Annotated in this window: 51 protein-coding genes, 2 tRNA genes and 1 rRNA gene (1 of these 54 running past the window's edge); 12 read left to right on the top strand and 42 right to left on the bottom strand. The window is 39.3% G+C overall.

Annotation, left to right across the window (positions count from 1 at the left end; translation table 11 throughout):
• The 10 genes from GJU40_RS11820 to GJU40_RS11775 all read right to left on the bottom strand — a co-directional run.
• Positions 1-165: the 5' end (the start) of a hypothetical protein gene (locus tag GJU40_RS11820; protein ID WP_154307964.1), read on the bottom strand. It extends 216 nt beyond the left edge of the window; only the first 165 of its 381 coding nucleotides appear in the window; its start codon is at positions 163-165; the stop codon falls past the left edge of the window.
• A gap of 334 nt (positions 166-499) precedes the next feature.
• Positions 500-1,522: a LacI family DNA-binding transcriptional regulator gene (locus tag GJU40_RS11815; protein ID WP_154307963.1), complete on the bottom strand. Its 1,023-nt coding sequence runs from the start codon at positions 1,520-1,522 to the stop codon at positions 500-502.
• A 17-nt stretch (positions 1,523-1,539) separates the two neighbouring features.
• On the bottom strand, positions 1,540-2,151 hold the full coding sequence (locus tag GJU40_RS11810; RefSeq protein ID WP_154307962.1) for a DUF624 domain-containing protein: 612 nt from the start codon (positions 2,149-2,151) through the stop codon (positions 1,540-1,542).
• Positions 2,152-2,175: 24 nt separating this feature from the next.
• Positions 2,176-4,335: a GH32 C-terminal domain-containing protein gene (locus GJU40_RS11805; RefSeq protein WP_246188350.1), complete on the bottom strand. Its 2,160-nt coding sequence runs from the start codon at positions 4,333-4,335 to the stop codon at positions 2,176-2,178.
• An 81-nt stretch (positions 4,336-4,416) separates the two neighbouring features.
• Positions 4,417-6,003, bottom strand: a complete 1,587-nt coding sequence (locus GJU40_RS11800) for an ABC transporter substrate-binding protein (protein WP_154307960.1) — start codon at positions 6,001-6,003, stop codon at positions 4,417-4,419.
• Positions 6,004-6,033: 30 nt separating this feature from the next.
• Positions 6,034-6,951: a carbohydrate ABC transporter permease gene (locus GJU40_RS11795; protein WP_154307959.1), complete on the bottom strand. Its 918-nt coding sequence runs from the start codon at positions 6,949-6,951 to the stop codon at positions 6,034-6,036.
• Between the two features lie 12 nt (positions 6,952-6,963).
• Entirely contained in the window at positions 6,964-7,935 is a 972-nt protein-coding gene (locus GJU40_RS11790) for an ABC transporter permease (protein ID WP_154307958.1), read from the bottom strand.
• Between the two features lie 210 nt (positions 7,936-8,145).
• A complete protein-coding gene (locus GJU40_RS11785) occupies positions 8,146-14,124 on the bottom strand; it encodes a GH32 C-terminal domain-containing protein (RefSeq protein ID WP_154307957.1) in 5,979 nt (1,992 codons plus the stop codon).
• A 141-nt stretch (positions 14,125-14,265) separates the two neighbouring features.
• Positions 14,266-15,270 carry a carbohydrate kinase family protein gene (locus tag GJU40_RS11780; protein ID WP_154307956.1) on the bottom strand — a complete coding sequence of 335 codons (1,005 nt, stop codon included), beginning with the start codon at positions 15,268-15,270 and terminating at the stop codon, positions 14,266-14,268.
• A gap of 48 nt (positions 15,271-15,318) precedes the next feature.
• Positions 15,319-16,776, bottom strand: coding sequence for a glycoside hydrolase family 32 protein (locus tag GJU40_RS11775; protein ID WP_154307955.1), 1,458 nt, complete (start codon positions 16,774-16,776; stop codon positions 15,319-15,321).
• Between the two features lie 176 nt (positions 16,777-16,952).
• On the opposite strand from GJU40_RS11775, the gene GJU40_RS11770 reads away from it, so the two are divergent.
• Positions 16,953-17,927, top strand: a complete 975-nt coding sequence (locus tag GJU40_RS11770) for a LacI family DNA-binding transcriptional regulator (RefSeq protein ID WP_154307954.1) — start codon at positions 16,953-16,955, stop codon at positions 17,925-17,927.
• A gap of 256 nt (positions 17,928-18,183) precedes the next feature.
• Here the strand turns inward: GJU40_RS11770 and GJU40_RS11765 are convergent, their stop codons facing one another.
• From GJU40_RS11765 to nikA, 8 genes are all read right to left on the bottom strand, one after another.
• On the bottom strand, positions 18,184-18,621 hold the full coding sequence (locus GJU40_RS11765) for a hypothetical protein (RefSeq protein ID WP_154307953.1): 438 nt from the start codon (positions 18,619-18,621) through the stop codon (positions 18,184-18,186).
• Positions 18,622-18,702: 81 nt separating this feature from the next.
• Positions 18,703-19,554 (bottom strand): DegV family protein, encoded by an 852-nt coding sequence (locus GJU40_RS11760; RefSeq protein ID WP_154307952.1) that lies wholly within the window; start codon positions 19,552-19,554, stop codon positions 18,703-18,705.
• Between the two features lie 727 nt (positions 19,555-20,281).
• The gene (locus tag GJU40_RS11755) at positions 20,282-21,643 is read right to left on the bottom strand and encodes an MATE family efflux transporter (protein ID WP_154307951.1); all 1,362 of its coding nucleotides are present in this window, start codon (positions 21,641-21,643) and stop codon (positions 20,282-20,284) included.
• 149 nt (positions 21,644-21,792) lie between these two features.
• Positions 21,793-22,623, bottom strand: a complete 831-nt coding sequence (nikE, locus tag GJU40_RS11750; protein WP_154307950.1) for a nickel import ATP-binding protein NikE — start codon at positions 22,621-22,623, stop codon at positions 21,793-21,795.
• A gap of 32 nt (positions 22,624-22,655) precedes the next feature.
• On the bottom strand, positions 22,656-23,486 hold the full coding sequence (locus GJU40_RS11745) for an ABC transporter ATP-binding protein (protein WP_154307949.1): 831 nt from the start codon (positions 23,484-23,486) through the stop codon (positions 22,656-22,658).
• Between the two features lie 20 nt (positions 23,487-23,506).
• A complete protein-coding gene (gene nikC / locus GJU40_RS11740) occupies positions 23,507-24,337 on the bottom strand; it encodes a nickel ABC transporter permease subunit NikC (protein ID WP_154307948.1) in 831 nt (276 codons plus the stop codon).
• Positions 24,334-25,278, bottom strand: coding sequence for a nickel ABC transporter permease subunit NikB (gene nikB / locus GJU40_RS11735; RefSeq protein ID WP_154307947.1), 945 nt, complete (start codon positions 25,276-25,278; stop codon positions 24,334-24,336). Before nikB ends, nikC begins: the two co-directional genes overlap by 4 nt.
• Before the next feature lie 19 nt (positions 25,279-25,297).
• Positions 25,298-26,923: a nickel ABC transporter substrate-binding protein gene (gene nikA / locus GJU40_RS11730; RefSeq protein ID WP_154307946.1), complete on the bottom strand. Its 1,626-nt coding sequence runs from the start codon at positions 26,921-26,923 to the stop codon at positions 25,298-25,300.
• 423 nt (positions 26,924-27,346) lie between these two features.
• Here nikA and GJU40_RS11725 point away from each other — a divergent pair, with 423 nt between their 5' ends.
• The 4 genes from GJU40_RS11725 (at position 27,347) to GJU40_RS11710 (ending at position 31,161) form a co-directional block, all read left to right on the top strand.
• Positions 27,347-28,411, top strand: coding sequence for an RNA ligase (locus tag GJU40_RS11725; RefSeq protein WP_154307945.1), 1,065 nt, complete (start codon positions 27,347-27,349; stop codon positions 28,409-28,411).
• 2 nt (positions 28,412-28,413) lie between these two features.
• The gene (locus GJU40_RS11720) at positions 28,414-29,391 is read left to right on the top strand and encodes an ATP-binding protein (protein WP_154307944.1); all 978 of its coding nucleotides are present in this window, start codon (positions 28,414-28,416) and stop codon (positions 29,389-29,391) included.
• Between the two features lie 221 nt (positions 29,392-29,612).
• Entirely contained in the window at positions 29,613-29,945 is a 333-nt protein-coding gene (locus GJU40_RS11715) for an ArsR/SmtB family transcription factor (RefSeq protein WP_154307943.1), read from the top strand.
• Positions 29,946-30,048: 103 nt separating this feature from the next.
• Positions 30,049-31,161, top strand: coding sequence for an NADH:flavin oxidoreductase (locus GJU40_RS11710; RefSeq protein WP_154307942.1), 1,113 nt, complete (start codon positions 30,049-30,051; stop codon positions 31,159-31,161).
• Between the two features lie 204 nt (positions 31,162-31,365).
• Here GJU40_RS11710 and GJU40_RS11705 read toward each other — a convergent pair whose 3' ends face one another.
• Positions 31,366-31,728 carry a DUF4363 family protein gene (locus GJU40_RS11705; protein ID WP_154307941.1) on the bottom strand — a complete coding sequence of 121 codons (363 nt, stop codon included), beginning with the start codon at positions 31,726-31,728 and terminating at the stop codon, positions 31,366-31,368.
• 75 nt (positions 31,729-31,803) lie between these two features.
• Here GJU40_RS11705 and GJU40_RS11700 point away from each other — a divergent pair, with 75 nt between their 5' ends.
• Positions 31,804-32,505 (top strand): YetF domain-containing protein, encoded by a 702-nt coding sequence (locus tag GJU40_RS11700; RefSeq protein WP_170289391.1) that lies wholly within the window; start codon positions 31,804-31,806, stop codon positions 32,503-32,505.
• A gap of 259 nt (positions 32,506-32,764) precedes the next feature.
• Here GJU40_RS11700 and GJU40_RS11695 read toward each other — a convergent pair whose 3' ends face one another.
• A complete protein-coding gene (locus tag GJU40_RS11695) occupies positions 32,765-34,174 on the bottom strand; it encodes a DUF4179 domain-containing protein (RefSeq protein ID WP_170289390.1) in 1,410 nt (469 codons plus the stop codon).
• Complete coding sequence (locus GJU40_RS11690; protein ID WP_343031536.1) at positions 34,167-34,706, bottom strand: sigma-70 family RNA polymerase sigma factor; 540 nt, start codon at positions 34,704-34,706, stop codon at positions 34,167-34,169. The genes GJU40_RS11695 and GJU40_RS11690 overlap by 8 nt, the downstream gene beginning before the upstream one ends.
• Positions 34,707-35,271: 565 nt before the next feature.
• On the opposite strand from GJU40_RS11690, the gene GJU40_RS11685 reads away from it, so the two are divergent.
• The gene (locus GJU40_RS11685) at positions 35,272-35,619 is read left to right on the top strand and encodes a YunG family protein (RefSeq protein ID WP_154307938.1); all 348 of its coding nucleotides are present in this window, start codon (positions 35,272-35,274) and stop codon (positions 35,617-35,619) included.
• 294 nt (positions 35,620-35,913) lie between these two features.
• Here GJU40_RS11685 and GJU40_RS11680 read toward each other — a convergent pair whose 3' ends face one another.
• The 7 genes from GJU40_RS11680 to GJU40_RS11650 form a co-directional block, all read right to left on the bottom strand.
• A complete protein-coding gene (locus GJU40_RS11680; protein WP_154307937.1) occupies positions 35,914-37,044 on the bottom strand; it encodes an SEC-C metal-binding domain-containing protein in 1,131 nt (376 codons plus the stop codon).
• A gap of 618 nt (positions 37,045-37,662) precedes the next feature.
• A complete protein-coding gene (locus tag GJU40_RS11675) occupies positions 37,663-38,568 on the bottom strand; it encodes a zf-HC2 domain-containing protein (protein WP_154307936.1) in 906 nt (301 codons plus the stop codon).
• Positions 38,568-39,050: an RNA polymerase sigma factor gene (locus tag GJU40_RS11670; protein WP_343031535.1), complete on the bottom strand. Its 483-nt coding sequence runs from the start codon at positions 39,048-39,050 to the stop codon at positions 38,568-38,570. The genes GJU40_RS11675 and GJU40_RS11670 overlap by 1 nt, the downstream gene beginning before the upstream one ends.
• Positions 39,051-39,334: 284 nt before the next feature.
• Positions 39,335-39,610 carry a hypothetical protein gene (locus tag GJU40_RS11665; RefSeq protein WP_154307934.1) on the bottom strand — a complete coding sequence of 92 codons (276 nt, stop codon included), beginning with the start codon at positions 39,608-39,610 and terminating at the stop codon, positions 39,335-39,337.
• A gap of 114 nt (positions 39,611-39,724) precedes the next feature.
• Positions 39,725-42,082, bottom strand: a complete 2,358-nt coding sequence (locus GJU40_RS11660) for an AAA family ATPase (protein ID WP_170289389.1) — start codon at positions 42,080-42,082, stop codon at positions 39,725-39,727.
• On the bottom strand, positions 42,075-42,812 hold the full coding sequence (locus GJU40_RS11655; RefSeq protein ID WP_154307932.1) for an ABC-three component system middle component 1: 738 nt from the start codon (positions 42,810-42,812) through the stop codon (positions 42,075-42,077). The genes GJU40_RS11660 and GJU40_RS11655 overlap by 8 nt, the downstream gene beginning before the upstream one ends.
• Positions 42,805-44,199, bottom strand: coding sequence for an ABC-three component system protein (locus GJU40_RS11650; RefSeq protein ID WP_154307931.1), 1,395 nt, complete (start codon positions 44,197-44,199; stop codon positions 42,805-42,807). The genes GJU40_RS11655 and GJU40_RS11650 overlap by 8 nt, the downstream gene beginning before the upstream one ends.
• Positions 44,200-44,553: 354 nt before the next feature.
• Here GJU40_RS11650 and GJU40_RS21235 point away from each other — a divergent pair, with 354 nt between their 5' ends.
• Both GJU40_RS21235 and GJU40_RS21230 read left to right on the top strand, forming a co-directional pair.
• Positions 44,554-44,826, top strand: a complete 273-nt coding sequence (locus GJU40_RS21235; protein WP_154307930.1) for a tyrosine-type recombinase/integrase — start codon at positions 44,554-44,556, stop codon at positions 44,824-44,826.
• Positions 44,827-44,866: 40 nt separating this feature from the next.
• Entirely contained in the window at positions 44,867-45,223 is a 357-nt protein-coding gene (locus tag GJU40_RS21230) for a tyrosine-type recombinase/integrase (RefSeq protein ID WP_343031537.1), read from the top strand.
• Positions 45,224-45,305: 82 nt separating this feature from the next.
• Here the strand turns inward: GJU40_RS21230 and groL are convergent, their stop codons facing one another.
• Together groL and groES are read right to left on the bottom strand one after the other, a co-directional pair.
• On the bottom strand, positions 45,306-46,937 hold the full coding sequence (gene groL / locus GJU40_RS11635) for a chaperonin GroEL (protein WP_154307928.1): 1,632 nt from the start codon (positions 46,935-46,937) through the stop codon (positions 45,306-45,308).
• A gap of 53 nt (positions 46,938-46,990) precedes the next feature.
• Positions 46,991-47,275, bottom strand: a complete 285-nt coding sequence (gene groES, locus GJU40_RS11630; RefSeq protein ID WP_343031534.1) for a co-chaperone GroES — start codon at positions 47,273-47,275, stop codon at positions 46,991-46,993.
• Positions 47,276-48,022: 747 nt separating this feature from the next.
• Between groES and GJU40_RS11625 the strand changes: the two genes are divergently transcribed.
• Both GJU40_RS11625 and GJU40_RS11620 read left to right on the top strand, forming a co-directional pair.
• Positions 48,023-48,766, top strand: a complete 744-nt coding sequence (locus GJU40_RS11625; protein ID WP_154307969.1) for a CPBP family intramembrane glutamic endopeptidase — start codon at positions 48,023-48,025, stop codon at positions 48,764-48,766.
• On the top strand, positions 48,763-48,963 hold the full coding sequence (locus GJU40_RS11620) for a YdiK family protein (RefSeq protein WP_154307926.1): 201 nt from the start codon (positions 48,763-48,765) through the stop codon (positions 48,961-48,963). Before GJU40_RS11625 ends, GJU40_RS11620 begins: the two co-directional genes overlap by 4 nt.
• Positions 48,964-48,981: 18 nt before the next feature.
• Here the strand turns inward: GJU40_RS11620 and tatC are convergent, their stop codons facing one another.
• Genes tatC through moaC form a run of 4 tightly spaced genes read right to left on the bottom strand, consistent with a single transcriptional unit; the run spans position 48,982 to position 51,113 of the window.
• Positions 48,982-49,731 carry a twin-arginine translocase subunit TatC gene (gene tatC / locus GJU40_RS11615; RefSeq protein ID WP_154307925.1) on the bottom strand — a complete coding sequence of 250 codons (750 nt, stop codon included), beginning with the start codon at positions 49,729-49,731 and terminating at the stop codon, positions 48,982-48,984.
• Between the two features lie 12 nt (positions 49,732-49,743).
• Positions 49,744-49,926: a twin-arginine translocase TatA/TatE family subunit gene (locus GJU40_RS11610; RefSeq protein ID WP_154307924.1), complete on the bottom strand. Its 183-nt coding sequence runs from the start codon at positions 49,924-49,926 to the stop codon at positions 49,744-49,746.
• A gap of 37 nt (positions 49,927-49,963) precedes the next feature.
• On the bottom strand, positions 49,964-50,605 hold the full coding sequence (locus GJU40_RS11605; protein WP_343031533.1) for a redox-sensing transcriptional repressor Rex: 642 nt from the start codon (positions 50,603-50,605) through the stop codon (positions 49,964-49,966).
• A gap of 10 nt (positions 50,606-50,615) precedes the next feature.
• Entirely contained in the window at positions 50,616-51,113 is a 498-nt protein-coding gene (gene moaC, locus GJU40_RS11600; RefSeq protein ID WP_154307923.1) for a cyclic pyranopterin monophosphate synthase MoaC, read from the bottom strand.
• Positions 51,114-51,261: 148 nt separating this feature from the next.
• On the opposite strand from moaC, the gene GJU40_RS11595 reads away from it, so the two are divergent.
• Positions 51,262-53,196 (top strand): ABC-F family ATP-binding cassette domain-containing protein, encoded by a 1,935-nt coding sequence (locus GJU40_RS11595; protein WP_154307922.1) that lies wholly within the window; start codon positions 51,262-51,264, stop codon positions 53,194-53,196.
• A gap of 223 nt (positions 53,197-53,419) precedes the next feature.
• Here the strand turns inward: GJU40_RS11595 and tsaD are convergent, their stop codons facing one another.
• The 8 genes from tsaD to rrf all read right to left on the bottom strand — a co-directional run bounded on the left by tsaD (position 53,420) and on the right by rrf (position 57,523).
• Positions 53,420-54,439: a tRNA (adenosine(37)-N6)-threonylcarbamoyltransferase complex transferase subunit TsaD gene (gene tsaD / locus GJU40_RS11590; protein WP_154307921.1), complete on the bottom strand. Its 1,020-nt coding sequence runs from the start codon at positions 54,437-54,439 to the stop codon at positions 53,420-53,422.
• A complete protein-coding gene (rimI, locus tag GJU40_RS11585) occupies positions 54,436-54,885 on the bottom strand; it encodes a ribosomal protein S18-alanine N-acetyltransferase (RefSeq protein ID WP_154307967.1) in 450 nt (149 codons plus the stop codon). The genes tsaD and rimI overlap by 4 nt, the downstream gene beginning before the upstream one ends.
• A gap of 7 nt (positions 54,886-54,892) precedes the next feature.
• Entirely contained in the window at positions 54,893-55,582 is a 690-nt protein-coding gene (tsaB, locus tag GJU40_RS11580; RefSeq protein ID WP_154307920.1) for a tRNA (adenosine(37)-N6)-threonylcarbamoyltransferase complex dimerization subunit type 1 TsaB, read from the bottom strand.
• A complete protein-coding gene (gene tsaE / locus GJU40_RS11575) occupies positions 55,579-56,034 on the bottom strand; it encodes a tRNA (adenosine(37)-N6)-threonylcarbamoyltransferase complex ATPase subunit type 1 TsaE (RefSeq protein ID WP_154307919.1) in 456 nt (151 codons plus the stop codon). The genes tsaB and tsaE overlap by 4 nt, the downstream gene beginning before the upstream one ends.
• On the bottom strand, positions 56,003-57,031 hold the full coding sequence (thiL, locus tag GJU40_RS11570) for a thiamine-phosphate kinase (RefSeq protein WP_154307918.1): 1,029 nt from the start codon (positions 57,029-57,031) through the stop codon (positions 56,003-56,005). Before thiL ends, tsaE begins: the two co-directional genes overlap by 32 nt.
• A 158-nt stretch (positions 57,032-57,189) precedes the next feature.
• A tRNA-Asp gene (locus GJU40_RS11565) sits at positions 57,190-57,265 on the bottom strand.
• Between the two features lie 2 nt (positions 57,266-57,267).
• Positions 57,268-57,344 (bottom strand) — tRNA-Met (locus tag GJU40_RS11560).
• A gap of 63 nt (positions 57,345-57,407) precedes the next feature.
• Positions 57,408-57,523, bottom strand: a 5S ribosomal RNA gene (gene rrf / locus GJU40_RS11555).
• Positions 57,524-57,671: the final 148 nt, after the last annotated feature.

Below are 57,671 nucleotides of genomic sequence, written 5' to 3'. Positions count from 1 at the left end.
GTTAGGATATTCATCTTTCAGTGGAATATCCAACACGCGCCGATATTTATTGTGGTCTATATGATAAAGGTTTAATGTAGCAAAAAGATTATAGATTACAGATCTATCTTCATAGGTAATAGAAGTTAAGTCAGTAAACTGAACTAATTTATATTGCTTTATCATCGTTACCTCACTTTTAAAAATGTCTTGTTTACAAATTTTATACCGGAAACACTTTTTAGCTAAGGCTTCTCTGAGGTTTAAAGCGCCTGGACAGCAGCGGTTCTTCCAAACCTTATTGCTATTTACAAAGTACATAATATAGTATCAGTGGACCTTCAATGGAAAATACGCACAATGACGGGATTACCGGTTATTTAGGATTTTACTTAGCTCAATTAATCCTATTTTAAATTTGTTCGAACTTAAAGGAAACCTGGAGGTTTCCTCTTTTTCTTATTCAGTTTTGATTAACGATATTTTTGGATACTACAAATATTGAAATTAATACTATTCCTCACATTGTGCTTTTTCTGATGACAAGTTCAGTTGGAAGGTAATGATCTTTGTATTCAAGAGAAGGATTTTCAATCCTCGCAATAAGAGTTTCTGCTGCTTTAATTCCTATATCATACGCAGGCTGCTTAACAACCGTTAATGGTGGGGAAGTAATCTTGGTCCAATCGTAATCATCAAAGCCAATAATCATTAGTTCTTCCGGAATTTTAATTTGTTTTTCATTGAAGAAAGCAACAGCTCCCATAGTCATGATATTGTTAGCAATCATAATTGAAGACGTTTTTTCTTGCTCCCACAACTCTTTTGCAAGCCTGTAGCCTTCTTCAAATGTCGCATCTCCTACTTTAACGAGATTCGGATCATAGATCACACCACTTTCACTTAATGCCCTCTTGTAGCCTTCAATTCTAGCATTGCTGGTTGTAAGGCCAAGCCCTCCAGAGATAAAACCAATTCTGTCATTTCCTTTTTCCAGGAGAAGGCCAACTGCATCATAAGTACCTTGCAGGTTATCAGCAAGCACGCAGTCTCCAGCAACATCTTTAGGCTTACGGTCAATAAAAACAACCGGATAGTGGCCGTTCAGGGCTTCATGTAAATGTGAGGGGCCAGACATGGCTGGAGCAATAATCATTCCATCTATTAATTGAGTATTAAAAACCTTGATTTGCTCCTTTTCGCTTTCAATTGACTCATTGGAATTACTTAACAGGAGATGATAGTTATGTTCTTTAAATTTATGTTCAATCCCCTGTGCTATAGACATAAAGAAAAAATTCGATGTGTCCGCACCCATTATAGGAACGAGAAGGGCAATAGTTTTGGACCTGGAACTTCTGAGACTTCGTGCAATCGAATTGGGACGATAATCAAGTTCCGTCATTACCTGGACGACTCTCTTTTTCGTTTTTTCCGATACATGCCGAGTTTCATTGATGACATGTGAAACGGTGGCTGTGGAGACACCTGCCCTCTGAGCTACATCTTTCATTGAAAAGAATTTTTCATTTGTATTAAGCATGTAATCACCTATTATTTTTATTGTAACGTCATTTTAACTTTTCTTTTTGCAAAACGATCAAAGAGGGAATGGCAATAGCTGAAAACAATCAGCGTGTAAATACTTGCTGCAAAGAGAACCGCAGCAGGAAAAGTAAGTAAAGTTATTAGAAATATATACAATGTAATCCCTACCATTAATATTTTAAAAGGGTATGACAGGATGATCGTTGCAGAGTTTAGAACAATACCTTTTGAATCTGTTTCAAAATGGACAATAGCCGAAAACATAATTAAGCTTGCATTAAAAAAGAGATATGAAAATGAAGAAAATAGAAATTCAAAGAATGGCTGTTCAATTGTTTTTATCCAAATCAAATCTACGAAAATGATAAGCCCCATTAAAGTCCAAACCATGTTAAGAAGCCTGTGTTGGCGTAAAATTTGAAAAAAGTATGAATAATAGGATTTGATTATTCCCAGTGAATTCTCTTTCCTCAAATATTGTTGGCGTACTACACCAAACATCGCTGCTGTAGCTGGAAAAATGGTTACCACCGGCAGGCAGCTCACGAACCAAATCAAATTAACTAACAGAAAATCTACAGTCTTTTCCACCAGTTTAACATTTTTCACACTCATGAGGTTCATGCAGTCCCCACCTTTGCTTTTCCTTTAATAATAAATAGATTTCATTTCCCAAATTTTGAGGCTGTGTATTTTCAAGTCGTCTGGCCCTGAAATACCAATACCGAGAGCATCTGATCTACTGGGGTACACTCTTGTGGTTAAACTATGGGATTTATTAATGTACGCTTCCAGTAGTGACTTATCAAGCAGAAGCCTAATACTTATTGTAGATAAACGTCTGCTGAGGGTTCCTCCTTGAATTCCGCCAGTCCGTTCAGATGCATCAAGTGTTGTTTTTGTCCTGTTGACCGAAAACGAATGAACATCTGCATTGTAGCTGAATACTGTTTGTTCCTCTCCGTCAGGTGTTTTACGCACAATTAAATCAAAGGATTTTTCTGTTTCAACTTCGAGCATGATTTCGAGCATATCCCCCTTCACTTTCTGCAAAAGGAAATTAGCCGATTTAACTGGTTCATCATTTATAGACAGGAGACTTTTTTTTCTAAGTGAAGCAACAGATTCCACGGGCTCTATCGTAAGTTCCCCATCATTGGCAAGTGAGAGCATTACAGGCATTCCTGCCGTATGCGCCCATCCAGATTCGAACTCTTTCTCCACACTGCGCTCTCCTTGAGCGATTGAAAATAGAACAATCTTTCCGCTTTTTGGATCCACCATTCCGCTTGGGCCTGTAAAATGAAAAGTACTAAGATCAATCTTCTTTGGCTGCTCGCTGTCTGGACTAAAGGTTGCATATTCAGGGCTCCACTTACCAAGCCAATAAAAAATCTCCACTTCAGCATTCTTTCCTATAGGGCTGATGATTAAAATGTGCTTGTCATTGCTGATTGGCAATAAAACAGGAAGCTCCCATATTTCACCCAAATAAGGATACTTTTCATGGGGAATATCAATTAAAGAGCCTCTGAACTCCCAGTGTATGAGATCTTTAGAAGTGAAAACCGGAATTGTTCCTCCTTTATTCTCAAAGCCTGATCCCACTAATTGATACCATTGGTCACCCTCTTTCCAGACAAATGGATCTCTAAATCCATCATGGTGCAGATCCATACATCTAGGTTGCTGTAAAACAGATTCCGGATGCTTTATCCAATTTTTCAAATCCAGGTCTTGATCTTCCTTAACAGTAGATTTTGCCAATCCTATCATTTGATTTGGAGTAAATGCGTCGTTTCCAGCTGTAAAGAATAGAACTGGATCACCATTTTCATCGAATGAAGCATTGCCGGACCATGTTCCTACCGTGTCAATATCATTATTACTTGGCGCAAGGGCAATAAGGGTATCTTTCCAGTTGACGAGATCTTCACTTACCCAGTGTCCCCAATGAATATTCCCCCAATAAGGACCTTGAGGATTGTGCTGGTAGAATAGATGATACTTTCCTTTATAATAAAAAGGAGCATGAGGTTCATTCATCCAGTGACCAGGTGGCGATGCATGAAACTGCGGCCGGTGATGATCATCTTTCCACCTGTCCCTATTTAACGAAATCTGTTCTTCACTTATTTTCGGGAGTAAATCATAATTAAAGAATTCATCCTCGGATAAGTTCATAGTTTCAGATAAAGTAATTTCATTAATTAGTCCGCTGAACATATTAGGAATAAAAACATTTGCAATCCTCTCTTCGCAGTTGTTTTTACCGATTAGCAACGGGACATATGCTGGCTTGAATGTAAATCCCTGAAGCTCCGCCTTTGCTGCAGGCTTTCCGTTAACATATAAATTAATTTCTTTATTTGAAACGAATGCCTGAATATGATGCCATTCGGATTTATTTAGCATAAAGTCTGACGCAAGACTTACCCACTTATTTCCAGTACCCACTTGGAAATCCAGGCAACCATCTCCCGTGATTCCTAAAAAAAAGCCTTCTTGTTTGTTCATATCACATTGATTAATTATTGCTGCTGAAGCCTTTTTATACCCAGTGTATGTCCTTAGTGCAATCCAAGCACTAATAGAAAAATTTTGTACTGAGGGCATTTTGAAAGCTGATTCTATATAATCTGAATACCCGTCCAGCCAGACTGCAGAAGAAGAAATGCCCGTTCTTATTTCCGGGAGAAATCCCTGCGTAAGTCTTTGATTTTTTAAAATATACGGAGCAAATTCATCATGCACGTCATTTTCAATTTTTCCATCTGACTTTTCATTAAATACCCATCGAGCAATCATTTTTTCCAACGGCTCTCCTCCTACTGTTGTAAACTAAAAACAGAACAGGAGCAGCAGCTCCGGTTCTGCTGAGTATTAATTTTAATTAAAATCATCAAGACCTTTTTGATAAATCTTCATTAATTCAGACAGTCCCATGTCTTCAAGCTGCTGTACGTATTCATCCCATTCTTCTTCTATTCCGCCTTCAAGAAGCCACTGAGCCTGCTTTTGATTAACCACTTCTCTAATTTCCGCTTCAATCTGTTCTTTTGTTCTTAAGTCATCTTCTGTGAATAACACTTGAGGATAGTTATCCTTTTCCATATATGGAGCATAGACAGTCTCCAGATCTTTTAATCTCTCTTTTGCTCGAGGCTCCATTTCTACGACAGTTCCAAAGTCTTCTTTCAGTATAACAACCGGTCCATTTGGTGCAACTTTCTGCCGCAGCTCACCCATTGCCACATCCTTAGGAAGCTCTTTATTAACAAGCATTCCGTTTTCGTCCTCTTCAAATATTGTTCCGATTGGTCCCCAGCTGATTTGAGCAGACATCTTTGGCTCATAAAGCTGATCTACCCAGCGCATTGTAATTTCAGGATTTTTATTGGCCGATGTAATGACAAACGCTGCCTTTCCATAATCTGAGTTATTGGAACGCCCAATTAATTGTGTTCCATCTGGACCTTTCAGAGGTGGAAGAAGTACATAGTCCCCTTTGCGTTCAGGTCCCACAACTTCTTCTGTTTCCCACCAAATATATGAGCCCAGTGTTGGATCTGCTGTTTTTCCTTTAGCAAGATATTGAGGTGCTTCCTGTGTGAAAGATTCAGAATCAATCAGCCCTTCTTTTACCCATTTATGATAATAGCTAATTGCTTCTTTATATTCAGGCTGTACGGCCGTGAAAATCACTTTCCCATTACGAACAACTCTGTGCTCTAAATTATCAGCAAGACCAAACGGCGCAAAAAGATCTCCGTTGTTTCCTGTCCAGAAATTGTACATAAAGCTTAGAGGAATTTCATCCTGTTTCCCATTTCCGTTCGGATCTTTTTCTTTAAATGCTTTTAATACTTTGTGGTAGTCTTCAAGTGTTTCCGGCACGTTTAAACCAAGATTATCCAGCCATCTTTTGTTAATTGAGTGAAAGTTCGGCACTGCTCCAAGACCCATTTCTTCTGCTCGAGGCAAAGAATAAATGTGGCCGTCTGGAGCTGTAACCATTTGCTTTAATTCTGGACGCTTTTCAAAAACCTTCTGAATATTCGGTGCGTATTTCTCAATTAAATCCTCTAGCGGAATAATAGATCCATTGGCACCTGCACTTACGATATCGTAGTCTGAAAACTGCGCATCATAAAATGCATCCGGTAGATCCCCACTGGAGAGCATCAAATTCTTTTTTTCCTGGTACCCTTCAGAAGGTATGTTATTCCATTTAATATGGACCCCTGTTGATTTTTCTAAATCTTTCACAATGTCCATTTCCCCATAGTTAGGCGCAAGGGGCGCTTTAGGTGAAACAAAATTCAAGGTGACTTTTTCATCTACGATTGGAAGTCCCTTTTGATTAAAAACTGCATCACTTTTCTCTTTTTCTTTAGATGTCTGATCAGAGCATGCTCCAAGGAAACACGTGACACTGATTAAAATTGCGCTGATTGCTTTTCCCCTTTTATTCATTTCATTTCCCCCTAAATAATTTGTCCTTTATCATCCCTTAATTCCGCCTATTAGTGCCCCTTTGACAAAGTATTTCTGTACAAAAGGATAGACAATAAGCAATGGTAATGCTGCTACAATGATGACTCCGTATTTAATTAATTCTGCCAGTCTTCTCTGTGCTGCATAAGAGGCTACATCTCCAACCATGTTGGCTGCTGCTTCATTTTGAATAAGAATATTCCGCAGAATGAGCTGAAGTGGATACAGTCCTTCATCGTTTAAGTAAATAAGAGCATCAAAGTAAGAATTCCAGTGACCTACTGCATAAAATAAGATCAATACAGCAATAATTGGTTTAGATAATGGAAGTACCACCTTCATGAAAAATTTTGTATTGGAGCAACCATCTATCTTGGCTGCTTCAAGAAGTTCGTCCGGTATATTGCTATGGAAAAAAGTTCTGGCCACGATTAGATTCCAGACAGCTACTGCTTTTGGTAGAATCATTGCCCAAATTGTATTCACCATTCCTAAATTTTTCACTACAAGATATGTTGGTATCAATCCCCCAGAAAAAAACATCGTAAATAGAAATAATAGCATGAAGAAATTACGTCCTACTAAGTCTTTCCTCGACAGTGCATAGGCTGCCATCAAAGTCAAAGAAACATTTACTGCCGTTCCAAGAACTGTATATATCACTGTGTTTTTATATCCGAGCCAAATCATTTCATCCTGAAAGATTCTAATATAGCCCTCAAATGTGATTTCTTTTGGCAGTAACCAAATGTCACCAGAATAAATACGGTCTGGATTACTTATAGAAGCAATTACGACAAAATAAAGCGGATATAAAACTATAATGGCAATGATTGTTAGTACAGAAATATTGATTATATCGAAAATTCTATCTTCTTTAGATTTTCTGGCTGAATGTTTAGATTTAATTAAAGTTAGTTGTTTCATATACAATGCCCCTTACCATAGACCATTTCCAGATATTCTTTTTGCTGTGCGGTTGACAAGCCAAAGCAGTACTAGGTTGATAACGGCATTAAACAATCCAACGGCGGCGGCAAAACTGTATTGCGCCTGCTGCAACCCTGTTTTATAAACATATGTAGGAATAATCTCAGCTGAAGGTGCATTAAGCGGAGTTTGCAGTAGAAAAGCTTTTTCAAAGCCAATATTCATTATATTTCCAACCGATAAAACCAATAAAATGACAGCAATAGGTAATATTGCAGGAATATCAACATGGAGAATTCTGTGCCACTTATTTGCACCATCCATAATGGCAGCCTCATGCACCTCGGGACTTACTCCCGCAAGTGCGGCTAAATAAATAATTGCTGCCCAGCCTGTCTCCTGCCATAATCCGGATCCTATATACAGCGGCTGAAACCATTCGGCTTTTGCCATGAAATTGATGGGATCTCCGCCTAGAAGAACGATAATGGAATTCGCCAGCCCCTTATTCGAGAAAAAAACGAAGATCATACCGGCCAGTACGACAACGGATATAAAATGAGGAGCGTAAATAACTGTCTGAATAAAACGCTTATACCTTTCTTGAGCAAGCTGATTCAGCATCAAAGCCAAGATAATTGGCAGAGGAAAGCCAAATAAAAGTTGCAGCAAACTTAGTGTAATCGTGTTTTCCATTAGCTTTGCAAACTGAAAGGAATTGAAAAACCGCTCAAAATGCTCCAGCCCAACCCAGGGGCTTCCATTAATTCCAAGAGTCGGAACGAAATCCTTAAAGGCAATAATGACTCCCTGCATTGGAATGTAGTGAAACACAATAAAATAAACGATAGTAGGTAAAAGAAAAAGATATAACTCATAATTCTGTAGTATGCGCTTCCATTTAGATGTTCTGGTTTGCTTTCCTGCTTCGAGTTTCAGCCTTAAGACTTCACCGAGCTGAAGTTTTTGCTCTATTTTCATTTAAACCTCCTTTTACTTGCATTCATTATTTTGTTAACGTTTACATAATGTAAGTAATCGATTACGTAATCGATTACTAATTTGATAGTAAACCACACTTAGGTCCTAGGTCAATCTATTTTTAAAATAATTCAGAAAAATGATTAATCATTTTTTACCCGGTCCTTCTCAGTACATATAAGATTGGAACCGGGCTGGTCAGCATCTGTTTTATTTTGTATAGGAAGCGCCCTTCATTGGATACACTGTAAGGCTAGTTACTTTAACACTTCCATTTGTTGAGTAAAGTTCCAGTCCGTCACTGTTGGGATATGGAAAGATTTGATCTGTCATAACAACTTGGCCGTCATTGGCAAAAACCTCCACAGAAGTTTGATCAATCAGTAAGCGAAGACCTATTTTACCTTCAACCGGCTGCATTGAAACGGTGTGCTTTGCACCAAAGCCTTCAGCAAAACTTGTCTCACCTGATTTGGTTCGATCCACAATTAATGATTTTAATTTATGGTTGTAAGCAATTGAAGTAAAAGTGTTTTTTCCCTTTCTAACCTTTAAGCCAAACTCTTCTGCAGTTGCTGTTCCTGCATCGAATTCAACTATCATTTCTAACGCTGTTCCCTTTACATTGGACAAAAGGTTAGGCCCTCCGGATTGAATGGTCTGGTTTGACCACGTCTGAGCCTGCCCGCGTAAAGAGTTCAGTTCTTTAACGGGAGTTTGAGAAAGCCTTATACCCTGATTTGGCACATTGACAAGTTTCAATTCCCTCGGGACAGTCATTCCGCTCCTCCAGATGGAGGCCGGTGTTCCTTGGCCATATCTCCAATTATTCATCCACCCAATTAAAATTCTTCTGCCATCTGACTCAGGGATATGATTAAAAGTTAATGGCGCATAATTATCTGCACCATAATCAGCATACAGAATCGTACCAGGAGAATTTTCATTTTTAAATGTCACTCCATCAAATGTCCCAACAAAATATTGGACCCCAGAACCCCCTGCTGGCATCCCTTCACTTAGACTTACTGCCATCACCCACTTCTTGAGACCCGGACTCCCTTCTACCGGAAGTTCAAATAAATCTGGAACCTCCCAAACACCGCCATGTGAACCATCTGCTTTTCCAAAGTCACTGGCAAAGGTCCAATTCTTTAAATTTAAAGATGTATAGATTTTAACAAATTGTTCCCTTTGACTATTCTCAGCTGCAAGGAGCATGATCCACTTGTTTGTCTGGGCATGCCAGAATACCTTCGGATCCCGGAAAACAGGAAGGTTATCTCCATTAGTAAGCACTGGATTATCACCAACTTTTTTCCATGTGCGTCCTTTGTTGTTACTGACAGCCATGCTTTGAACCTGATTTCCCCCTTTTTCCTGGGTGTATAATGCAATCATCGTATTCGTGCCAAATCCTGCTGTATTGTTATAATCTACAACTACGCTGCCGGACCATATAAAGCCATTGTTATCGGATTCTATCGCCATAGGTAGTCTCTTCCAGTTAACCAAATCCCTGCTTACTGCGTGGCCCCAGTGCATCGGTCCCCACGAAGTTCCCGTTGGATTATGCTGATAAAACATGTGGTATTCTCCTTCAAAATACACAAGACCGTTGGGATCATTCAACCAATTACGTTCGGATGTATAATGAAATTTTGGTCTTAACTCTGTATAAGAGGATTTGGTAAATAAATCTTCATCCTTATTGTGTACGTTAAAATCATCCAAGTTTAGATGTCCAAATCCCCCCTCTGCACGATCCACAACTTTTATATAAACCTGCTCTCCTGCAAATTGGGAAGCATTCCAATATACCCTCGAGTATTTCTCTTCATTTCTTCCTGTCGCCTTCATGAGTTCTTTATCATCTGAAGAACGGACTAAAGCAACATAGAGCTGATCAATATTTTTCCCTCCTCCAATAAGAAAGTCTATCCAGCCGGATCCTGAAAGGGTAAACGTTTCAGATTTCAACTCTCCGGTTTGTGCATCTCCGCCGTCTTTGAACCCCCATAAGTGATATTGCTTGTTTTGCTCGAAACAGCATTCCCAGCTCCATCCTTCGTCCTTAACGACATCTGCTTGTTTAAATGCATCTCCGACAACAGTCCAGCCTTCGAGTGTACCTGTTTCAAAGTCTGGATTGGCTATACTTGTTTTAGGAGGCGGCTCAACCGGAACGTTTACGTCATCAACATTAATATGACCCCAGCCTCCTGATGCCTTGTCAACTACTTTTATATAAAACTCAATTCCAATATACTCAGAGGCATCCCAGTGGATACGCTGATATCCTTCTCTATTGCCGCCGGTGGCTTTTAAGACTTCTTTCCCATCGGATGCTCTTACAAGAGCAACATAAAGATTATATATGTCATTTCCTCCCGACAAGAGAAAGTCAATCTGACCGTTTCCGCCAAGCTTAAACAAATGAGATCTCAGAACACCCGTCTGGCTGTCTGTTCCTTCATCTAAGCCAAATAAGTGATAGGATTCATGTTGATTAAACGGTCCGCCCCACCCCCAATCAGTCCTCGCTGTTACATCCAGCGCAGAGAAGGCATCACCGCTTTCAATGGTCCACCCTGATAAATCACCAGTTTCAAAGTCATGGTTTACTAGAGAACCATGTACAGGTTCAGGCACGACCGTAACGGTGCTACTGGCAGAAAATTGCCCATCTCTTGTCTTTATTGAGATAATCGCAGTACCCTTGGCTTTTCCTTTTACCTTGCCATTTACAACTTCTGCAATGGATGGGTTACTGGATTTCCAGATAACATCTTTATTCGCCGCATTAGAAGGTGATATGACTGGAGTAAGTCGTTCTGTATCACCTGCTTTTAATTGAAGACTGGATGGCTTTAAGGCTGCACCTGTTGTACTAACTTTAGGATAAGCTGATTTCATCTCCCAGATTTTCAATGATTTCACCTTGACTGTTTCTGCATTGGCATTTGCCCACAGCCTCAATCCCGTTGAATCATTCCTTTCAGGATATGCCCTTGTTGTAAGTGCCTTCGTTTCATTCAGATAAGCATTGATCTCTGACCGGTCGACAAATAGTCTAAGTGTAATATTCTCATTTCCGATATCAGCAATGCCTCCTTGGTACCATTTCTCTACATCTGGATTAAGACTTGACTTCGTTCTGTCAACAAAAAACTCCCTACTGCTGCGTTTATAAAAAACAGTTGTTTCTTCTTCTCCTCTTGGAGATCGCTTAACGCTGAGTCCTGCCTCATTTGCTGAACCTTGATCAAGCACTAACTCGACTTCAAACATGTCACCTTTTACATTGCCAAGTTGCTGGTTTGCTTCCGTAAATGTTGTATCGGAGTTGATATTTAGCAGCTGATTTCCTCTTAATGATGCCAATTCATTTAAGGGCTTAATTCCCAGCTTACCGTTACTCTTTAAAAATACCTCAGTTGGCAAACCGTAATTGTGTGCAAACCCGGCATCATAATCCTGCATTGCCGTTCGCCTGCCCTGTGTAATACTATGAATGACTGTCCGACCATCCGGTGTAATAAGTCCAGCTGGTCCAGTAAAGTGATCCCCAACATCCAGCAGCTCAGGCTTCATAGTATCCGGTGTGAATTTTGCTTTTTCCCTATCCCATGTTCCAATCCAATACCATGTATATCTTGATTGAAATTCATCTCTTTCCATTTTGGCAGGGTTAATCAGAAAAATGTACTTCCCTGTATTCCCAAGCGGCAGAAGTATAGGGAGTTCCCAAACCCTTCCTGTTAAAGGGTAGGTATTAGAGTCACCTACAAAGAGATCTCCTTTAAATTGCCAATCTTTAAAACTGGGGTCTTTAGTGGAATAAACAAGAGCTGTTCCGCCAATCGGATTGCCACCTGCGTCTTCTTTACCTGACGTAACGAGCATAAACCAAATATCCCCATCTTTAAACACGAACGGATCTCTGAACTCTCCTCTAACTCCTTCTCCAGCCTTTTGTTCAAGGACGACTCCCTGATTTTTTTCCCATTTGTTCAGATCATTGTCTCCATCCTTAGGGAATTGGCTTCTCGCAATGTTAATTCTCTGATTTGGTGAATCTCGATCATCACCGGCTGTATAAAAAATCACCGGTGTATTTGTATCATCCACTACAGCTCCGCCCGCCCAGGCGCCATCTGGATCTGTATCTTGCCGTCCCGGAATGACGGGATCCTCTGCATCTCTCCACCGAACCATATCCTCACTTATAAGATGTCCCCATCTAATATGGTTCCAAAATGGTCCGCGTGGATTACTTTGATAAAACATATGGTATTGTCCATTAAAATAAATGGGTCCACCTGGCTCATTCCCCCAATGGTTTGGCGGTGATGGATGAAATTGAGGACGATGCTTGTCGTTTGCCAAGAGACTCCGATCCATTCTCATGTCTGGAGTGGGCAAATTTCCTCCCAGAGCTTGTAAGTAAGTATTGTACTGATTCTTGATTTCCCCCGGAGTTAAAACGTTGTTTCGCAACTTCAGTTCATCGAGTAATCCGCTGTACATGTTCATAGTAAAACCATATAACCACATACCCTGATTATTTTTTCCAATCATCAACTTTTCGTTGCTTTTTTTTATTTTTTCCCCAATTGGAAAATTTTCAGATGCTACTTTCTCCCCATTTAGATAAAGAATCACTTCCCCCTTAACACTATCGAAAGTGGCAGCGATATATGACCATTCATTAAGGGGTAAAACACCGTCCGACATGACTTCACGCCATTCTTTTCCTGTTCCAAATTGTAGCCCCCATGTTCCATGCCTATAATTCCCTAAAACATATCCGGTTTTTTCTTCACGATTATGCTGACTGATAATTGCAGAAATACGCCCTTCGTCACCATGTTCAAAGTTACGCGGTGCAACCCAGCCTTCAATCGTCATGAAAGAATCTGGAGAAGGAGTTTCGCTTGGAGAACGTTCAAGCCATGTTGAATACCCGTCAAAAAGTAGGGCACTTCCAGAAATGCCGTCTTGTCTCCATAACGGATCCTTTGCAATTTGGTAAGCACCCTTAGATAGATGATAATTTATCTGATTGGATAATCCCGTTGTCTGATCCTTCGTTACTTTTCCCGATCCCTCATTTAAACTCCACTGGCCAAATATCCCACCGCCAAATTTAGAGTTTAAGACATGAAAATCGTCTGCATTGATATGGCCAAATTCGCCTGTCGCCTTATCTATCACCCTAATAGAAACAACTTGACCGACATACGGAGACGCATCCCAAAATACACGCTGATACCGTTCCGAATTTCCACCGGTAGTTTGGAAAAGTTCTTTACCATCGGATTCTCTTACAAGTGCCACATACAGCTTTTCAAGATCTTCTCCTCCGCTAACCAGAAAATCTATGCCTCCATTTCCTCCAACAGTAAAATTCTCCGATTTGATTTCTCCGGTCTGTGCGTCACCTCCGTCTTTAAAGCTCCATAAATGCTTAGAACCCATGTGGCCAAACGAATCTCCTTTACCAGCATGTTTTTCCCTTACTAAACTCTCGGGAGTAAAAGCATCCCCGCTTATCACTTTCCAGCCTTTGATCTGATTAGGTGTCAACGACGTATATTCAAAATCATGGTTATATAATGCTGGTTCTGTATGTCCGTGAAGAGAAGGCGTTGGAGGTACATTGAAATCATCAACGTTTATATGACCAGAATTGGACTTATCTACTACCTTAAACTTCACTACGGTTCCCACATAAGCAGCTGCGTTCAACTCTACTTTAGCGAATGTCTCAGATCCGCTGCCCGTTGCTTTTAATAGTTCCTGACCGTCTGATTCACGTACTAGCGCAACATATAAGTTTGAAAGATCTTTATTACCACCTGTTAAAACATTTATTTTCCCGTCTCCGCCCAGAGTAAAGGTTTCTGATTCCATAACCCCAACCTTCGAATCATTGCCTCTACCTCCCCAAATATGCCAGAGATTACTCTGATTAAATGGCGTTTTACTCCAATACTCATTTTCTGAAGCAACGTCTGCAGGGCTAAAGGCATTACCGCTTACGACGCTCCATCCTGACAGGTCGCCAGTTTCAAAGCTTGGATTCGTAATCGTTTCTGCCGCTTGAACCCGTTTATCAGAAAAGCTGAACTCCAAACTAGATATAACCAGAAAGAAAGAGAGAACTAGAATTAATAACTTTTTCATATGTGGCCTCCTAATATAAAACTTCAAGGAAATCGTTTTCGCGTAATCGATTACGTATAAAAGATTAAGAATAAAACACTTACATTTTAGAGCTTGTTAGAAAAGCTTATCCCCTCCTTTCAGTACTTCTAATAAAACCCATTACCAAGATTTATAATTAGGAGACTGCTCATGCATCGTTTTTATAAATTCCATTACACCTGCTCTTCCTGGTGCCGAGTCAATTGCTCCTTTCACAGTTGCCGCCAAAGCACCGCTTGCATTAGCAAAGATCAGCAATCTGTTATGATGGGTATGCAAAAGTTTAGTAAGATTGGAAGGAGTTGTATTTAACATCGCAAGCTCTCTTAAAAAACTCCCAATAAAGGCATCTCCTGCTCCTGTTGTATCAACAGGCGTTACTCTGAATCCAGGATGTTCATACACTCTTTCGTCTTTAATGTAAATTGCTGCACCCTCGTTGCCTTTTCTGTAAACAACCGCTTTTACGTGCCCGTTTAAAAGGGAGTGGATTGCGTCTTCCTCATTTGTAATCCCAGAAACAAATTCAAGTTCTTCGCTGGATACTTTGATTATGTCAGCTTTAGTGATGAATTGCAGGATTGTATTTCGGCACATTGTTTCATCAGGCCAAAGAGCGGTCCTGACGTTTACATCAAAACATACAACACCACCAGCACTTCTTACTTTATTTATTAATTCAATATGAGTTTGCTTCAATGGACTTTCAACTAAATCAACGGAGCAGAAATGAAGAAAATCTCCTTCCTGAAATCGGATGTCTCCCACTTCTTCTGGCGAGAGAAGCAAATCAGCAGCGTTCTTTCGATAAAAGGAAAATGTTCGTTCACCATCTTCACCTAAAGAGACAAACGCAAGTCCGGTTTCTCCTTCGTCTGTTCTAACAATATGGGAAATATCGACTCCATTGGAGGACATCACATGCAGTAAAAATTCTCCAAAAGAGTCGTTTGCTACTTTGGTCAGCATAACCGAGTGCCCTCCATACTTTGCTACTGCTATAGCTGCATTCATCGGTGCGCCGCCGGCAGCTTTTGAAAAAGCACCGGAACTCTTTAACGTTTTGTTTTTATCAAGAGAAATAAAGTCTATTAGCGTTTCGCCGATACAATATACTTTTCTCATGCCTTAACACCTCAATCTGTTTGAATATTTGTCTCTAAAGATTCTCTCTCACTTCCAAATATCCTTAAGCTTCCAGTATGTGAATTCATTTACAGTGAATTCACCATTTGATAAAAGTGTAAGTTCTCGTCGGTTACCTTCAGGGTAGATCCTGCTTGTCATCGTTGCTTCCCCATGATTAGCGAAAATTTCAATAGAAGAGCGGTCCAAATATATTCTCAGTAAAAGCTGGCCGCTGTTTTTAAGAGCGACACTTCGTAAACCCTTGCCACCAGCCACAGATAATATCAGCTTTTCTCTTTCAGCATCATATGTAATAAGTGTATGCTGGCCGCACGAATAAGAAATTTTCATTTGAATATTCTTAGTGTTTGAAGAGGCCAGGTCTATAACGGCTTTGATCTCTAGCAAGTCTTCAGTTGTTTCAGCAGCAATACTTTTGGAAGTGACCTTTTTATGACATATTGTATTTTCGTCCAGACGAAGCAGTTCAAGCTCATCAACAGGATTCATCCTAATGCGATCCTGTCCATCTAGAGTAATTTCCCTTGGAAGTGTCAGAGCACCGCACCAGCCATCTTCTTTGGTGGGCATATACGACTCCCACATATCCATCCAGCCAATGGCAATACGGCGTCCATTGTCATCTTTAAGAGTTTGAACTGCATAAAAATCATGTCCATAATCAAGCTCTTTAAAAGCACCATGGTTAAAAGTGTTCGTATCGTATGAATAATCACCTACCAGATAACCGGTTTGAAACAGATTGTTATAACAGTCGTCTTTTGCATCCATACCCTGAGGGGAAATCATGAGAACGTATTTACCTCCAATCTCAAAGAAATCCGGGCATTCCCACATATATCCGTTTGTTCCGTCACTCTCTGCAAGAACACCGATATAGTCCCAGTTTCTAAGATTGATAGAACGGTATAAAATGACTCTTCCGGTCTCATCTTTTGAAGAATTGCCGACAACCATATACCAATGATCTTCATGTTTCCACACCTTGGGATCACGAAAGTGTTGGGAACTGTCTGGAGGAGGTGCAGAAATGACTGGATTTTCTATTACTTTATCAAAATGAACACCATCCGAAGAAACAGCTATATTTTGATTTTGATAAAACAAATCTTTGTCTTTATCTACATAATGATGACCGGTATAAATGAGGGTAAGTTCCCCGTCGTTATCTACAGCACTGCCTGAGAAGCATCCATCTTTATCGCAATAATCGCCAGGAGCAAGTGCGATGGGAAGGTGCTCCCAGTTTACGAGATCCTTGCTTATGACATGTCCCCAATGCATTGGTCCCCAGTCTGTACTGTATGGATGGTGCTGATAGAAAACATGAAAGGCTCCTTTAAATTGAACAAAGCCATTTGGGTCGTTGATCCAGTTAGCCGGAGCCATAATATGATATCCTAGCCGAAAGCGGTTATTCACCTCTTTTTTTGCTTTGTTGATTGCTTCCTCTGCCTGCTGCAAATTCACTGTACCAGTCATAGTTGTCCTCCTAACTATTCTATAGCATAAAATTTATCGCTTTCCTTGAATTTTATGTCAACCGGTTTCATAAGTCAAAATTTTTTTGAAATAATCAGTTACTTTAAGATATGATAAAAACATGAAGCCAATATTCCACTTTAAAATATACATGAATTTGAAAAGGAGGTACATTTATGAATCCCAATATTCAAGACGTGGCAAAAGCAGCTGGCGTATCTCCAACAACTGTTTCGCGCGTGTTAAATAATCGTGGTTATATAAGTGAACAAACAAGGGAGAAAGTGTATAAAGCAATGAAGGAGATTCAATATATTCCAAACGATTTAGCTCGCTCCCTCTTTCATAAACGAACCTATATTATTGGGTTGATTGTTCCAAACACTAGTAATCCCTTCTTTGGAGAGTTAACCTTTCATATAGAAAATGTGTGTGAATCTCTTGGCTATAAGCTTCTTCTCTGCAATAGCCAAAATAGAATAGATAAAGAACAAAAATATCTTGAAATGCTTATTGGCAATCAGGTGGATGGTGTGATAGCAGTCACTTATAACCGCGGAGTCCTGAACTCAGCTAAAAAGGAGCTCCCAATCGTATCAATTGATCATTACTTATCAGACACGATTCCCGTGGTAGGTTCCGATAATTATGAAGGAGGGAAGTCAGCGACTGAATTGCTTATTCAAAAGGGCTGCAAAACGATTATTCACATTAACGGTCCTAAAGATTTGAGAACACCTGCAGCCCTCAGAAGGAAGGCATACGAAGATGTAATGATTAAAAATATGCTAGATCCTATTATCTATGAATTTTCAACAAATGAAGATCCTGCTCCCATTGTAAGACGAATGTTTTGGGATTATCCGGATGTCGATGGAATGTTTGCAAGTGATGACCTCCTCGCTGCCATGTTCATGAACGAAGCTAAGAGACAGGGAAAACAAATTCCAGAAGATATTAAGGTGATTGGCTACGATGGAACTGAAACAACAAGTAAGCTGCTTCCTGAGTTATCAACGATCAAGCAGCCAATATATGAAATAGGAAAGACAGCAATAGACCGTTTGGTCAAAAGGATTAATGGTGAGACAGACAACCTATCTTCTGAATTTATACTTCCTATCGAACTTATTGAAAACGGAACGACATAAAAAGTGTATGTTAAACTGAGAACGATATGTATTGATATCAAAAATCTAAAGTGTCAAACATCCTGCTCTTAATCAGCTTCCAAAAATCAATGGCATATAACGGGAATCGTAAGATACAGCTACTATGAATCTTCTTTAAAACATTATTATCGAGAAAAGATAATAATGTTCTCAACATTCAATAATCCTAACCTCACTGCATATTGCATTAAAAAGGAGCGGACACAATTGCAGTGCCAAATCACAGGCAAAAGGGCTATGCACCGATTATCAATATCAAAACCTCGGGGAATTTGCTCCTAGTGAGCCAAAAAGTACAGCTACAGCAGCAGCGCCTCAGCGAAAAGATGAAGTCTGAACGGAATTTGCATATGATGAATTCGAAGACTACTAGAGCTAAAGAATATACTATGCTCCACCCTGCAATGTGTCCAAAGCTGTACTCTCCCGTATCATAACCAAAATGATTCATGACCACATACGCGACTGCCTCCGCCTGCGCTTCTCTGATGCGGCTCTTTGCCCAGTCGAATTTTGCGCATTTGGCATAAAGCAGGGACAGCTGCTGCTGAAGCGTGCTTCTGTCCTTGTGAATGGCAATAAAATGACTGCTTAAGTGATAATACCCGTTTGCCTCGCCTGCATCTTTAAACTCAACGGGCAACTCTACTTTTTCTATCCACTCCTTTAGCAAAGTCTTCTCCTTTTCCTCATCCCATAGCTACATATTCTAATAATCAGTTGTTTTTCCCAGTGACCGCATGTTTCTACAATTCTACCGCTCCAGCCCGGCTACTCCAAAGCCCCCGGGTCCCGAATGGGTCGAGATCATCCCGCCCGCCTGTATCCATCTGACATGTTGAAATCCATTTTTCTTAGCTGCTTCGTTCATCTGTTCCTTCACACTTTCCTCGAGGCCGATGGAGTAGATAAAATAGAGCTGCTCTCTATCAATATTGAATTCTGTTAAATAATCATGAAAAAGTTTTTCAGTGGCCCCGCTCATTTTCCCGCGATATCTCTTTGTCGACATCAGCTTTCCATCCTTCAATTCTATGCATGGCTTTATCTTCAAGAGACCGCCAATCAAAGATGCCATATTGCTTACCCGGCCGCCTGCTTTAAGAAATTCCAGACTTCCCGGAATGAAAGCCAGCCTTGATTTAGGAACGACAGACTCTACCTTTTCAACTAGATGTTCCGGCTCAATGCCAGGTTCTTTTTCTAGCAGTTGAGCGGCATACAGGACAATCGCTGCTAATCCCCCGGTCACATTCAGTGCATCAATCAGAAAAATGTCTTCAATTTCTTCGGCAGCAATCAGAGCATTTTGAAAAGAAGAAGACGCTTTTGACGTATAACCAATATGAATCATGATACAATCCGGGAACTTCTCTCTTATACTCGCAAAAAACTCTTGATACTCATAAACATTTGTAGCAGTCGTAGTAGGGATACTCTTCGTGCGATCATAATAATCATAAATATCCTCGACCGGCAGAGAACCGTCTAAATAGTCCTTTCCATCCATAATGATGTGCATGGGAACAACTTGAATATCATATGTTTGGGCCAAATCTTCCGGCAAATCAGCACCGCTTTCGGTCGATAAAATGATCCTGCGCATTGTAATTCCCCCTTGGTTATAGTCAGGTCTCCGTTCATTTTTCCTGTCTCATGCTAAACTGGACTAGAAAAAACCATCTTAGCATTATGTAAGATACTGTATACTTTCGCCATTGTATTCATTTCACCTTTAAATAAGAGCTCAAACCACTGAATATCAATTACTCCAATATGATTTATAGTTTCATTAAGAGTGTGGGCAGGGCTGGAAACAAAATCAAATAAACCTCTCAAAAGTTCTTTGAGAGGTTAGTGCTATGGATGCTTATGCTTTTTCTTCTATTGTGACAATGTTGTTGGGAAATGTTTACACTAGTGAGTGGAGTTGATGCACATGGATGCGTCTTGGATAAAGATTTTTTATACTCCTGGCGTTGGAGTGGCTCTGTATGCATTTGCGTTTTTGTCCATGAGGACCTGAGCATCACTTCCCGAATCAAGGACTGTATTTTGGAGCGATTCTTTTTATATTGTATCCACCTTCAACTATGGCTTAACAACCCCTAAAAAATACGAAATGTATATAAAGAACAACATAGGCTATTTTACCTTCCAACCTCTCACCAATTACCTTTAAAAATAAATGAACTACTCCTGTTACTTCATGACAAAAAAGTTCACTTTCTGCAAGTGAACTCTTCAAGGTAATTGTTTATGAAAATAATCCAACTTAACAGCAGAATCCAAAAGTTCCTTTGCTAGATCAATCATTTTTTCACTAACTCATGTCAGCCCGTCTTTTCAAACACCGCTATTTTCCTTCTTAGCTTTGGTACATACATCCATAAAAATAAAGAGCGTGATAACATAAATAAACTAAACGCAAGCCATAAACCATCGTTGTGATGAATCGGGAAAAACAACCAGTTAGCTATCAAGAATATAAGTAATGCAAGAATAATAGAATTTCGGATAAACTTCGCCTCTGTTGCCCCTGAAAAAATGCCCTCTAATTGTGCATACCAAAATCCTACTAAAGGAAAAATGATCATCCATATTAAAAGCGAATTGGCCATCTCTTTAACAGTTGATATCGTAGTAAATAATGAAACAATATGTTCGCCGAATAAATAGATACAAACCGAAAGTACAATCGCGGATAAGATTCCCCATTGCGCAGATAGCGTATAAGCCCGATTATACAAAGCCTCACTTTTGCCGCCAATTGCTCTTCCTATCAAAATACTAGATGCATTTGCAAACCCTCCAAAAAAGTAGGCCATAAGGTAATGAATTTGCAATAATACAGCATTAGCAGCAAGTGTTACCTCCCCCATGCTCGCCCCTTTTGATGTAAAGATTCCAGTCATTGTTAAGAGACAGACTGTTCGTAAAAACAAATCACCATTTACTTTTAACATTTTCATGAGAGGAGCAGATTCTAACATCATGTTGATTTTTATTTTTGATATATCAATTTGTTTAGCTCGAAAAATAATCCATAACCCAAAAATAACGGCACTGATTTCAGCAATTAATGTGGCACTGGCAACTCCAGCTACCCCCCATCCAAAACCTAGTACAAAAATAAAATCCAGTAAAATATTTAATACGTTCATAAATATTTGTGTAGCTAGAGAGTACACAACCTTTCCAAGTCCTACAAGCCAGCCAATAATCACATAGCTAAGTAATGAAAATGGTGCACTCCAAATTCGAATGGAAAAGTACGTTGCCGCATGACCAGTGACCGCTTCACCTGCCCCAACTAAATATAAAGCAGCCTGTAAAATGGGATATTGCATTAGAATAAAAAAGATACCAAACAAGACAGCAATGACCATAGGCCGCAAAAAAGTTAAAGTTATTTCTTTTTCGTTATTTGATCCTTGTGCCTGCGAGGTAAATCCCGATGTACTTACACGTAGAAAGCCCAGTAACCAGTACATCGTATTAAAGATGAGAGCACCAACGGCAACTCCACCTATAAAAGATGCATCAGGCATTCGGCCAACTACAGCCGTATCAACAGCTCCTAATATAGGTGTTGAAATTCCCGATATAATGAGAGGAACAGCCAGAGCTAAGTACGCTCTATTTGAAATAACAGCATTGGTTTGTATTTTTGCAGGTTGTGTTGCCAGTTTCATAACATTTCACCTTTTATGTATTTCATTAAGATTTTAAAGTGCTAAAAGCTATTGTATTTAGTTCATAACAAAAAGAGTCACCCCACTTTAATATGCAGTGACACAACATCATTTTTTCAATTCTACGTTATCCATATCCAGTCATAATGTTATGTGTTATACCCTTTCACTCGACTTGGAATTGATCGAAACCTTGGGTGTTCAGCAAGCACGGAGTTTCTTAATCGTATAACTGCAGGGTGCTTTGATGAAAAAAATTGATCTTTTGAATCGTAGAGCTCTATCAATTCTCCCTGTTCCAGCACACCAATTACATCAGATATTGAAAAAGCAGCTTTAATATCATGTGTAATAAATAGATAAGATAAACCGAAATCATCCTTTAATTCTCTTAATAATTGCAGAATCATGCTTTGTGTGACCATATCTAAACTACTAACTGATTCGTCAAGGACAATTAATTTTGGCTTTAGTGCGATAGCTCTGGCAATATTAATCCTTTGGAGTTGTCCGCCGCTGAATTGATGGGGGTACTTTTCTAAATCCCCCTCACTTAATCCCACTTTTTCTAACAGCCCGATTACTCTTCTTCTTTGTTCCCCTTTCGTTAATTTCTCATAGTTCTCTAAGGGTTCGCTGATAATACGTTCAGCTGTCATCCGAGGATTTACAGATGAATATGAATCCTGGAAAACAACTTGCAGATCGCGGCGTATTTTTTGTTGATCACTACTTCCGGCATTATATATGTCATATCCTTGAAACAAAACTTGACCTTGTTTGGGACGTTGTATCCCTAGAATTACTTTTCCTAAGGTGCTTTTTCCGGCTCCGCTTGTACCTATCAAGCCCAAACATGTTCCCTCTTCAATAGTAAAGGAAATATCATTAAGAACATGATTGGAGTGACTATTAGCTTTAAATAGCTGCTTCTTAGTATAAAAGCTATGGTGTACTTGTTTTACCTGCAATAAGCTCAATGATTTCACCTCTCGGAATATTTAATACATAATCAAAACGAATAGCTATAAGGTTTTTTCTCAGTATATAAAGTAGTTCTGTTCCTTAATAACTTCTTCGTATATTCATGACTTGGATGATCAAATAAATCAAACACGTTTGCTGATTCAACTATTTTCCCCTGATTCATTACGATAACATCATCTGCCATTTCTGAAATGACTCCGAGATCATGTGAAATGAGTAAAATAGATGTTCCATACTCGGAGCGAACCTTGTCTAATAGACGAAGGACCAGTAACTGGCTATGAAGATCCAATGCTGTAGTTGGTTCATCTGCAATAATAACAGAAGGTTGTAAGCATGCGGCCATAGCAATCATGACTCGTTGAAGCATGCCTCCACTCAATTCAAATGGATAATTTTTAAACAACTTTTGAGGATCTTGCAAATTTACACTTTCCATCACATTCATCGCAAGTTCTCTTGCCTGCTTTTTGTTCAATGAGGTATGAGATTTAATTGTTTCAACAAATTGATGCCCGATTGTAAACACGGGAGTAAAAGCATTCATCGGATTTTGCATAATAAAAGCTATTTCTTTTCCTCGTATTTTTCGCATTTCTTTGTTTTCCAGACCATTTAACTCTCTGCCTTGGAGTGTAATGCTCCCGCTGACATCTAAATTTTTCTTGTTGTGAAGCTGCAAGATTGACATACTTGTAACGGTTTTCCCACAACCGCTTTCCCCAACAAGACCTAATATTCTTCCTTTTTTTATTCCAAAAGTAATATCGTGAACAAGTGTTAAAAAACCTTCGCTGGTTTTCACTTGTACATGTAAGTCTTTTACGCTTAATATATCTTTTTCAGCTGTCTTCATTGTTCACCAGTCCTTTTCCACTATCGACGTGATACTCCAAATCTCTCAGATAATGATTCGCCTAGTAAATTAAAGGTAGCAACGACTAACACAATCATGATTCCCGGGTACATCATTAGTGTTGGATTAGTTCTGATATAGGACTTCCCTTCAGAAATCATTGCTCCCCACTCAGGTGCAGGAGGCTGCACACCTAAACCTAAAAAGGACATAGATGATAAATTCATGATAGCCCAACCCATTTCCAATGTTCCCAATACTGCTATCGGCGGTATAACATTAGGGAAAATATGTTTCTTCATAATGGTCCACGTAGAAGAACCACTGATTTTAGCTGCAGTAATGTAGTTCTGTTCTTTCAGGCTCAGCACCATTCCTCTAATGATCCTCGCGTAATAAACCCATTGTACGAGGATTAAGCCTAAAACGACTTGTTTAAGTCCTGCTCCCCAAATACCAACGAACCCAAGAACAAATAAAAGACTTGGAATTGCCATTAACCCATCACAGATCCTCATTAACAATTGATCTATCCAGCCACCTTTGTACCCAGCAATCATTCCGATGATTAAACCTATACTTAGAGCTGAAATAAAAATGATCATAGCAAACCCAAGTGAGATTCGAGCTCCAAATAGGATGCGTGAAAACGTACATCTGCCTAAGTGGTCCGTGCCTAATGGATAATTTAAAGAAGGAGATTGTAATTTATGAGCTACATTCACCAAAACAGGATCATTCGGTGCAAGCCACGGGGCAAGTATCGTGATCAAAAACAACACTACTATAATGAAAGAACAAAGGACAATCACAATTTGATTTTTAAAAACATCACAAAACTTCGCTATCATTGGTACTGACTTCCTTTTCTCGAAATGCGGGGATCAATATACATTTGAATCATGTCGACTAGTAAGTTACTTATTAGAAATATACCAGCTGCCAATAGCACATATCCTTGAATCACAGGGACATCACGGTTAAAAACAGCCTCAATAAAATACCGTCCAAACCCTGGCCATGAAAAGACGGCCTCTACAATAACAGCTCCAGTCATTAAGTTTCCCAAATTCATTCCCAGTCCAGTGATCATTGGAGAAATAGCAATCCGAAGAACATGTTTGCCCATTATAACCTTTTCATGGACCCCTCTCGTCCTTGCAAAGAGCACATAAGGTTCTTGTAAATTTTCAATCACGCTTGCCCGCAGCAGACGAGTATACAGTGCTATTAAAGGGAATGCCAAAGTGAGAGAGGGTAGAATTAAATGTTTCCATGTTCCCGTACCTTGTACCGGGAAGAGGTCTAATTGTACTGAAAAGAAATATATGAACAAGTATCCGAGCCAAAATGATGGAATAGATGCACCAATAAAAGAGAGGAATCGACTAAAATGGTCAATTCCACTGTTTCTCTTTATGCCTGCTAAAAATCCGAGTGGGATACTTACCAGAATGGCGATGATGAGGCTCCCTGCTGTTAACTGAATCGTTGCAGGTATTCGTGAAGATATTTCTCCCCATACCGATTTATTCGTTACATAAGATACCCCAAAGTTTAATTGGGATATCTGAATAACGGAGTTTACATACTGCACAAGAAGGGGTTGATCTAAGCCAAATTCTTTCCTTATTTCTGCCAATAACTCTTCTGTCGGCTGGATATTCGCAGCGGCTAAGTATGCTTCAGCAGGATCAACTGGTGATAGGCGTATCATTCCAAATGTTAATAAAGCAGCTATTAAAAAAATAGGAATAATGGTTATCATTCGTTTCAAAATATAAGTACCCATTTGAAAAAACTCCTGTCGCTTACTCCTCGATACGAAGACCTTTAAAAGGATGCTCATCACGGTTAGCAGGGAATGTGAAATTAGAGACACCTTTTTGATAGATTGCAATCTGCCTGATATATGAAATTGGTACAATTGCACCTTGGTCTTGTAATGAACCTAAAATGGATGTGTATAGTTCTTGACGCTCATTTTCGTCAGTTGTTTGTTGAACAGCAGCAATTTGGCTCAACAATTCATCCTTGTTTGGATAAGATGATATAGCTTCCCTAAAACCAAATCCTTCTGTTGCAACAGCATTTACAAAAGCATGGGGATCATACGGAGCACCCCAGTTACTGTAGAAATTCATGTCAAAGTCATTCTTATTAAATCTTTCAACCTGAGTAGGAAGTTCAACTCCCTCAATATTTAACTTCACACCGATTTGCGCCCACTCAGATTGCAGTGCTTCTGCCATCGTTTTTTGAATGGATTCAGCAGAATTATACATCAATTGAATTTCAAGTGGTTTCCCGGCTTTTTCACGAACAGCTTTTCCTTCTGTTACCTTCCATCCTGCATCATCTAATAATTGCTGAGCTTTATTCACATCATAATCAACCGTGGCTGCATGAACATTTGAAGTGTATGGGAAGTTGCTTGATAGGATATAGTCAGCTTTCTCTTCCAAATCAGATGTTACGCCCTTCACAATTGCTTCCTTATTAAAACCGTAATGTAAAGCCTGACGAACTTGGATATCTGAAAGCGTATCCCTATTCGTATTCATGACCAGTATTCTAGTTGCCACTGGTTCGGAAATACTACTATCATAAGAACCTGTAGATGTTAATGAATTAAAAGCGTCTATATTCATAATACCTTCACCAAATATAAGGTCTAATTCACCTTTTTCAAAAGCTAGTACACGCGTTTCCGCATCAGGGATGATTTTAACCGTAATTTTCTCTATATCAGGTAATTCTCCCCAGTAATTTTCGTTATGTTTAAAAGTAGCAAAATCATCTACTTTGTATTCATCTAATACCCATGGACCTGTTCCAACGGACTTTGCTATCCCTTTTGAAGTGTCACCGTCTTCCGGAAAGCCCGCTTCTCCAAGAAAACGCACCGGACGAACAACAGCCAGTTCCTGAATTGTCGGGTAGTATGGTTCTGTTAATGTAAACTTAAATGTATGTTCATCGATCACCTCTGTTTGATCAATTAACGAAATAAACCTTAACCAACTATGTCTTTCTCTGTGATCTAAAACACTATCAAAATTCTTTTTCACAATCTCAGCATTGAAATTTGAGCCATCAGAAAATTTCACATCTTGACGTAAATTGAAAACATATTCTTTTCCATCTGGGGAAACGTTCCAGGACTCTGCTAATTGTGGTTTTACCTCTCCCCCATCTTGATAACTAACTAGTGTTTCATAAATCATAGATTGAGCGAACAATTGAGATGGATTGTAGACATGTGGATTCATTTCACCTATATCTCTTGGCCAAGCAAACGTAACCATTTTGCTATTAGTTGAAGCTGAGGGTTCCACTGAATCACTTGCATTTGAGCACCCAAGTAAAGTAAAAGATAGAATGAAAATGATTGCAGACAAGAATATAAATCGTTTTTTTACTATTGAATGATACATGAAATATCCTCTCCCGTTGAAATTGATAACCATTATCAATAGTAATGTTCAACACGCCAACTGTCAATAAAATCTTAATGGTAAAGAGTGAATTTATAAACTGTTTTTAATAATTGAAAATCTTTTGCCATACTTATTAAACTTAAACTTTTTTAAGATAACATGCACGATCAAACCCCATTTCCCCTGCATCACGTTGACACAAAAAATAGTCAATGATAACATTCATTCCATAAATATCAAGTAGAAGTCAGCTATGGATTTTTTTTTCAAAAAGAAAGCTCCTGGTTCAAAGAAAATGAATCTTACATTATATACTTTGCGTATTTTGCCATTTGCAGCAAACAAAATTATTTAAGGAAACATGTTGGTAATACAGACTGCCATAGGTGCATGAGCAGCATGAGTTAAGGAGGGATACCCATGTTTACTAAAGAGCAGTACATGTTAGAAGTGGAAAATAAATTCATTACTAAAAGAAGTCATCCGGAACATCCGCATATCATTATCCTCAATTACACTGAAAATGCTACCTATGAAAAAAGATGGAATGATATCACACTGAACTGTAGAGGATTAATCCTAAATGAAATAACAGGTGAAATAGTAGCAAGGCCATTCCCTAAATTCTTTAACTTTGGTGAATTGCCTGAGTTAGAACATGACATTCCTTTTCATGAGTCTCCGGAATTTACTATTAAGCATGATGGATCACTTGGGATTTGCTACAGAATTGATAACAAACTATATTGGTCTACGAGAGGTTCATTCGAGTCGGAACAAGCTAAAGCAGCACAAGCTATTTGGGATTCGAGATATTCTTCTGTCACAATTCCCAGCGAATTAACGTTGCTTGTTGAAATTATTGACCCTTCTACTAGAGTAGTAGTGGATTATGAGGGTGTTTCAGACTTTATTATAATTGGCGCAATAAACAGATTCACAGGCCATGATTACCATTATAACGAATTAAAGCAGCTTGGAGATTTGTTAGGTATGAAAGTGACTGAACAAATTCAGTTAACTGTTGAAGAAGCACTTCAACTAAAGGAAACGATTCATCACAATAGTGAGGGATGGGTTCTTAGATGGTCAAACGGAAGAAGATTGAAAGTAAAGGGAAATAACTACTTAGACATTCATAGAATTGCATACGGACTTTCACAGAAGATTAAAACTCAATATTGGGCAGAAGGTGAAATAGAAGAATTGATCGTTAAAATGCCCGAAGAATTCAGAAAAGAGATTGAGTTGTTTCAATCAACACTTGATCATCAATTGGCTGTTTTGGCTGAAGAAGTAGAAAATCAGTTAACTTTAGCTAAAGATAACTCTTCTGATAGAAAATCATTTGCCATATATGTAAACAGGGAAGTGCCGCAGGAACTTAAATATTTGCTGTTTAAATCTCTGGATGGAAAACTTCAAGAGAACATGTTAAGGGAACATATTTACAAAAATTATTTAAGCTACTTGGGGGAGGCTTAACATTGTCTACTTTCAATATGATTATTGGCTTACCAGGCAGCGGAAAGTCAACGTTTGCTAGGAAACTCGCAAAAAATCAGGAAGCAGTTATACTATCATCTGATAAGCTCAGAGAAGAGATGCTGGGAGATATCAACAATCAAGCAAGCAACGAATCTATATTTGAAGAATTAAACAGAAGAGTGAATGAACACTTAGCTAACGGCATTAACGTAATTTATGATGCTACTAATACGAACCGCAAGCGCAGAAAACATCTTATCAATCATGTCATAAAGTGTGATAAAAAGATTGCTCATTATGTTAATGAACATTATCATACTGTACTCAAACGGAACAATGAACGAGACAGAAAGGTTTCAAGAGAAGTTATTGATAAAATGTATAAAAACATGCAAATACCTCTGTTGAATGAGGGCTGGGATGATGTAGTATTCGTTGAAAACACCGATACCCGTATGGAATCAAGAGAATTGTTGGAGTCGCTGATTACAGAGGTAAGAGAACATGATGAACTTTTCACTCAATTACAAAATCAAATAGATGACTTTACATCAATCATCAATGTACCACATGATTCTACTTATCACAGTTTTTCAATAAGCAGACACACTTATTATGTTTGGGAATACATTTTAACTCAATACCACGGTCAAGATAAAATGCAATTATTGTGGGCTGCACTATTTCATGATCTAGGCAAAGGTTTTTGTAAGTCTTTCGTAAACTACAAAGGAGAAACAGGAAGATACGCTAACTATATAGGCCATGAGCATATCTCTTCTCAGATGGCTGTATATTGGCTGACCAGACTGGGATATCATGCAGACTTCATAAGGTTAACCAACAACCTCGTACAAATGCACATGATGCCCATGAAAGCTTCGGAAAAGAAAATGAATGAAATTGAAACGTTAATAGGGTTAGATGCTTTTGAAAAACTTATGATTCTTCATGAAGCTGACTTGTCTGCCAAGTAATCTTTAGATGAAGAAGTGCGAAAAAAGTACCCGGCTGTAATATAGATTAAAATTATTTGAATGACCATGTAAATCTAAGAGCTAACCGGCAATCAACTCTTCAACAATCCTGTCATTTCTTTTCTTGATCACACACAACCGGCAAATCAAGAACAGGTGCCTGTCCCCAAAACCCGTATGTGGTATACTGAGCTAAATAAAGTAGAAATGGGTGTCAATACATGAAGAACAATGAGATACTTGCGGTGCTGAAGTCTTTGTCGAATGAGACGCGCCTCAATATTCTTTGTTGGCTGAAGGAGCCAGGGGAAATGAACGTGAGCCTGCCCGCAGCCATCAAAGAAGAATTTCCGGGCGGTGTATGTGTAGGAAGCATTCAAGAGAGATCCGGCCTCGCCCAGTCCGTTATTTCTTCTTACCTGTCTTCCATGCAGAAGATTGGCTTGCTTGAATCACGCCGCTTCGGCCAATGGACATATTACAGGCGCAATGAAGAAGCGATTGCTGAGTTTTTGGAACAGTTCGCAGCTGGCTTGCAGACAAAAAAGGATTAACTTAATAAATAGGGTACCGCCTTATCATTTGCATATTAATCTATATATCTGTATATTCATTTTTGTAGATTTAAAAAAATCAGCAATATGAGGAGAGAGTACGATGACCTTATCCAAAATAGCAGCACCTTTATTTGAGGCTTTTGAAGGCGGCAAGCTGAAGCTGGAAAACCGCATTATCATGGCTCCCATGACACGCAGCTTTTCCCCAAATGGCGTTCCAGGTCCAGATGTTGCTGGTTATTATCGCCGCAGAGCAGAAAATGGCGTCGGCCTTATTATTACAGAAGGAACGGTTATCAACCATCCGGCAGCACCGGCCGACCATAATGTGCCCCATTTCTATGGTGAAGAAGCACTTGAAGGATGGGCACACGTTGTTCGGGAAGTACATCAAGCAGGCGGCAAAATTGCTCCGCAAATCTGGCATACAGGCACAGCTCGGGAAAGAAAGAAATTTCCTGATTCAGATGCCGATCCAATCGGCCCATCCGGCTTGAGTCTGACTGGAGAACCAGTATCCAATCCGCTGACAACCGAGGAAATCCACGGTCTTGTTCAAGGTTATGCACAAGCAGCTGCAGATGCGAAGCGCATCGGTTTTGATGCGGTGGAGATTCACGGCGCACACGGTTATCTCATTGATCAGTTTTTCTGGGATGTGACCAACAAGCGAACAGATGAGTATGGCGGCGACATGATAGACCGCACCCGATTTGCGGTAGAGGTTATCGAAGCGGTGCGAGCTGCAGTCGGTCCTGACTTCCCGATTATCTTCCGTTTCTCCCAATGGAAGCCTGTTGATTACACAGCAAAGCTGGCTGACACTCCTGAAGAACTGGAACGTTTCCTTAAACCATTGTCTGAAGCAGGCGTCGATATTTTCCACGCTTCCACACGTCGTTTTTGGGAACCGGAATTTGAAGGCTCTGATCTTAACTTAGCAGGCTGGACACGCAAGCTAACTGGCAAACCAGCCATCACAGTTGGATCGGTTGGCCTTGATTCCGAATTTACAAGCTTGTTTGAATCAGGAAAAGGCGGACAAATTGCTGGTATCGACAGCTTGATTGAACGTCTCGAACGCGGAGAATTCGACCTTGTTGCGGTAGGCCGTGCCCTCTTGAACGACCCGGCATGGGCAGCCAAAATCCGCGATGGCCGCAATGATGAACTTCAAGCATTTTCGCGTGAAGCGCTCGGTACGCTGAGCTAATCTTATCTAAGGAGCCCGATCCCCGGTATGGTAAAGTGTTACCGTTCCGGGGGGCGGGCCCTAATTTCTAATTTTCTTTATTAGCATTTAAAGCATTAACAACAAGAGCTAACTGGCAAACAACTCTTCAACAATCCTGTCATTTTCTTTTATAGCCGCCGCCTGTTTAGGGTGCGGCTCTTTTCGTTTTTCTCCCGCTCAAACCTATATGACCACGAACTCTTGTAACCTTGCTTTGATCCCTGCCAAGGATTGAAGCGCATCGTTTTTATCTTCTAACTGGATGGCTTGGGTTAACACAACTAAATCTTTCTTCACATCACTTACATGTTCAAAAGGTCCAAAAAGCTCCATCATCCATCTCTTCTGTTCGTATATAGCGTTTAATTTTTCTGCTTCTCTTTTTGCTGCCTGCCAATTTTCAGCTTGAATTTCCACCCTGACTTCCTCAACTTCCCTTGTTAGCGGATCATCAATATATTTTACCAACGTATGAATTGAACTAAATGCAAAGATGACAAGGACCAGTAATATTACTTTTGGCATTTTCGAGGTTGCCTTTTTCAAAATATAACCCTCCTTTTACTACACATTATATTTTTAACCATTTATGGAAATATTATGTTTACTGGAGGGTTAGATTTGATTGATTATATCTTTTTCATAAAAGCTTTAATTAGTTTTTCCTTTCTTTTCATCTTAACTAAATTGATGGGAAAGAAACAGTTAGCTCAACTTACCTATTTTGATTATATTGTCGGTATTACCATTGGTAACTTTACAGCAACAATGGTAATAGAACCCGAGATCCGGACGATGGACGCCGTCATTGCGCTAACTGTTTGGGGTGTTCTGCCAACTTTTATGAGTTATTTCAGCAGAAAAAGGTCTTCACTTCGTAACACATTTGAAGGCAGACCTACCATTGTAATTGAAAATGGCAAATTCCGTGAAGATGCATTGATTAAAGAAAACCTTACTGCTCACAATTTAATGCTTTTATTACGCAAGGATGGAAATTTTAAATTGCAAGATATTGAACTCGCCATTTTGGAGACAAACGGAGATCTAAGTGTCATCCAAAAGAAAAGCGCTAGAAATGTTACAGTTCAGGATCTTACTCAAAGTGGACAAACAGAAAAGGAACCTCGTGTGCTGGTGATTGATGGTTACCTTCTAGAGAGGGCGTTAAAGGAAGTCAATCTTTCAAAAGAATGGCTCCTTGAAGAAATCAGGAAAGAAGGTGCCTCGGATTTACAAGAAGTCCTTCTTGCACAGCTGCAGCCAGATGGCTCACTATACCTTGACATCTGGACCGGAAATATAAAGAAACTTCATTCCTGAAACAGATTCTTTGTTGATGAGAATTACAGTATAGCTACCACGAATTAACTCACGTCCTAAGTGTTGATGAATCACTTGGGACATTTCTCGTTTTATGCAATGTGCCTACATAGCAAGGACATAAATATAACAATGAACATCCTCCTTATAGAGACGCAAATACGCAAGAAAAGGCCTTCCATCAGTTCATAAAGTGATGGAAGGCCTTTAGTTTTATTAATCCCCTCAGCAGCGAGATTATAGTAAAAGAGTCTGTTTATTATTTCTTAGGTATTTCAACAGTAAAGGGCTCCAAATCCTTAGAGGGAATAAGACTTGAAAAATCAAATAGCAACATTGTATTTTCCACCTTAAAATTCTCAATCCTTTCTTTTCCATTTAAGTCAAAAGTAGATTGAAAGTGTGCTGTTGCCTTATCAATCGTTTTCACTTTATTAAAGGAGATACCGTGATTTTTAGGAGGCAAAGGATTTTCAGGGTCAATCTTGTCTAAATAGTCCTTATCAACCAACCAGAAAAGGTATTCTAAGTTATGGTTAATCGTTTCTAATTGATCTTTACTCACATTCTTCGGAAGTCCTGTAAGTTGATAATCTATTACCAATTTACCTTCTTGTTGAGTAACATTATTTACCTGCAGGCCTAAATTGAACCGTGTGCTATTTAGTGTAAAGGTTTTTTTGTCCAAACTTTGTTGTACTTTCGGATCAGCGAAAGATAGAGTCGGATAAAATGTCAGCGAAGAAATATCATTCTCCACGATTGTCATTCCTCTGCGGATGGTGCTGTGGAACCCATCTTCTTGTCTATTTTCAGATAGGACTGTTCCATTATCAAACCGGTACACCTTTCCTTTATCATCCACTGCTTTATCAATATAGATATCATCACCTTTATATTTCTCTACTGTTTCATAAGTAAGAGTTGATGACGCTTTTGCAATAAGAATCTTTTTCATCCGAATCTTCACCCCCTCATCAGGGTAAGCTTGCTCCTGTTCAATAACCCTTGTATTGTTCTTATCCTGTTGGATAGGGACATCAAAGTTCCATTCCCCTTTAATGCCGTTGATAGAATGAATGGTGAGCGGGAGAATAAAGTTATCTTGGATGTTTTCATATGGGTAGTTCATTCTCCACTGAAAGTTGTATCCCTTTTTCACCTTTCTAATATCATTTGACATCCCGCCCAGCCACGGATCATGGTCTCCTTTATTCCCCTGAAAGTTTACATCAAAGTTAACTTCCCCTTTTTCGTTATGCCCATTTTCAACATTCTCATCGACAAATCCGGTAATGGAAACAATGTTGCCGTCAAAATAAGAACTGGTCAGTTTCACGGTTACTCCGTTATTTGTCTGCGAAGTATTTAATACGGTGACCGCTCCCTGAATGGCCAAGTCTGCACCGATTGAATCATCAAACTCTTGGAAGAGGGAACCGATGAAAGGGGCATTTGCCAATACTTTGTTCATCGTTGGGCTGATAAAACCTGAAGCTATCGTAAGCCCAAGAAGTGCTGCTGCAGTCGCCACGCCAGCAAAAACCTTCTTCCTTACTACTTTTCTCCTATTAGCTCCTTTGTTTATCCCTCTGGAAATCGCACTAAACACTTTATCTTTCGGAACAGGTATTTGTTCTATTGAACCTTTAAGTTCTTTTTTATCCATGGCACTTGTCCTCCTCATTGTTATAGGACTTTTTTAATTCTGCTTTCCCTCTGCTTAAATAAGTTTTTACCGTACTTTCGGGAATCTCCATGATACTGCTAATTGTTTTAATCGAGTAATCGTGATAGTAAAAAAGAATAATGGCTGTACAATAATTCTCTTTGAGCTGCTTAATTGCATCCAGCAGTTGTAAGGATTCTTCAATGTTTACATTTGCTTGGTCCGGCAGATTCGACAATATTTCATCACTCAGCGGAACAACATTCTTCTTCCTCTTTAGAACACGGCCTGAACACCGAATAACAATCCTGGTTAACCAGGTCGAAAAATACTCCGGGTTTTTTAACGAATGAATAGATGTAAAGGCCTGATAGGTTGCCTCCTGGACAACATCCAACGCATCTTCTTCATTATGTACATAAAGATAGGCAGTCCGGTATATTTTTTCATAGTGCTGTTGAACTAACTTCTCAAAGGCATTTCTATTGCCTTTGATTGCTTTTTTCACTAGCCGGTGGCTTTCCATTTCCATCTTTTTAACCCCCTTTACTAATTAGTGGTATCTTTTATCTAGAAAAGTTTCAAAAATTATTTTTAGGAAAAGCATAACATGTAAATAAATCCATGAATCAAAAAAATAGTTGCTTTTAACATGTAATCTTATAACCAAAGCAATTAGCTATATGAGAAACAAATTACTAATACTGAAATTCTTAAAGCAAAAAAGAAAAAGGACCACTATAGAAAGTAAGTAGTTCAGATAACGTGGAGAAACAGTAGAAATAACATTTGAAATCGAGTATAAAATCGCAAAGATTTTATACTCGATTTTTTGTTGATATGTAAGAGTTATGACTTTTTTCATCGCTAAATTAACAAGTTAAATAACATACCAATTAACAGGATGACAATAGTTATTGTCTTTGTGTAATTTTTATTGTGAATTAGGCTGTCATTTGAAGTGTAAAAAAACAACCAAAGGGAATAGGAAATTTATGTTAAAATATATATAAGCAAATAACTCTTGTTCCGCTTAAAGGCAGATTAGCTTCATAACTTTGGTTTGTGGTAATGGAGAAAAGAGGTTTAATATAGAGATGAAAACGATAAAAGTAGAAGAAATAATGAAGGTTTTATTAGATTCCTGGTCTTTAGAGTCAAGTTCCAAGTGGAGTAAGGACAACCCTGCGAAAGGACAATGTGGTGTAACAGCACTAGTAGTAAATGATATTTTGGGCGGGGAAATAAGGAAAACTAAACTGCCTGATGGGTGGCATTTTTATAACTTCATTAATAAGAAACGATACGATTTTACAGATTCTCAATTTTTAGAGAACATCACATATAACGATTTGCTTTCAAATAGAGAAGAAGCATTTGCCGATACTAATGCCGAACAGTATTACTACTTAAAACAAAAAGTATCAACTGCTTTATTTAGCTAAAAGGGGCAATAATGGAATAAGTTCCTGCAAAAAAAGCTCAGTGCAAAATACTCTGAGCTTTTTTTGTGCTATTTACTATGTGAATTAACCTGTGAAATCAAATGTTATTTAGCCTGTTATTTTAGGTTTTCTCCACAATAAGTGAACTACTTATATAGGAAGTAGCCCTTTATTTTCAACTATTTATTTCTCTAGATAGCAGCAGTTTAATGAAACGGAATTACATTATACCGTCCACAATTTTCCAGAGTGCACCCTCTGCAAGTCACCCTTATAGAAAGAAAATCGTGCCATTCAATTTCCACAGCATTTTTTAAATTTCTTCCCGCTCCCACATGGACAAGGATCGTTTCTGCCTACCTTTTGACGGGATTGGAGACTAATGACCTCTCCTTTTTTATCCGGCAATGGCATTAACTCCTTCTTGTCCCGTCTGCTTAGCTCCGTTGGTGCATATCCCTTTAAATACCATTCCCTAGTATGATTCATGAGAGGAACAACCACATCCGTCAATTTCTGGACATCGTCTAAGCTATCGAATATGAGCTGTGTCTGCAGTAATTGAAAAATTCTACTGGGCATATCCCCCATTTTCGTTTGAATAATACAGGTGTCAAGAAGCTCTATTGCCTCTTTTTTTGGAAGCCGGTATTTCTGTGTCAAAAGGGATAGTAGCTGAGAAGACCCTTTCGGTCGCTCCACATAATCCGTTTTACCTGCTTCAAGAAGCTGTTTCTTCGAGAATGGATAATAGTCAAGATCTCCTCTTGATTCCTGCTCCTCTAAAATGTTCATAGGATTCATCACTTCCCAGTAGGAAAAGCCGTACTCATCAACGTACATTTCATGATAGTATTCCATCGCCTCAGATATAACAGAATGATATGCCTGAAAGTCGGGATGAATAGGACTATACTTCTCAACTAGTTCTATCAGCTTCTCATGCGGCACCGTTCCGTAATAATAGAGCAACCCCCGTGTTATTTTGATCCATTCCGTATTCCGTTTTACCTCTGCAAGTACACCCTGATCTTGAATAACCTCTCCTAAGGAAGGCAATAGTTCCTGTGGAATCATCACGATGGGTTTACCTTGGTAAGAACCGGTATATATAAAACCTGTTTTAGGAAAATACTCCATCTCTTCTATCTCTATATTCTTTGCGCTGATGACTCCTTCATTAGCCAGTAGATTTTTCAATAAAAATAAGCGACGTTCATCAAATTGGCTGACAGCAAACTTTACATGCGAAGGGAAGTTCTCACACAAATGTTGAATTAACTCCGCCTTCTTTAAGGAACTAACATTTTTAATTTGCAGCCTTTTCCGGATATCATGGAGATCAGCCATTCTTAATCGAGATAACCCTTCTTTTAATGAAGCTATCCCTTTGGCTTTATCTCTATCATTACTATTTATAGTCATTTTTACACTCCTTTCATATAGAGTCCCACCTCTGATATAGGCATGGCAACTCCATACTGACGTACGGTTCGTCTCTATTATTTTTCATTGTAACACGCTCATGCTTTTGATTGAAACGGGGTTTACTGCTCTCGGAGATATTAAATGAATGCGAGATAGTGATAGGTGAGTATTAACAAAAAAAGACACCCTCTTCATCAAGAACTTCGTTTTTAGAAGAAAAATAAGTACTCAGGATTAAGGTCTATAGTTAAGCCGGTGGACCTTTGCAGGATTTCTGCTTTCGTTTAAAACCCCTAATAAAAAAGGTGCCTGCCCTCCAGAACGCTAAAGCATTCACACACTGGGGGCAGGCACCTTCATTTAACTTACGGTGAACTAAAAGAAGCCTTTTTGAAAAAAATAGAGCATTTTCTGCAGCTGGCTCTTCCACAAACGCTCCCTTTTGTTTGACTCTCATCAGTAGAATTTGAGTGTTCAACCAATTTAACTTTTTGGCCATGTTTTAGAAATCTGAATCCATTAGGAAACCTTTTGGTACCAAGTAATATAGAACTGAAATTAAGAAAGAAATCGCTGATTGATGAGTCTATTATAAACCAGTGAATGTAACAACTATTATAAAATGCTTTTTGGCTTCTTAATTGATAATTTTTTTAAAATGTTCCTTCCAGCTAACAACGCAAAATATAAAGGAATTGTGACTAGTAATATTGCATAAAAGTCTCGTAAAGCAAGGTAAGTTGCAGAGTGAAGACCTTTAATAAGTAAGTGAGCAAACAGGTAGGATATAGGCAATAGAATAAGTTTTTCTAGTACATTTTTTATTCTTTCGTTCTTACGGAATATGGCCAATCCAATTCCACAAATAAGTAAAATTCCTATAGCAAACAACACATAGTAGCTTAAAACGAGCCGAGGTAACGTCATGACACCCCCATTCGTTATTGAATTTCCATAAATCAAAGTATTTTCACTTCCATCAGTATTGTAATAATAGATTGAAGCAACCGTTTCTCCATTCGGGTTTAATACAGTATTTTCCAGGTTGTTTTTACTTATTTTCTGGTGCCAAATCGTTTCCCATGTAGTTATATCATAGACATAACCTGAATTGTCTTCTGCTGGATATTGATTTACATCGAATCCAGAGACTTCTTCACCAAAATTCAAAAGTACAGTTCCGTCATCCTTTTCGATAATTGTAACCGAGTTTTCATTATAAGAGATGTATGCTGGTGTTGTCAGATAAGCCATTGTAAGCACTGCAAAAACCAATGTTGCCATGACTGAAAAAATAATCGCTTGCAGCTTGTTCCTTCGCAATGTATTTTGTATGTTTCTTAAGGGAGCTATATCGGTATCTATCGGCATTTCTTCAAAAGTCCGCATATCTTCAAGTCGTTTTTTGCAGTTTTCACAAGAATCTATATGTTCTTTAACTATATCTCTAGTATCTTGACTTGCCATATTCTCGACATATAACGGCAATACATCCCTAATTACATTACAGCTAATTCTCATTAATAATCCCCCAATCGCGCTTTAATCTTTTCTCTAGCACGGTGATAAGTAACACAAGCCCAGTTATCACTTTTTGCAAACAATTTGCCAATTTGCTTAAATGATAGTTCTCCAAATACACGGAGCATAAAGACTTTTTTGTACGGCTCTTTTAAATCCTGGATCATTTCATGTACCTTCATAGACGCTTCTGAAGTGGCTATTTCTTGTTCTACATTGTCTCTACTAGCTGTTTCTGGAACCGACTCAAAATCTACAGTGCTTTTTTTCTTACGCAAATAAGAATAATAACTGTTTTTGGCAATTTGGCATAACCACACACGGATATCACTATCCCCTCTGAAACTGTCTAGCGATGTTAATGCCTTCATAAAAGTTTCCGAAGTGATATCTTCAGCGATATGCTTATCGCCAGATAGACTATACACATATAAAAATACATCTTTGAAGTATGTATTATAAATATCCTCAAGCTGTGTCACCAGCTCACCTCCTTACACATAAGACGCGATAAACTTCAGTATCTTACAAAATTATAAAAAAACCGAACAAAGTACGCACGGCCCTTTTTCTTCTACTATAATTATTGGGAAGAAAGTGCCCGCCCCCCAGCACGCTAAGGCATTCACACACTGGGGGGCAGGCACTTTTATTTATTCAAATATGGGAAGGCGTTAGCAAAATGTTAGCAATTTAAAACAGTTAGACTCCAATCGTTGTTTCATATTCTCGGCAAGAGATGATGTTGCTAAACCTAAATGACACATCAAGTTAGTCTTTCATGGAGTTCCTTCAGTTTTATATTTACAAGCATATTAGCACTTAGATTCTTCCATTCTAATTTTTCAAAAGACACCACTTCATTAATTCCATTTATTTTTAGTTTAACCAAAAAAGTATGGTTATCTTGTAAGCAGTAATGCCAATTATTATCTATTATTCCTTTACCTTCTGGATTGTATTTATCAGCCTGATTAATCATTTGAATGAATGTATTTACAGCTCCGATTACTTCATTTTTATAATGAGTGTCTATATTCATTAGTTATACACCTCTTATTTTATTTTCGGAAAAGACTATTGACGATTATTTACATTTTTTTAATATATAAAAAAAGTATGAAGACTACTAAAGAAATATTAGTAGTTTCATACTTTATTGATAAAATACTTCCTTTACATTTATGTTGCCAGTTCTGTGTCCATATTTTGAGAACTTATAACGAATGTACATAGATATTTTATCTTCATGTGTGGATAAAATTATTTGTTTATTTGGAAAATCATTTCTAAGCAATTCAACAAACGAGGCCATATTTATTTCATCCATAGTCTGGATTGGATCATCTATTAATAAAGTACTCAGACCACTATTATTATAGACCCTATTTAAGGCTAAAGAGAAAGCAAGGACAGTTGCTGATAATTGACCAGAACTAAATGAATGCATGATATCATGTGCAGTTTTCTCAGGTGGAACAAAATTAATTGCTTTTAATTGAGGATCATCTGCATGCTCACTTTGTTCCTCTTTAATGAACACTCCAATACCCCTTTGATGAGTTTGTATAATTTTCCCACTATAAATGTAAAATGGTATTTCAATTTCACTAATCATTTTAGCACGGTAGCCATTAATCTTTTCATTATAAATACCAATTGAATCATTAAGATTTTTAATAGATTCATCTATTAGTCCCAATTGATTAATTAATCTTTGATGTTTTTTAAACGACTCGCTAGCTTGTATATAATACATATATTCAATGTATTGTATCTTTTGATCAATATTTATTATATTGATGCCTTTGATTACCTCTTCATCATTATCAAAGACACTCTTATAAAGTTCTCGATATACATGATATTTTTCATTTTCTAGTTTACTACTAAGGAGTTTACTGTAAAGGACTTCTTTAATCCTCTCAACCATCTCGCTTAAATTATTCACATAGTTCTTTTCTTTATTATAGTAATTTGATATATCAATATTTAAATCACTGAAAAACTTCTTGGCTGCATTAAAATCTATATTTAATAGTTTATATTCTTGCAGTTGGTTAAAATAATTATCTGTGATTGAGCCTCTAACAAATTCGTCTATAATAATTATCAGTGGACTTAAACAATTTTTATAAATTTGATCGATTTCTTCCATTATTATAGCTGACGAATTGTCAAGTTCCTCTTTAAAAATTTCAGTTTTATTCTCTATTTGCTGTATAAGGTCTCGGTAAGTTTCCCACTCTTTTCCACAAAGCGGACAATGATTGCCATCAACTTGCTTACTATTAATATACTCTTTGTATTTTGATATAAGATCATTTCTTGAGGTAAGTAGCTTTTCCACAATACGTGAGATATTACTTGAATTTTCTCTTAAATTTTTAATATAATTTATCTTTTGGATAAGATTCTCTTTACTAAGAGTGGGGTTAAAATGTTCATACAACAAACTCCAATTTATTCCACTTGTAAATATATCCTTGTTTTCAATCTTTATTTTTATATCTTCAAATAATTTTTTTAGATTATTACTGGTCTTAATTTGCTCAAATTCTTCATCAAAATACCCTAAGATAACTAAAGCTGATAGTCTCTGATCTTTCGAAGCAATACCTCGAATTCTTTCGTTTTTTGCTTCAAGTATAAATTCATTAAAGTTAGTGATTAGACCTTTAATATCTTCTAGTTGTTCTATGTAATTGGCTTTCTGCTCTTTGTCTAAGGGTTTAATAATTTTTTGATCCCAAACAATTTTATTGGAGGGAATGTTAATTAATTGAAAGTACTCAACTTCAGTTGTTTCATCACCTTCTTTACTAGTCGTAAAATCTATGGATATTTCGGAAATTTTTCTATTTAAATTAGTCTTATAATGAATTAATCTATTTTTTGCTTTTTCAAGAATATCTCGTTCTTTTATTTCTAGATCAATGTTAAAGAGTTTACCAATGTGATCCATACGTTCTTTTTCATTTCTTCTTAGTAAGTGACTTGATTCCTCTTGTTCAATATAATGGTATAAGCTGTACTTAGACTCAAAACCTGAAATTCCAAATAACTCTTCAATAGTTCCCTGAGATGACTTATTCTCATCTGTTAAGTCCCCTTCAAACTCTCCAAGCAAATGTACAGAATAGTCAAAATCAAAGGGTCTCTTTCTAGATCTACTTAATGAACTAGGTTCAATCTTACGTCCAATAATAATTTTTTCAATAAAATTAAAAGTAGTATCAAATTTTTCCAATTCTATCTTTAAAATAATTGCTTTAGATTGATCTTTAGCAAATAAGTAATCATCGTATCCTCTGTTTCCTACATTTATTTTTAATTGTTTAATACGTCTAATACTTCCTGTCAAAGTTAATTCTATTACATCATATATACTAGTTTTCCCAAATCCATTAGGTCCATCCAGAATTGTAACAGTTTGATCTTTAAAATAAATGTTTGCTTTTTCTATTGACTTGAAATTTTCAATATAGACCCTTGATATTTTTATACTATTCAATGTATTCACAACCTATCACAGTTAAGATGTCATTAATCTGAAGTTCCGGGTCTTTAATGTATTGTTCGAGCATTAAACTAACTATATTGGATTGTGTTTGATTAAGCTTTTCGTCAATTTCCTTCTTTAAACTTACTAAATTCTCTTGCTTTATATTTACACTTAAAAATGGTAACTTTATGAATAACTTTGATACTAAATCGTATATAACGGCTTCTTGATTTTCAATAGTATTTCTATTTTCTTCTTTCTTTTTAAAAGAAGAAAATAGTTTTTTCTCTAGCAAAAAGTAATTTAATATTTTTAATAAGGGTTCTTCTTTCATTTCATTTAATTGAATTATTAATGCTTCAAATTGACCTTTGGTATATGTTAATACATATTTTTTAAAGTCATAGGGGTCTTCCTCTATATTGTAAATATATCTTGTGCGTTCTTTTGAATATGCTATAGATTCAGTCTCTAGCAAAAGTAGGAAAGAAAGATTCTTATCTAAGCCTGATACATTCATTTCTAGTAGAATAGAATCAAGACATTGAGTTAATTCTTGCTGTAACCCCTCAAGATTTACCTCTCCTTCTCTGAAATTCCCGACTAGATAAAAGTCAAATTTATTGTTAATTGTTCTGGTAAAAAAAGAGAAGTTGGCTGAAAAATCTCCATTGAAAATTAATCGCTCATAAAATTCAAATCCAGCTTCGATAAAGATAGTTTTAACGAAATTATTCATTCGATCTAAATTCCTCCATAGCAGATTTTATATCCATAAATTTTATTTTTTTTGGTCCAGTGAATTTTTCTCTACTTTTATAATCTATGTCTGATTCCACTTCTGTAATAGTTCCCTTGTACTCTTCATTAATTGATTTATTGATATAGGTTTCAACCTCAAAGAGAAGTTCTAGAAGCGATTCATCATTATTAAAGTTATTGAATATATCCTTACCAACTGTAGAACAAGCGTTTCTTCCTGAGTTAAGAATAAGGGTAATCAAGCTAGCTACCTTGTTTTTTTTTATAAGGAGAATATCATTTTTTAATGTCGCTGTTTCTAGCATATGATGAAAAGTAAACAAACACTCAAATAACATTTGCTTAACCCCATGCTGGTCAATAAGTCTTTTGTATTCTGCTATACTGATAGAATCAGACCTTTTCATTTTGATATTAGGGGCAATTTTTCTGCAAATGAGTACAAAGTCTTCAGGTGTTAACAGTTTTAATACGTCTATATGATGGATCCAGATTTTTGCTTTTTCTTCTTCTAGTTCTAGGTCAATTCCCTGTTCTTCACAGTATTCTTCAAAATATGTTGTTAGATCGTCCATAAGTAAACTAGCAACTGTTTCACTAGTTAGGTTAAAAACATTCTCACTCTGAAGAATTTCTAATACTTTGTTGAAAGTAATTACTGGATCTGATTGTCTTTTTAAATGGATGTCAGCAATGAGATTATTAACCGTATGTAGTAAGTTTGAGTAAGCATAATCAAGATTCTCTACACTTATTGAAGAGGGACTTCTATGGGTGTCATTTTGAAGAAATATTTTAAGTTGTTCTTTTATTCTGTTGTTAATTTCGTCCACTTGGACAACCCTATTAACATTTATTTTTCCATCATGTTGATTAATGTTTAGCTTACTCCATGCTCCTTCAAATCTCCCTTCCTCAAATAGCAATTTTTTAAAATGATTGAATAAATCTTTCTTTTTGCGAGGTACATAAGCAATTAAATCATTTTTCAAATTCTCAACAGTGAATTCTTTAATGTTTATCGCTGTATGTAGACTTGCTTCTTTTACAGATGGTTGTATGATTGTCTTTCCTAATAATTCAAGAACCGTAGCTTTATATCCACCAATAGTTTCTTTGTCTTGATATGATTTCACTTGATGTATCGAGTAATAATCACCCTTGTATTTAATACAAAAATCTTCAAACAATTCAATTTCAAGTGTGTAGTTATTTACATCCTCATTACCCGCACCGATTTGATTAATTAAGCAAAGCATAGTGTACATTGCTACCTTACCTTGATATGTATATCCATTCCAAGAAGAAGCAGCACTGCCACACGCAACATCTGTCCAATTTATGTCCATTTCAGTATTATTCATATATCCTCCCACTTGTTACATATTAGAATAGTACAGCACAGTTTCACAATTCTTCACATTCCAACATCTCTCCACCTATTTTACCAAAAATTTCATCTAAATAAATGTTTGTAATCTATTAAAATTAGCAAAATCACAAGATATTATGATGTAAGAATTTTACCGGTTAAATTCAATTCAACTAAATAAAGTAACTAACAAACGAGAACCGCAGTAACTAGATTCTATCCATTTTGGAGATGGTCTTGTGCTGCGGTTTTTCTTTTTAAATTTTAAAGAAAGAGGAAATTGCAAATGAGCAAATAGCAAAAAGCTAGCGAAGATCTTAAAAAAGATAAGAAAACCATTGAACAGTTGGAGGATGAAGAAATTACGAAATATCTTGAGATAGAAGATCTTGCTCTGTTTTTAAAAACAGCTATGGAACATGGCTTGGAACACGATTACTTGGCATTTTTCATTCTTTCCTATACCGGTATTCGCGGCGGGGAGTTAATCGCGCTCATGTGGAAGGATATTGATTTTGTGAATCACACCATCAGCATCACGAAAACGCTTTACAACCTAAGCAATAATCCGCTGAACTATCAACTAGTTACGCCAAAGACAAGGAAATCACGAAGGTAAATCATCGTGGATGAAGAGGTTATAGGGGCGTTGAAGGAACATAAAAAGGTTACAAGACGAAGTAATCGAGCGGTTAGGAAATGCTTACTATAACCATGATTTTATTTTTGCCAAAACTGGGCGCCACTACGGTTATCCCATCGTGCTAAAGAACTTTCGAGACCGAATGAAAAGGCTGCTTAGAATCGCAGGTTTGAATGAAGATTTAACCCCGCACAGTCTAAGGCACACCCATACATCACTGCTCGCCGAAGCGCGTGTGTCACTTGAACAAATCTTGGACCGTCTCGGTCATACTGACGATCAAATTACGAAAAATGTGTATCTCCACGTCACCCAAGACATGAAAAAAGAAGCCTCTCAAAAGTTCGCTGAACTTATGAGAAGCCTCCGTTAATATCCTTAATGTTAGCAAAATGTTAGCAAACCACTCTCATCTTACTTCAAAACCCACTTATATCAAGGGTTTGAGGGCGTTATTACATCATGCCGCCCATTCCACCCATGCCGCCCATGTCAGGCATTCCTCCGCCAGCATTTTCTTCCGGCTTGTCAGCTACAACTGCTTCAGTTGTCAGGAACATAGCCGCTACAGATGCAGCGTTTTGAAGTGCAGAGCGAGTTACTTTTGTAGGGTCAACGATACCTGATTCGATCATGTTTACCCATTCGCCAGTTGCAGCGTTGAAGCCGATTCCGACTTGCTCGTGTTTCAGGCGCTCAACGATAACAGATCCTTCAAGGCCTGCATTGTGTGCGATTTGGCGAACTGGCTCTTCCAATGCACGAAGCACGATGTTGATACCAGTTCTAGTGTCTCCAGTTTCCTGAAGTTCAGCTACTTTGTTGTATACGTTCACAAGTGCAGTACCCCCACCAGCTACGATACCTTCTTCAACAGCAGCACGAGTTGAGTTCAAAGCGTCTTCGATGCGAAGTTTGCGCTCTTTCAGCTCAGTTTCAGTAGCAGCTCCAACTTTAATTACTGCAACACCGCCGCCTAGCTTAGCAAGACGCTCTTGAAGTTTTTCTTTATCAAACTCTGAAGTAGTTTCTTCTACTTGAGCACGAATTTGGTTTACACGGCCTGCAATCTTGTCAGACTCTCCAGCACCTTCTACGATTGTTGTGTTTTCTTTTGTTACAACAATTTTTGAAGCGCGGCCCAGCTGCTCAATACTTGCAGATTTAAGGTCAAGACCTAAGTCCTCAGTGATTACTTCTGCACCAGTAAGAACTGCGATATCTTCAAGCATTGCTTTTCTGCGGTCACCAAAGCCAGGTGCTTTAACAGCAACAGCATTGAAGGTTCCGCGCAGTTTGTTCACAACAAGTGTAGCCAGTGCTTCGCCTTCAACGTCTTCAGCGATAATCAATAGCGGCTTGCCTTGCTGAACAACTTGCTCTAATACAGGAAGAATTTCCTGAATGCTTGCAATCTTTTTATCAGTGATCAAAACGTAAGGGTTGTCAAGGACAGCTTCCATTTTGTCAGAGTCTGTTACCATGTAAGGAGATGCATATCCGCGGTCGAATTGCATACCTTCCACAACTTCAAGCTCAGTTGTGAAACCTTTGGACTCTTCAATTGTGATAACGCCGTCGTTTCCAACGCGCTCCATTGCTTCAGCAATCAATTGTCCTACTTCATCATCAGCAGATGAAATGGCAGCAACTTGAGCGATAGAAGCTTTGCCTTCAATTGGCTTGGAGATTGATTGAAGCTCTTCAATCGCTGTTTTAGTAGCTTTTTCAATCCCTTTACGGATCACCATAGGATTTGCGCCTGCAGTTACGTTTTTAAGACCTTCGCGGATCATCGCTTGAGCCAAAACAGTTGCAGTTGTTGTACCGTCACCGGCAACATCATTTGTTTTGCTTGCTACTTCAGCAACAAGCTTAGCACCCATGTTTTCAAAAGCGTCTTCTAATTCGATTTCTTTTGCAATTGTTACACCGTCATTTGTGATAAGCGGAGAACCGAATTTCTTTTCAAGAACCACGTTGCGTCCTTTTGGTCCAAGTGTTACTTTTACAGCATCAGCCAGAGCGTCAACTCCGCGAAGCATGGAACGGCGAGCTTCTTCGCTAAATTTAATATCTTTTGCCATGTTAAGAAACCTCCTCAAATTTTAAAAATCGTTATGTTATGTGGGGCTGTTTATTAACCAATAACAGCTAAAATGTCGCTTTCACGTAAGATTAAGTATTCAGTACCTTCATATTTCACTTCAGTACCAGCATATTTTGAGAAGATGATGCTGTCGCCTTCAGAAACTTCAAGAGAAACACGCTCTCCGTTTTCCAGTACGCGGCCAGTGCCCACAGCTACGATTTTGCCTTCCTGCGGCTTTTCCTTTGCAGTATCAGGCAGAACAATACCGCTTGCAGTTTTTTCTTCTGATTGAACAAGTTCAATAACTACACGATCACCTAATGGCTTTAACACTTGAAACAACCTCCTCAAATTTTTCAGTTTTACCTAAGTATTCTTTCTTATTAGCACTCGAACACAACGAGTGCTAACACAATTTATATATTATATAATCTTGTTTCCAATTTCAAGTATTAAACTTGAAATTTTTTTCCCACCATTCACTTTAATTGATTATGTCATAATAAGCAAAACTTAAACCTTATAGTTCAAGGATTTATGTGTATTGTGGGGAGCAGCGTGTAGCCTTGAAGATACTAAAGGATCTGTTGCTGCAAAAGGACGAAGAGAACATAGGGCAGACTCCGAGGGTTAGAGTTGCATACCTTTTTTACCTGCTGACTGGAGCACTGGATGGGCAGTGGAAGCGTTCCTCATGTCCTGCAGTGAGGCGTGCCTCCTGCGGTCAGAACCACTTCTTCCGCCTATCTTGGCAGTCTCTGGGAGAGTTATCAGGTTCCTGGAGTACTAATTGTGCCGCTGGATCCGTTCAAGCGGCACACGGTGAGGCACGCCTCCTGCGACTCTCCTCTTTACTCTGGAGCGTTGCCGTGGGACGAGGAACCGGTCGCCTTATCCCAGGAGCGTTGGCGGGTGGGACGAGGAACCCGTCCCCTTGTCCCACCCGTCCCCTTGTCCCACCCTATCTCCACCGGATTATGATACAATAATGCTCAACGGGTTTCTTGGGAAACATATGATAGGGAACCGGATGGGACGAGAGAAACGTCCCCTTGTCCCATGGAGAGGAGAATGAGTTACTTGCGTAAAGAGTATTGGCTGATTATTTTAACATATATCGTGATGCAGTTTTCTTCCTTTGTAGGAGTCCCGCTGCTGCTTCGGCTTGGCGTTGGTGAAGGTGCAGCAAGGGAGCTTGCTCCGATCGTTGCCTTCGGGTACTGGGGTATCTTCAGCTTTGGGGCAGCCCTTTTGATCACGCTTCTGCTGTTGAGGAGTGACAGGCAGTATCGTTCCCACCTGGGCGGAGAGCCTGCAAGCACGGCGGCCTCCATATGGTGGGCAATTGCCGGGGTCTTTCTGGCATTGTTTGTGCAGGTGATCGCTGCCAACATTGAAATTAACGTATTCGGCATAGAGCCGGGCTCTGAAAATACACAGCAGATTGTCAGATTCATTCAGGCGGCACCACTCCTGATTATTGTTACCTCGGTCATCGGCCCGATTTTGGAGGAAATCATTTTCCGGAAAATCATCTTCGGTGTGCTGTACGAAAAGACAAACTTCTTTATTGCCGGATTGATCAGCTCTGTCATTTTTGCGCTTGTCCATCAGGAGCCTGAGCATATCCTTTTATATAGTGCAATGGGCTTTACCTTTGCCTATTTATATGTAAAAACAAAACGCATTCTTGTTCCGATTTTTGCCCATGTTGCAATGAACACGTTCGTGGTGCTTGTCCAGATTGTCTTCGCGGACCGCATTGATGAGTTGATGGAACAAGTTGAACAGATGCAATTTATCTTTGGAGGCTTTTCAGGATGAGAACAAATCCGAGAACCATCGCTTTATTTTACTTTGCAATGGGCATTTTGTTTACGTATCTGGCTGTAAGAACCGGCCAGAATGGCCTGTGGAGCCTGCCTACCATTCTGCTTTTATTGGTTGCAACCTTTGATTTTGGTGTAGCGATCAGAATGTTTGCTTTGTCCCGTAAAACAAAATCCACACAAAACAAATAACCTCTCCGGCAGGAGAGGTTATTTTTGTGCATTTGCTTGCTCCATTTTGTATTTCATCGCTTTTCTGTAAGAGACTCTGGAGACAATGATGCTGATTTCATAAAGAAATAGAAGCGGCACAGTTACCATCAGGTGGGACAGCAGCTCTGGCGGCGTGATAAATGCTCCCACCACCAGCAGCACAAAGTACGCATATCTTCGTACTTTTGCAAGAAACATTGGGGTAACAATGCCGAGCCTTGTTAAAAACATGATTACAACAGGCAGCTGAAACAAAAAACCAAACGGCACTGTTAACTGAAGCAAAAACTGAAAATATTCATGAATTCCGATTACCTGGTTAATCTGAAGGTCATTAGAGACTCTTTCCATAAAATTCACAACAAACGGAAACAGGACAAAATATGAAAAAGAAATGCCTATCAGAAAAAGTGCAGCCGAAACAGGAATATAGCTCAGCGTTATTTTTCGTTCCTTTTCATAAAGTCCGGGGCTGATGAACGCCCATAACTGATACAGTATGACGGGAGATGTAAGAATAAAGGCAATAATAAAGGCAAATTGCATATACACCATTACCGGATCTGTCAGCCGGAAGGCATTCAAAGTAAGGCGGCGGGCTTCTTCTGTATGCTGTAAATAAATGATGATCGGCCGGGAAAGCAAAAATCCAATGATTACGGAAACAAAAAAGAAAACGACAACTAGAATTAGCCGTTTCCGCAATTCGGTAATATGCTCTAAGACCGACATTTCCTTTTCTAACATGAAGGATTCATCCTATCTTGTTTCTTTCTCTTTTTTCACTTCGTCATCATCATCCGCTAATCCTTTAGTAGCATGCTTGAATTCGCGTAATGTGTTTCCTGCGGCTCTTCCAAGCTCAGGCAGTTTTTTGGGTCCAAAAATCAAAAGTGCGACAAAAACAATCAGCAAGAGGCTTCCTACTCCAACGTTTGGCATGTTTGTCTTCACCTCCTCAAGGTCAGGTTCTTTCTATTTATGATTCACTTGGATAATGTTTCAGGAAATAAACCAGTGACTGCAGTTCCACAGCAAGATCAATATGATGAATTCTGATATGTTCCGGCACATTCAGCCTTGCCGGAGTAAAGTTCAAAATTCCCTTGATTCCTTTTTCAATCAGGCGGTCGGTGATGGATTGGGCTACTTGGGCCGGAACAGTCAGGATTGCAACAGCAATGTCTTCAGAAAGATGCTGCTCCAGATTGTCCAGATGAAACACCGGGACACCGCCAATTTCTGATCCGATTTTGTCCTCATCCACATCGAATGCCATTTGAATGATGGTATTATTGTTTTTCGAAAAATTATAATGCAAAAACGCTGTTCCCAGGTTTCCGACGCCAATCAATGCAACATTGGTCAGCTCGTCCTGATCGAGTGTTTTCCTAAAAAAGGATAACAAATAATTGACATTATAGCCATATCCTTTTTTGCCTAAAGCCCCAAAATAAGAGAAATCTCTTCTGATGGTAGCTGAATCTACTTTGACTGCATCGCTCAGCTCCGCCGAGGAAACACGCTGCTTTCCTGAGGAGTGCAGGTTTTTCAAAAACCTGTAGTATAACGGCAGTCTTTTTGCGGTTGCCTGCGGTATCTTTGATTGATCTACGTTCACAGTCTCCTCCTCATTCCTTCACAGGCTCTTCACGTTTATATTCGCCATTTTTGCCGCCTGTTTTTTCAACTAAATATGTAGGCCCGATGACAAGGCCTTTATCCAAAGCCTTGCACATATCATAAACAGTCAGGGCGCAGGCGGACGCCGAGGTTAGCGCTTCCATTTCCACACCTGTCTTTCCTTCTGTTTTCACCGTTGCCGCAATATCCAAATGGCAGATTGCACCTTCTAAATTCCATTCAAATTGTATGTCAATACCCGTAATGGGGATGGGATGGCACATTGGGATAATGGATGAAGTGTTTTTTGCTGCCATAATGCCAGCAACCTGGGCTACTGCCAAAACATCGCCCTTGGCTAATTTTTTATCCCTGATCGCGGAACAAACGTGCTCAGGCATTGTGACCCTTGATTTAGCAGCAGCAAAACGTTTTGTAGGCTGCTTATCGCCCACATCCACCATCTTTGCTCTTCCCTGTTCGTTGAAATGTGTAAATTCAGCCATAACAACTCTCCTTACTCTAAACTATACACTATTTTCATAAATCTGTCTGTTTAGTAAATGTGACAATTTTTTACTGGCTGCGATAATGCTTGTTGCTCTGAATAACCTGCTCAGGTATGCTATATTAAGCTTAACTGAGGTGAAATTAATGATCATATTACAAGTGCAGCAATTAACAAAATCCTTCGGTGCAGAAGTGATTTTATCAAATATAAAACTGGAAGTGCAACACAGAGACAGAATAGCCCTCGTCGGGAGAAACGGAGCAGGAAAGTCCACTCTTCTCAAAATTCTATCGGGACAGCTGTCCTATGAATCCGGGGAAATTATGAAGCCCAAAGATGTCACAATGGGCTACCTGGCACAGGATTCAGGCCTGGAATCGCACCTGTCCATTTTTGAAGAACTGGCGTCAGTTTTTCAGCATTTAAAGAAGATGGAAATGGATATGCGCAAGCTTGAAGAGGCCATGCAGTCAGCAGATCCATCCAGCAATTCTGATCAGTATCACAGACTGCTGTCAGAGTATGACAAGCTGCAGGTATCCTTCAGCGAGCAGGGCGGCTATCAGTATGAAGCCGACATCCGCTCCATCCTGCATGGCCTTGGCTTTTCCTCCTTTGATCCCAAAACGCCCGTTTCAAAACTAAGCGGAGGGCAGAGAACCAGGCTGGCGCTCGGAAAACTGCTTTTAACAAAGCCAAATTTGCTCATCTTGGATGAGCCGACAAACCATCTGGATATTGACACCCTTTCCTGGCTGGAGCAGTATTTACAGTCCTATCAGGGTGCCATTCTTATTGTATCGCATGACCGTTATTTTCTTGATAAGGTCGTCACGCAGGTTTATGAAATCTCAAGAAACCGCTCCGCTAAATTTCTTGGCAATTACAGCAAATATCTTGATATAAAAGCTGAGAATTATGAACGCGATCTGAAGATGTATGAAAAACAGCAGGATGAAGTAGCCAAGCTGAAGGACTTTATTCAGCGTAACCTGGCAAGGGCTTCTACTACAAAGCGGGCGCAAAGCCGCCGGAAAAAACTTGACCGGATGGAACTGATGGACAAGCCCCTTGGTGATGAAAAATCCGCATCCATCATGTTTGATATCGAGAAGCAGAGCGGCAATGACGTCCTGAAGGCCGACAGCATTTCTGTTTCTTATGACCAAAGCAAGCCTGTTGTGACCAACATCAACTTCAATATTTCCCGGGGAGACAGCATCGCTCTTGTAGGGCCGAACGGAATCGGCAAGTCTACTCTTTTAAAAACAATTACAAGCAGGCTAGAGCCTCTAACAGGAGACTTTAAAATCGGATCTAATGTGAAGATCGGCTATTACGATCAGCAGCAGGCAGATTTAACCTCCAATAAGCGAGTGCTGAACGAGCTGTGGGATGAATATCCGCTAGAGCCGGAAAAAGATATTCGTACCGTGCTTGGGAACTTTCTGTTTTCCGGGGATGATGTCCTGAAGCCCGTAGCTTCTTTAAGCGGCGGTGAAAAGGCCCGCCTCGCACTGGCAAAATTAATGATGGAAAAATCAAATTTCCTCATACTAGATGAACCGACAAACCATTTAGATCTGGACAGCAAAGAAATCCTTGAAAATGCCCTGATTGATTATCCCGGCACCATCCTGTTCGTGTCTCACGACAGGTATTTTATCAACAGAATTGCCACAAAGGTATATGAACTGACTTCAAAAGGAATCAACGAGTATTTGGGCGATTATGATTATTACACACAAAAGAAGCAGGAAGAACTGGAGCTTCAGCAAATAGAAAATGCCGAATCCTCACTTGCTGTGCCAAAGAAAAAGAATGAATCTGAGAATAAACTTTCTTATCAGCAGGAAAAAGAAATGAAAAAGCAGGAACGTCAGCGGCAGCGGCGGATCCAAGAAATAGAAAGTGAAATCTCAGAACTTGAGGAATTGATAGAGAGAAATGAAGAACTTCTGTGTGAACCGGAGATTTATCAAAATCATGAAAAAGTGTTAAAACTGAATCAGCAAAATAACGAAGCCTCAGCATCTCTTGAAGCATTAATGGAAGAATGGGAAGAGCTGCAGGCTTAATTCCTTTCTTTTAAGCAGCCCCAGCGGCTGCTTTTTCATTTTAACTTATCCACATCTCATTTCTATTCTATTCAAGTGCTCAACATAGTTACCCACAATATCCACAGAAAACACAGATTTTATCCACATTATCAACAGTTACGCACAAATAGACTCAGAAAAATCTGTTTTTACCTTGTGGATAAGTTTACTTGCAAAAAAAGAAGCCTCAAGCTTGAGGCTGTTACAGAGGAAGTTCCAATCCAGGATGTGCATTCATTTTTAAATTTCCGAGCATTCCCTTTTCATACATAACACTTCCGGCAGCTGCAATCATTGCTGCATTATCCGTACACAAAGACAAAGGCGGTATGATTAACTCAACATCATCTCGTCCGGAAAATCTAGTCTCCAGCGCAGTACGCAATCCTTTATTTGCAGCAACTCCTCCTGCAAGCAAAAGCTGCTTGACACCATATTCATCCACTGCTCTTTCTGTTTTTGTCACCAGCACATCCACGACGCTCACCTGAAAGCTTGCCGCCAAATCTTCCGGACGAATGCTGATCCCTTTTTGTGCAGCGTTGTGAACTGTATTAATGACGGCAGATTTTAACCCGCTGAAACTGAAATCATATGATCCTTCCCCAAGCCACGCTCTTGGAAGATTAATCACCGGCTCTCCTTCATGGGCAAGCCTGTCAATATGGGGACCGCCTGGATAAGGAAGCTTCAGTGTACGCGCAACCTTATCATAAGCCTCTCCTGCTGCATCATCGAGCGTTTCACCAATCACCTGAAATGAAGCATGCTCTTCCATGTAGACAAGCTCCGTATGCCCCCCGGAAACCACAAGAGACATTAATGGAAACTTCAGCTCCGTTAAAAGCCTGTTTGCATAAATATGGCCTGCGATGTGGTGAACACCGACAAGCGGAAGGCCGTGGCAGTATGCAATCGCTTTAGCCGCATTCACACCAACCAGCAGGGCGCCGACAAGTCCTGGACCCTCCGTTACTGCGACAGCAGTTAACTCTTTAAAAGACAAGCCTGCCTTCTCCATTGCCTCTTCTACAACAACAGTCAATTGTTCAACATGATGACGCGAAGCAATTTCCGGAACAACACCGCCAAAGCGTTTATGACTCTCTATTTGTGAAGCCACAACATTTGAGACAATTTCCCGTCCGTTTCTTACAATGGCAGCCGCGGTTTCATCACAGCTTGTTTCTATGCCTAATACATATTGATCTTCAATACTCATAATTTCACCCACATTACAATAGCATCTTCTAAATTATCCGTGTAGTACTGCTTTCGAATTCCGCCCGGCTGAAAGCCAAGCTTTCTATAAAGCCCCTGTGCCTGATGATTGGACACTCTCACTTCCAGGGAAAGTGTATCAGAGCCTGCGTTGCGCGCTGCATCCATTGCATTTCCAAGCAGATGCTCTCCAATGCCTTTTCCCCGGTAGGTTGGCAGGACAGCAATATTCGTAATTTGAGCATGCTCCATTACCACCCACAGACCGCAGTAGCCTATGACCTTTTCCCCGTCAATGGCAACAAAGTATGTGGCAAACAGGTTATTGGTCAGCTCATTATAAAAGGATTCCTTTTTCCAGGGCAGACTGAATGATAGATGTTCAATTTCGTATACGGCATCAATATCATGTAAAGTCATTTTCCTAATCGAAATCTGTCTTTCCATCATAACCTCATTTCTGAGATTCAAGCCATTTTGCTTCTGCTTCTGCAAGCCTGATGTAATTCGGCACAAATGAATGAGTGCCAACCGCCTCTTTTCTCATGCCAAGAAGGCCGAGCTTTGAAGGTCTAGGATTATGCTCTGATGCATCAGCAAACACCGCTTTTTCTCCCAATTCCTCTTTTATTGTCTCTTTATGCATCTCAACATCATTACCTATAAACAAGATCCGCTGTTCCTGCTGCTTGAGTTCCTGCAGAAAAGAAGACAGCAAAATATTCTGATCCTCACTGATTCGTTTCAGCTCCTGCTGCTCATATTGAAACAATCCTGTGTAAACTTGGCCTCTTCTTGCATCAAACAAGGGACAGATATATCCTTGGAAATAACTTCCGTTTGCCGCCAATGCTTTCAAGCTTGAGACACCCGCAATAGGAATATTCAGGGTCCATGCCATCGTTTTGGCAATTGTCACACCAATTCTGAGGCCGGTATAAGATCCGGGTCCCTCTGCCACTACAATGCGGTCAAGCTCGGAAGGCATTACGCCGCAGGACTCCATAAGTTCCTGAATCGCAGGCATTGTCCGAACGGAATGATTGCCTTTCACATTTGTAATGTACTCACCAATCACAGTTTCATTCTCTACAAGTGAAACTCCTAGTACATAATTGGATGTATCGATTGCCAATACCTTCATCCCAATAGCTCCTTGCCTAAATTAATGTATCTTGGACCAAATGCTTTGACTGTGAGCCTCCGCTCCGTTTCACCCACATGAAAAATTTGAACTTCAAGCCTGTTATCAGGCAAGTATTCATGTATCAAATGGGCCCATTCCACAACGGTAACTCCTTCACCTTCAAAATATTCATGAAAGCCCAGGTCCTCTGAATCCTCTTCCATTCGGTAAACATCCATATGATAAAGAGGCAGCCTTCCGCCATGGTATTCTTTTATAATGGTAAAAGTGGGACTGTTGACATTGCGCTCAATTCCCAGCCCTTTTGCCAGCGCCTTGGTAAAAGTGGTTTTTCCTGCTCCAAGATCTCCCTCGAGTGTCAAAACATCACCTTGCTCCAGTCTTTCTGCGAGCTTCATGGCAAATGCTGCTGTTTCCTCAGGATTTTCCGTTTTCAGATTCCACTCCATTGATACCACCTGCTTTTTGAAAATGATTGTATCCGCCTTTAGCCAAGAGGCGCACCTCGCTATGTAGATCCTCCAAGAAGACTTTCGCCTCTCCCTGATGAGCCTCGCCTATCCTGGTTATCAGAATGCCGGCTTTTTTACATTCCTTTTCGATAACAGCAAAAGTTTCAGGAGAAGCTGTTCCCACAAGCTCAAAATCCTCTCCGCCATATAATGCCCACGTTAAAGCTTGTCTGTTATCTGCTTCAAAAGCCTCTTTGCTAATGGGCAGCATTGTTTCATCTATCATAATCGTTACATTGCTTGCTTCTGCTATTTCATTCAGTTCACTGGCAAGACCGTCGCTGATATCATTTAAAGAAGCTCTGCCACTTGCTGAAATTATGGTTCCTGCTTCTACTTGCGGAACAGGCATTTTATGCCGCTGAAAAAGATACTGAGAAGTTGCTGAGAGATTATCGGGGTTTTCAGTCAGTAAATGCAATCCTGCAGCAGAGTCGCCTACATAGCCTGTCACAAAGACAATGTCTCCCTCTTTTGCATTGCTGCGCAGACAATTGTCCGGCCGCTGTGTTTCACCAGTAACTGTTACTGTTATCACCAGTTTTCCCTGAGTAGATACTGTATCTCCGCCGAGCAAATCCATTTGATACGTATCTCCGAGCTGTTTCATTCCCTGATAAATGGCAGTCAGCTCCCCGGGACTCCAGTGCGCCGGAATGGCGATGCTGACTGCATAGTACTTCGGGATGCCTCCCATCGCAGCAACATCACTGATATTGACGGCCAAAGCCTTATGTCCAATTTCTTCAGCACTGGAATAGCTTCTTTTAAAATGAATATCCTCTACCATCGTGTCCATACAAAGAATCTGCTGCTGCCCCTCCTGCACCTGATAAACAGCTGCATCATCTCCAATGCCGACCAGGACATCTGCTTGATGAAGAGACGAAGGAGTAATATCTTTAATAAATGAAAATTCATCGTGAAGCGCCATGTTCACACCTCTTTTCACAAACCTTGCAATTGTCTTACTACTAGAATAGCCTATCGAGTTAGTTTATCCAAGTTTAAGGAGAAATGAATCAGCCTTTTGTTTTTGAACATAAAAAAAACGAAACTCTCGTTTCGTTGTGAAGGACTATGTAATTAAAATGGCGGTCCCGACGGGAATCGAACCCGCGATCTCCTGCGTGACAGGCAGGCGTGATAACCGCTACACTACGGGACCTTTGGTTGCGGGGGCAGGATTTGAACCTACGACCTTCGGGTTATGAGCCCGACGAGCTACCAGACTGCTCCACCCCGCGATAATAATATAAGATATGCAGTTAAGAAAGAAAGTGTGTGCACTGCGTATGTATCTTTATAAAGCCTGGCAGCGTCCTACTCTCACAAGGGGAAGCCCCTAACTACCATCGGCGCTGAAGAGCTTAACTTCCGTGTTCGGTATGGGAACGGGTGTGACCTCTTCGCTATCGCCACCAGACTGTATAAAGTTTGAGAAAAACATGTTCCCTCAAAACTGGATAACGCGCAAGATATTATATGTTTTCGCTTGTTTATGCCTATATCATATATAGGTTAAGTCCTCGATCGATTAGTATTCGTCAGCTCCACATGTCACCACGCTTCCA

The organism is Metabacillus lacus (assembly GCF_009674805.1).
Classification (GTDB): Bacteria; Bacillota; Bacilli; order Bacillales; family Bacillaceae; genus Metabacillus_C; species Metabacillus_C lacus.
The sequence above is the reverse complement of the archived record's forward strand: the minus strand, read 5'-3'. Positions and strand labels throughout refer to the sequence as shown.

Coding starts and splice junctions, on each gene's coding strand:
- GJU40_RS11815 (WP_154307963.1), bottom strand. CDS start 1,522: ATGCTTAATACAAATGAAAAATTCTTTTCAATGAAAGATGTAGCTCAG.
- GJU40_RS11810 (WP_154307962.1), bottom strand. CDS start 2,151: ATGAACCTCATGAGTGTGAAAAATGTTAAACTGGTGGAAAAGACTGTA.
- GJU40_RS11805 (WP_246188350.1), bottom strand. CDS start 4,335: ATGATTGCTCGATGGGTATTTAATGAAAAGTCAGATGGAAAAATTGAA.
- GJU40_RS11800 (WP_154307960.1), bottom strand. CDS start 6,003: ATGAATAAAAGGGGAAAAGCAATCAGCGCAATTTTAATCAGTGTCACG.
- GJU40_RS11795 (WP_154307959.1), bottom strand. CDS start 6,951: ATGAAACAACTAACTTTAATTAAATCTAAACATTCAGCCAGAAAATCT.
- GJU40_RS11790 (WP_154307958.1), bottom strand. CDS start 7,935: ATGAAAATAGAGCAAAAACTTCAGCTCGGTGAAGTCTTAAGGCTGAAA.
- GJU40_RS11785 (WP_154307957.1), bottom strand. CDS start 14,124: ATGAAAAAGTTATTAATTCTAGTTCTCTCTTTCTTTCTGGTTATATCT.
- GJU40_RS11780 (WP_154307956.1), bottom strand. CDS start 15,270: ATGAGAAAAGTATATTGTATCGGCGAAACGCTAATAGACTTTATTTCT.
- GJU40_RS11775 (WP_154307955.1), bottom strand. CDS start 16,776: ATGACTGGTACAGTGAATTTGCAGCAGGCAGAGGAAGCAATCAACAAA.
- GJU40_RS11770 (WP_154307954.1), top strand. CDS start 16,953: ATGAATCCCAATATTCAAGACGTGGCAAAAGCAGCTGGCGTATCTCCA.
- GJU40_RS11760 (WP_154307952.1), bottom strand. CDS start 19,554: ATGCGCAGGATCATTTTATCGACCGAAAGCGGTGCTGATTTGCCGGAA.
- GJU40_RS11755 (WP_154307951.1), bottom strand. CDS start 21,643: ATGAAACTGGCAACACAACCTGCAAAAATACAAACCAATGCTGTTATT.
- GJU40_RS11745 (WP_154307949.1), bottom strand. CDS start 23,486: ATGAAGACAGCTGAAAAAGATATATTAAGCGTAAAAGACTTACATGTA.
- nikC (WP_154307948.1), bottom strand. CDS start 24,337: ATGATAGCGAAGTTTTGTGATGTTTTTAAAAATCAAATTGTGATTGTC.
- nikB (WP_154307947.1), bottom strand. CDS start 25,278: ATGGGTACTTATATTTTGAAACGAATGATAACCATTATTCCTATTTTT.
- nikA (WP_154307946.1), bottom strand. CDS start 26,923: ATGTATCATTCAATAGTAAAAAAACGATTTATATTCTTGTCTGCAATC.
- GJU40_RS11725 (WP_154307945.1), top strand. CDS start 27,347: ATGTTTACTAAAGAGCAGTACATGTTAGAAGTGGAAAATAAATTCATT.
- GJU40_RS11715 (WP_154307943.1), top strand. CDS start 29,613: ATGAAGAACAATGAGATACTTGCGGTGCTGAAGTCTTTGTCGAATGAG.
- GJU40_RS11710 (WP_154307942.1), top strand. CDS start 30,049: ATGACCTTATCCAAAATAGCAGCACCTTTATTTGAGGCTTTTGAAGGC.
- GJU40_RS11695 (WP_170289390.1), bottom strand. CDS start 34,174: ATGGATAAAAAAGAACTTAAAGGTTCAATAGAACAAATACCTGTTCCG.
- GJU40_RS11690 (WP_343031536.1), bottom strand. CDS start 34,706: ATGGAAATGGAAAGCCACCGGCTAGTGAAAAAAGCAATCAAAGGCAAT.
- GJU40_RS11685 (WP_154307938.1), top strand. CDS start 35,272: ATGAAAACGATAAAAGTAGAAGAAATAATGAAGGTTTTATTAGATTCC.
- GJU40_RS11680 (WP_154307937.1), bottom strand. CDS start 37,044: ATGACTATAAATAGTAATGATAGAGATAAAGCCAAAGGGATAGCTTCA.
- GJU40_RS11675 (WP_154307936.1), bottom strand. CDS start 38,568: ATGAGAATTAGCTGTAATGTAATTAGGGATGTATTGCCGTTATATGTC.
- GJU40_RS11665 (WP_154307934.1), bottom strand. CDS start 39,610: ATGAATATAGACACTCATTATAAAAATGAAGTAATCGGAGCTGTAAAT.
- GJU40_RS11655 (WP_154307932.1), bottom strand. CDS start 42,812: ATGAATAATTTCGTTAAAACTATCTTTATCGAAGCTGGATTTGAATTT.
- GJU40_RS11650 (WP_154307931.1), bottom strand. CDS start 44,199: ATGAATAATACTGAAATGGACATAAATTGGACAGATGTTGCGTGTGGC.
- groL (WP_154307928.1), bottom strand. CDS start 46,937: ATGGCAAAAGATATTAAATTTAGCGAAGAAGCTCGCCGTTCCATGCTT.
- GJU40_RS11620 (WP_154307926.1), top strand. CDS start 48,763: ATGAGAACAAATCCGAGAACCATCGCTTTATTTTACTTTGCAATGGGC.
- tatC (WP_154307925.1), bottom strand. CDS start 49,731: ATGTTAGAAAAGGAAATGTCGGTCTTAGAGCATATTACCGAATTGCGG.
- GJU40_RS11610 (WP_154307924.1), bottom strand. CDS start 49,926: ATGCCAAACGTTGGAGTAGGAAGCCTCTTGCTGATTGTTTTTGTCGCA.
- moaC (WP_154307923.1), bottom strand. CDS start 51,113: ATGGCTGAATTTACACATTTCAACGAACAGGGAAGAGCAAAGATGGTG.
- GJU40_RS11595 (WP_154307922.1), top strand. CDS start 51,262: ATGATCATATTACAAGTGCAGCAATTAACAAAATCCTTCGGTGCAGAA.
- tsaD (WP_154307921.1), bottom strand. CDS start 54,439: ATGAGTATTGAAGATCAATATGTATTAGGCATAGAAACAAGCTGTGAT.
- rimI (WP_154307967.1), bottom strand. CDS start 54,885: ATGGAAAGACAGATTTCGATTAGGAAAATGACTTTACATGATATTGAT.
- tsaB (WP_154307920.1), bottom strand. CDS start 55,582: ATGAAGGTATTGGCAATCGATACATCCAATTATGTACTAGGAGTTTCA.
- tsaE (WP_154307919.1), bottom strand. CDS start 56,034: ATGGAGTGGAATCTGAAAACGGAAAATCCTGAGGAAACAGCAGCATTT.
- thiL (WP_154307918.1), bottom strand. CDS start 57,031: ATGGCGCTTCACGATGAATTTTCATTTATTAAAGATATTACTCCTTCG.